Here is a 54,776-nt window from a genome sequence, read left to right on the forward strand (position 1 = left end):
TCGCTGACTCCCATCACATCACATATTGCGCGGATCACAGTCAGGCCTCCACCCCACCCGCAAACAATCTCCGATTGGCCGCGAGGATCGCGGCTGTGTCGGCATCGCTCGGTTCCAGCGACCAGTTATGGTGCTGGAAGGTTCCGCCCAGCACGATCCCGTCGCGGCGGCCGAACATGTAGGCGCTGCCGCCCGTGATGATATTATAGTCGATCTCGGCCTGCGGCTTGAGGATCACGAGCTGGCCCCGCACCGGATGGATTTCGGTATCGCCAAACAGTTTGCCCGCGCCCAGCCCGGTGCAATTGAACACCACTGCCTCGTCCAATGCCGCCACCTCTGCAGCGTCCTGAAACGCGCGCACGATGATCCGTCCACCCCGTTCCCGTATATCCTCTTCCAGCTTGCGTAGATAATGCGGCGTGTCCACCATCATCGTATCGAAACTGCGCGCATGGGCGGTCGTGAACGGCAATTCCCCCGGCGCGTAATCGACAACATTGATCGCGAATTCTTCCATCGGGTGGCCCGCCCGCGCGGGTTGGTTTGTCACGGGCCGATCTGACAAGACATAGTTCACTTCCCAACTGATGCCGTACTCCGGGCCGGTCAGTAACTGAAACCGCCGGAAAGAATGACGCGCCGCCGCGACATGCCGGTCCATGTATCCGGGGGCGATGGCCGCACTGTCATACACCGACGCCGGCCACCACTGCCCGCCTGCGATGTTGGAGGTCGTGTTCGGGCTCAGCGCCTTGGCATAGAGCGTCACCTTCGCCCCGCGCTCCAGCAACAACATCGCGGTCGACAGGCCCAGCGCCCCCGCGCCCAGCACGGCATATTCCGCCACATCCGGATCAAACCCTTCCTCCACGGCCAGCTGCGCCGAGCCCCAGGACAGGGTGATCCCGCCGCCGCCATGCCCGTAATTGTGGACCACCGCCGTCTCGCCCAGCATCTCCCGCTCCACGCGGAAGCCAGACGCCCGGTAGGGCCTCAGCCCCACATCCACGCGCACGACCCGGTCGGCAGACACAAGGACCGGCGGCACGGGCTTCATCACCACACCCGGCGCCTGCGGAACAGTCGCGCATCCGGCCACTGCTGCGGTCAGTCCGGTCGCCGTAAAGGCCCGGCGTGTCATCTGGCTCATCTGAAATCCCTCGCTTCCGACCCGCACCTTCGATCACGGGTCTGGCAAGATCAAGGCAGATCACAAGACCCGTACCCACGGCCCATTGCCCTGCTGCAAAAGTGCCCAGATGGCCCAGACCAGCGCATCCACCCGGTCAGGCGATCCGCGAAACCCTTCCGCGCCGAACTGGCACATCTGGTCTTCCAGCGTCGGCAACAGGCCGACATGCGCCACCCGCCCCTGCTCATACAGCGTCGCCACAGGCGCGGCCCGTGCGCGCTTGCCCAGCCGCGCATGCACCAGCCGCACCGGCACATCCGCCCCTGCGCTTTCCAGCACCTGCCGCACCATTTCGCCGCCCTGATTGGACTCGGCGATGATCTCCCGCGCGCCAACCTCGCGGCACACCGCAACCGCTCGCCTCGCCCAGTCGAGCGGCTTCAGGCCCGGCGCTGACGCATCGGCCAGCACATAGGCGACCCCGTCGCGCACGCCCGCCGCAATAATCCCGCAGGCATCCGCCGCAGGCCCGCTCGTTGCGGGCGGGTCCACCGCCACGATCACATCTTCCAGCATGGGCGGCGCGCTCACCCGTGCCGCGTCAATCATCTGTCGGCGGAACAGCGCGCCTTCGGCATCCTCCAGCAATTCGCCATGAATTTCCTGCCGGGCCAGCGCGCTGTTGCCATAGGCCGCCTGCATGGCCGCCACGAACCCATCTGACAGATTCTCCGCATTCTCGGCCATGCTGGCCTGACGCACCAATGTCCCCGGCCCGGTGAGCAGACCCTTGAAGAAATCCGTCGGTCGCGGCGTGGTCGTCGCCATCACGCGCGGGTCCGCGCCCAGCCTCAGCCCCATCTGCAACGTGTCCCACACGGCCTGCCCACGTAACCAGGCCGCGATCTCATCACACCAGGCCACATCAAATTGCGGCCCGCGCAAACTGTCCGGATCTTCGGCCGAGTACACATGCGCTTCCGCCCCATTGTCAAAACTCAGGATACGTCGGCTGGGCGAGTAGTGTGGGCGGCGGCACTTCAGCGGCTCGATCCATTTCAGCCCGCTCGGCCCATCGATCATCACTTCGCGCACATCGTGCAGGGCTGGCCCCACCAGCGCCGCCCGGTGACACCGTCCGTGAATCATCGACCAGCGGAGCCATTCGGCCCCCGCCCGCGTCTTCCCAGCGCCGCGTCCGCCCATGAACACGAAGCTCCGCCATCCGCCCGGCGGCGGCACCTGTATATCGCGGGCGTGCAGGATCCACGGATTCTGGCTGACCAGGCTGCGCTCCCATTCCGCCAGCGTGCTCCAGTCGTTGCTCTGCGCCGCCTGACGCGCCCTTTGTTTGAAATCCGGCAGCAAGGGCGTCCAGCCGGCATTGTTCAGCGGCTGGGGAGAGTTCGTCTTCGGCGTCTTCGCCCGTTTCGTCTTCGTCGGCACGTCCGGCAATCCGCACATCCTCATCCCCTTCCCAAGTCGCCACCGCCATTTCCATCCGCCGGATTTCCGCCGCCAGCCGCATGATCAGGCCACTCAGCGTGCGCAGCTCCTCCGGCGTCACATCCGCCGCCATCATGCGGTCCACTGCCATGTCGTGCGCTTCGCTCAGCGACAGGCGCTGGCGCTCCAGCGGTCTCTCCGGAGCGTCGAGCCCATTGTCCCGGATCACACGCCAGACTGTGCTGGCGCCCCGGCCAACCTGCGCCGCGATCTCCGCCATGCTCCGCCCCAACAGGCGCTGGAGTCGGACCTGCCGGATCAGGCGTTGACGATGGGGCTGTCGGATCATTCGGGCCTCCTGCGGTGAGAGGGGCAATGTCGCATGGGTGCGCACCCCGTCGAATTCAGGCTCCGAAAACCCTCAAGCTTTCGGGATGATTCGCCTGCTCAACCTCAGAGCGACGCCAATAAGTGTTGCGGGAAAAGCACGAATTTTTCCCCACATGGCAGGCACTTGCCCCATTTTCCTCAGAATTCCGGGGGCGTCATAAAAACATTACGCATCTGTCATCCAGCCGTAACTCTGGCGTGGGACGGGGCCGCAGTTTTCGAAGCGTAGACTTCTTAATACGGATTCCCAGAGCAAGGACGACCTCCCATGACCTTTACTTCCCGCAAGCTCCTCCTGATCGGAGCTGCCACTGCTGTGATGGCGCAGGCTGCTGCCGCCGACATCCTGAAAGGGACCGTGACCGATGCGTCCGGCGAAGCTGCGCTGCAGGGCGCGATTGTCACGATCGAGGAACTGGGCCGTACCGCCTCGTCCGACCGGTTCGGCAAGTATCGCTTCACCAGCGTCCCGGCCGGCGAATACACGGTCAGCGTCTCTTATGTCGGCGCGGACATGGTCACCGACACGGTGTCGATCTCTGGCGACACCGATTTCAGCATCCAGCTTGGCGGCGATGTGCGCTATCTCGACAACATCCTCGTTGTCGGCTCGGCCGCGGCCCAGGCCGGTGCGATCAACCAGCAGCGCGCCTCCGATGCCATCATCAGCGTCATCGACTCCGATGGCCTCGGCAACTTCCCCGACACGACCGTGGCGGACTCGCTCGCCCGCGTGGCTGGCCTGTCCATCGAGAATGACCAAGGCGAAGGCCGCTATGTCTCGATCCGCGGCATCAACTCTGACCTGATCTCAGCCACCATCAACGGCGTGCGCACGCCGTCCCCGGAAGATCGCCGCGGCGTCTTGCTGGATGGTGTGCCATCTGACCTTCTGGACGGTATCGAAGTCCAGAAATCCCTGACCCCGGATGTCGATGCCGACACAATCGGCGGCGTCATCAACCTCAAGACCATCTCCGCCTTTGACCGCGACGGCCAGTTCATCCGCGCCAAGGTCGAAGGCTCCTACAATGAGCTGACCGAAGACGTCTCCCCGAAAGCCACGCTGACCTATTCCAACGTGTTTGGCGACAAGCTCGGCGTTGCGGCCTCCATCAACTATCAGAGCCTCGGCATTCAGGCCCATAACAACGAAACCGGCGGCTGGGGCTTCGACGACGACCTGAACGCTTTCATTCCGAACGATGATTATGAAATGCGCTGGTACGACCTGACGCGCGAGCGCGTCGGCCTCGTCTTCAATGTCGACTACCGCATGACCGAGAACACTGAGCTCTACCTGCGCACATTGGTCAACGAGTACACGGACGACGAAGTCCGCAACAAGTTCGAGTTCCGCGACCTCGCCGAAGAAGGTGTCAGCGTTGACGGCAACCTCTACAACTTCAACTTCGCCGAAGCAGACGTCGAAGTCCGCCAGCGCGAAGAGACCCGCAAGATCCAGACCTATGCGCTGGGCGGCAAGACTTTCGCCGGCAACTGGACCGTCGATTACGAAGTGTCCTACGCCTATGCCGAAGAAGACGATTCCAACAATCACGACGTAGCCTTCCGCTCCGACGACATGGAAGGCGATGGCATCATCGTGTGGGACAACTCCGACCCGCAGAAACCGAAGCTCTCCGGCACGGGCATCGATTTCCTGTATGACCCGGCCAGCTATGAAATGGACGCCTACGAGCAGGAGTTCACGGTCAACGAAGACACTGAATGGGCCTACAAGCTTGACCTGACCAATGACACCGTCCTCGGCAATACGCCCGTGACCTGGAAAATGGGTGTGAAGGTCCGCGACCGCGAAAAGGTCCGCGACCAAAACCTCTTCATCTGGGAACGCGACGATGTCACCCTGACCGATTACATCAATGCCAACAGCCAGATTTCCGGCTGGCGCATGAACAACCCGATGTTCGAATGGCCGAGCGCCGGCCTGACCCGGGCCCTGCGCGGGACCTTCACCGCCGATGAGCTGGACGAAGACGGTACGAATTTCGACAGCCTCGCCGGCGACTACACAATCGACGAGATGATCATCGCCGGCTACGGCATGGGCACCTTCCAGATCAACGACCTGACCGTCGTTGCCGGGGCGCGTATCGAAGCCACTGACGTATCAACCACGGGCAATGTCTTCTATGAAGGTGGCGATCCAGACCAGGTCGGCACACGCCAGTTCGACGATGAATATGTCCACGTCCTGCCGAGCCTGAACCTGAAATATGCCTTCTCCGAAAATGTCGTCGGCCGCGCAGCCTATTACGCTTCGCTGGTCCGCCCGGCCTTCGGCGAGATGCGCCCGACAGCTGCCTTGAATGATGACCGCGACGAAGTCGAAATGGGCAACCCCAACCTCGACCCGTACGAGGCCAACAATTTCGACCTGTCGATCGAATACTACCCGACCAAGCTGTCGGTCCTGTCGGCTGGCTTGTTCTACAAGGACATCCGCAACCCGATCTTCGGCGCCACCTATGACATCGACCAGCTGCCAGGCTCCATCGATCTGGGCTTCCTTGGCGATGCCGGTGCGGACATCGAAGAAGTCGCCACCTACATCAATGGCGAGACCGCAACGGTACAGGGCCTCGAACTCAACTATGTCCAGCAGCTCGACTTCCTGGGCGGCTTCTGGGAAGGCTTCCTCGCCTCCGCCAATGTCACCATCGTTGAATCCGAAGCGTCCGTCCCGGACGAAGAGGATGTGGCCCAAACCCGCGACGTGCCGCTGCTCAAGCAGAACGATCTCATCTGGAACGCCTCCATCGGCTACGACAAGGGCCCGTGGGATCTGCGCATCTCGGCCAATTTCCGCGATGACTATCTCGACGAGCTGTTCGGCGCCGATCTGGACCGCTACACCAGCGATCACCTCAGCGTCGAAGCGTCAGCCAAATACGACGTCAACGACAACCTCCAGATCTATGTCGAAGGCAAGAACCTCACCGACGAGCCGGAATACTATTATCACGGCGCAGAAAGCCGTCTGTCTCAGTATGACGAATATGGTGCCCGCTATGTCATCGGTGCCCGCCTGACCTACTAGGCTGGGTTGACGAGACTTACCGAAAGCCGGGCGGGGAGCGATCCTCGCCCGGTTTTGCTTGAACGCATGGCACTCAGCCAAAACCCTGTGCATCTGCAATCGATTGGGTACATTTTCCTTGCGTTAGGGGGTGCACCCGGTGTTTTTCCTGCTAGAAGGATACAATTAGCGGGAGAATTTTTCATGAAAGCACCAATTCTGGCTCTGGCCGCCCTGATCGCGGTATCCGGCTGCGCCCTCAAGAAGAAAGAGGGCTACTCGGTCGCCGATGCGTCCAATGACGAGAACATGATCTGTGAGCGCGTAGCGATCCCGGGCAAAGTCTATCCTGGCAAGATCTGCATGACTGCAGAACAGTGGGCCCGTCATGAGGCTCAAGGTGAGAAAATGGCTGGTGAAGCCCAGCGCGGTGCATTGCGGACCCCAGCGCCAGGTCAAGGCACCTGAGCCAAGTTCGACACAATCACTATCCGGGAAAAGCAGGCCGATTGGCCTGCTTTTTTCATGTCAGACAGACGCGCATCATGGCACATTTGTGAAAACTCGCTCGCGCGTCTTGATCTTGCGCCGGACGCAGGGAATACCGACCCGAACCCTGTTTGTCCCAGCCCCTGAGGAGTGTTCATGAAACGCTATATTCCCCTCGCCGCCCTGCTTCTGTCTGCCTGCGCCACAGAGCCTGCCCAACAGATTTACGCCATCGACACTGCGCCCATCCCGGCGTCTGTCGAAACGGCGCCCATGACAGGCACAGGCGACAAGGCGGACGATCCGGCTGTCTGGGTGAATGTCGCAAATCCGGCTGACAGCCTGGTCCTCGGCACCAACAAGGATGAAGGCCTCCACGTCTACAATCTCGCTGGCGAAGAGCTTCAATTCCTTGATGTCGGTCGCGTCAACAATGTCGACTTGCGCGGCGATGTCGCCGTCGCCTCGAATGACGAAACCAATTCCATCAGCTGGTTTGCCATCGACCCGGTCACCGCCACGGTCAGCCATGTTGGCGACACGCCAACACAGAAAGACGAACCCTATGGCATCTGTGCTGGTCAGGTCGGCACCACCTATTACGCAATGCCCACTTATAAGGACGGCATGGCCCAGGTCTGGTCTGTCGAGACCGACAAGATGAGTGAAGGCCCGGAGCTGGTCGCTGAAATCCAGGTTGGCCAGTTCGGCCAGCTTCAACTGGAAGGCTGTGTATTTGACGAAGCCAATGGTCAGGTCTTTCTCGGTGAGGAAGAGCACGGCATCTGGAAACTCGACCTGAATGACTGGTCTGCCGCCCCGGTCAGCGTCGACACGATCGCCGCGCAGAATGGCCTGGTCGCCGATGTTGAAGGCATGGACATCTGGGCCGGTGCAGATGGCGCGGGTTACCTTGTTGCGTCGTCCCAGGCCGCAGACCGGTTTGTCGTCTATGACCTGAAAGCCCCTCATGCGCCGCGCGGCGTCTTCACCGTAACGGCCAATGCCGACGGCTCCATCGACGCTGTAACGCATACGGATGGTCTGGATGTCAGCTCTGCGGCGCTGCCGGGCTTCCCGAAAGGCATTCTCGTCGTTCAGGATGATGGCAATCCGGCCTCAGGCGTCGACCAGAACTTCAAGCTGGTCGACTGGTCCCTGATCGAATCCGCCCTCGGCCTCGACTAAGTCTGAGCGTTACCCCAGAGTCACGAAAGCCCGCCCTCCGGCGCATTGGAGAGCGGGCTTTTTCGTTTGCGATGCACAGGGCCTGTCAGGCAGCCCTGGCAGCGAGGATGGCCTCTTCCACGTCGCGCAACCTGTCCTTGCCGAACCACATCCTCTCCTTCACGAAGAAGGTGGGTGAGCCGAAATTGCCGCGCTCGACGGAGGCCGTGGTGTTGTCCACCAATTCCTGCTTGATCCCGGAATCCTGCGCCTTGGCCATCAAGGCGTCTGCGGGCAAATCCGCTGCGGCCAGAACCCGTCCGATCGTTTCAGGATCATCCATCTTTTGCGCGCCTTGCCACATCGCAGCGTAGATCGCGTTCACATAGGGCTTGAACACGTCCAGATGCTGCGCCGCCACGGCGCCGCGCATGATCGCCAGCGTGTTGACCGGAAAATGCGGGTTCATCGCGAAAGCCTGGGTCAGACCATGCCGCTCGATGAACCGCATCATTTCGAGCCGCTCATATTCCGGTTTGTTTCGAATACCCGCAAACGCCATCACCGGGGACTGATTGCCTGTCGCCTTGAACACACCGCCCAGCAGAACCGGCACATAGGTGAAGGTCACTCCGGTGCGCGCCTCCACGTCCGGAATCACCTTGTGGCTGAGATAAGCATTCGGGCTGCCGAAATCGAAATGGAATTCAACGCTCACATCACGCATCACCATGTCTCCCCATAGGGACGGATTTCCTGTTCGAAGGTCCAGGCTGTTTCCGGTTGCTGGAATAATTGCCAGTAAGCATCCGCGATGGCTTCGGGTGGCATCAGGCCCGGCGGGTTGTCCGGCCCACCTGCCTGCCTGATCCGTTCGCGCACCCATTCGGTATCGACGCCAGCGTCAATGATGAGATGCGCCACATGGATATGTTGTGGCCAAAGTTCGCGCGCCATGGATTCGGCAACGGCGCGCAATCCGAACTTGGCCGCGGCAAAGGCGGCGTAGCCATTCCCCCCGCGTCGCCCTGCGGTTGCACCTGTAAAGAAGATCTTGCCCTCCCCATGCTCAAGCATCAGCCGCGCAGATTCGCGCCCCGTCACGAAACCGGCGAAGCAGGCCATCTCCCAGACCTTGCGGAACACGCGATCCGTCGTCTCAAGTATGGGAAAATTCACATTGGCCCCCACATTGAAAATGGTAAGGGCGAGCGGTGCCAACGCGTCCGCTTCGGCAAGGAAAGCGGTGACATCTTCTGGTTCGCGCGCATCCAGAGATCGGGCCGAGATCCTGCCACCGGCCGCCCCTATCTCGGCGACCAAAGGCTCAAGCTTGTAGCCATTGCGCCGGCCTGCCACGACCAAATACCCCTCAGACGCGAATTTTTTCGCAATGGCCGTGCCAATATAATCGCCCGCCCCCACAATCGCGACGCTGTTGTCCAAATGCGCCATGCTACGCCTCCTTCTTGACCTCTGGTCTTCTCATTCAAGTTATGTGTATATGCACACTTAATGGCGTCGCGGTAAATCCCCCAATAATCGACGACCTGGAAAATCGGTGCAGGACACGCGTCATGCTGACGGACAAGACAGACAAGATCCCGCTGTTGGAAGACCTCCGCCACAGCCCTCACGTGTGCATGGCCGAGGCGGCCCGCGCCGCAAATCGCGCGCTTGCCCGTCATTACGGTGCCTATCTGGACGGAGCCGGCATCGCTCCCGGACAGGCCTCTCTTTTGATGCAGCTCTACTATCTGCAAGATACCTCCGTCGCCGATTTCGCAGCGCGCATGCGCACCGAGCGCACAACCATGGTCAGAAACATCGCGGCGCTTGAACGCACAGGCCAGGTCGAAACCTTCACGCCAGAGGGCCTGCGCGCGCGCCATGTCCGCCTGACCGATCAGGGACGTGCCTTGCTGACCGACATCGTCACCCGATGGAATGATGCCCAAACGGCGCTCAAGGAAAAGCTTGGGGCAGCGCAATGGGACGCTCTCATCAGCGCGCTGAACATGCTTGGAAACATAGATACTCACAATACAAACGATTGAAGCAGAGTTCAGACAATGCACTAGACATGCACTGGCCGCTCGATTTTGGTCCCATGAGGAAGGTCTGAAAAAATCGGTCGATTTCGCTGTGGACGCCAACACGCTCTACCCCATCTATCTTCTGTCACAGAATGGCGGAGAGCTGCGTCACGAATTCACGCCCACGGGAATCGCCTATGACTTGCGCATCGATGGCAAGCTGGTGACGCCTGCGCCGGGCGCAGAGACCGCACTGGTCAAGGGTGCGGCCAGCTCGCAACACCGGCTGGGCATCCTGATCCGCCCCGACACCACCCACGCCCCGCTGGCAAGTACACAGACCGCCTGACCCTGGTGATCGCCGGGGATTAGGGCGGCTTCGGTGCCTACCCTACAGCCCCAACTCGCTGAGGCCGGGATAATCGTCAGGACGACGGCCCATCAGCCAGCGGAACTTTCTTTCACCTGCCGAGATGGGAAGGTTGTTGATGCTGGCATGCCGTCTTTGCATCAAGCCAGACTCGCTGAACTCCCAATTCTCGTTGCCATATGCCCGGTACCATTGACCGGTGCGATCGTGAAATTCGTACGCATATCGCACAGCAATCCGGTTGTCAGAAAAGGCGAACAACTCCTTGATCAATCGATACTGGATCTCTCGCCGCCACTTGGCAGTCAGGAAACTGACGATTTCGGCGCGACCATTGATGAAGAGGTCACGGTTTCGCCAGATACTATCATCGGTATAGGCCAGCGACACTTTCTCGGGATCCTGCCCGTTCCACGCATCTTCGGCGAGACGAACTTTCTCGATAGCCGTTTGCACTGTGAAAGGAGGTAAAGGGGGGCGCATATGGGACTCCTGCAATATCTGGAGGGAGGACTGCGGCCGGACGCACCGCCCGGCCGCCAATGAAAGGATCAGAGATCGCCAACAGCCTTGTGCTGGATGGATGGCCAGTTCTTTTCAGCGCGCTTGAGAATCTTCACCTTGTCTTTCTTGTATTTTTCAAAGACGTCTGCGTTCACGAACAGGTAGAGCTTTCCATCGACAATATCTGCATAGTGAGGATCACCGTCGAACTTCTTGCCAAGGGCGACGGCATAGGCGCAGAAGCCACCATATTGTGGGGCAAAGCGCGCCGGATCAGTCTTGAATTTGCGAGCCGATTCCGCAGACGCGAAATAGTAGGCGACGCCATCTTCAACGACCGTATGCGCGGCGTCGCCTTCGGCGACTGCATTATAGGTGGTCAGGGCGACTGCGTCGACGCCGTGCAGGCCCAGGGGAACGCCCGCTGTCGTTACGCCGTTCGACACATTGTATTCGTCTTCTGCGAAAGCGGGCATTGAGGCCGACATCGCAATCGCGATGGCCATGCCGGTGAGATAAAGTTTCTTGGTCATGTCAGATATCCTTGAGGGGTGAATGCCAGTCATCTGGCGGAACAGGCCGATGGTTCAGGGGCTGCGCGCAGGAGTACGCATTTTCGGGCGGCGGGAGGCCTGCAAATATCCGCCGACGAAACAAGAGGGCGCCCAGCTGATGGGTGTGGGTGGGTGAGTTCAACTGGGCGCCAAGGGAGCCATCCGGGGAGAGGGCGCAGGAAAGATGGCTCCGAAGCTTATTTCTTGTAGGCGGATCTGATCGCCTTCACCGTGTTGGCGGTATTATCAACGGCACTGGCAATCATTCGAAAATTGGTGAGGGACGCGTCATAGCCGTTGTAGTGCTCTGTGATGGCTCCGGCCGTTGCATCAGTCACAACCATGACCTCGAAACCTGATTCGATCAGGCTGCGCATGTGGGACTCCGTGCACAGATTTGATGACATTCCTGCAAGAATGACCTTGTTGATGCCGGCTTTACGCAGCTGGAGCGCAAGGTCATTGCTATCCGGGCCATAGACTTTGTGCGGGCTGGTCACCACCGTTTCACCATTCTCGATATAGGGCTTGTACTGGTCCAGCCAGTCAGCACCAGACCCTTCGAATCCTTCGAGGTTCAAGGCGGATGGACGGTCGAACATGCCGATGGAGTGCATCAAGGTCTCGAGCGTGCCCTCGAAGAGCCACTCATGATCGTGCTCATAATAGTAATGCGGAGAGACGAATACGGGCATGCCGGTTTCCTCGGCAATCTTGAACAAATCGCCGATATTTTCGACGGTGCCGTTCTCCGTGATGCTTTGCCCGACCACGCCCCAAGTGACGCCGTCAGGAGACAGGAAATCATTTTGCGGATCGGTGACAACGATGGCTGTACCATCCGTGGTCACCACAAATCCTGGCATGGGCAAGCCATCATTGACCGGCGGCATCTTGGCCGACGCCGGGCGGGCGCCTTGGCTCTCGGCTTCGGCTGCAACGCCGATCAGGGCAATGACAGCCGTGGCCGTCGCGATGAACTTAAGAAGCGCTTGTGGCGTACTGGGTGAATTCAACATGGGTCTTTTTTCCTCGCGGCTGTTGGGTCTGGTGGTCCAGTTTGCCAGCCCGGCGGGGAGATACTCCCGGTCTGGAGCGTCACCCTGAGCTGATCTGTACTCATCGTATGGGGGGCGACGATGAGCGTATTGACCGGTCGCGACATCCTGTTGACTGGACGCGACAATCCCTTTGGCGCAATGTGAAAGCGTGAGGTGCGATGGGGATCGCGCCCTTGGGGGAAGGCCAGAGCGGGGAGCGCGCGGGAGATGGCAACAGTTTCAACCGTCTTCGTATTGAGGATCATTGAGCGGCTCAGCGACCGGATGGATCGGGACATGTTGTGCCGTGTGGCCGGACTCGACCCGTCGCCATCGGCCGGCCCGCCGCCCGCCATGATCCACGCCGCCAATTATTACAGCTTGCTGGAAACCATCGCCGAGACCGAGACACCGGATATCCGCTTCCTGCTCGGCGTCAGCATGTCGGCCACCTGCTCCGATTTCGGCGCTGTGGGCCTGGCCTGGAAATCGGCACCGACGCTGCGTCAGTCCTTCCTGCGGATGGACCGCCATGCGCGCGCCTACAATACGGCCTCGACGTTCAAACTGTATGACAAGGGCGACACATTCTGGTGGACGCACCGGCGGCCCGACACGCCGCGCCTCGGCCTGGACCTATCGAGCGAGGGCGCGCTGGCCACCTATGTCACGCTGTGCCGGGAGGCGACCGGCCCGAATTCGAAACCGGGCGCGGTACAGTTCTGCCACCCGAAACCGGCCGGCTCGCGGGAGCTACTGGAGGCACACTTTCGCTGTCCGATCACTTTCGGGGCGGACATTGACGCACTGATCATCCCGGCCGAGCGGCTCGACAAGCCGAACCTGGTCGGCGACGAGAGCATCTGGAAATTCCTGAGCGCCCAGGCCGAGGGAATGCTGCCGGCCGAGTCCGGGGATCGCCAGCTGGACCGGCAGGTCGTGCTGCAGATTGCCGATGTGCTGACCGATGGCATTCCGTCGCTGGTGCAAGTTGCCTCGGATCTCGGCATGAGCGCCCGGACGCTGCAGCGCCGGCTGTCGGACCAGGGGCTGACATTCCAAGCCCTGGTGGACCAGGCGCGGCGCGAGACGGCCGAGCGCTTTCTCGCCGACACGCGCTATTCCATTGCGGAAGTGGCTTTCCTGACAGGGTTTTCCGAACAGAGCGCCTTCACCCGCGCCTTCAAGCGCTGGGCGGGCCAAACCCCCGGGACCTATCGCGACCTGACCGCCGCCCCCTGACCCCACAAAAAAGGCCGCCCCACAGGACGGCCAACCGAAATACCTGGTGCCAGAAGAGGACTCGAAAGCTTACATTAGATGCTTGTTATTACATACTTTTCCACACTTGATACATATAGATACCAACAATAATACCAACAAATCTCAGCCCTTACGCTGCGACAAAGCTTTTTTTGCCTTTGGCAGATCGTTACCCTGCAGCTAGGCGGCTAGTAAATCGTAATGCCTTGGGGCTGGAAAAAGTAGGTTAAGAGAACTAGCTTCAATCTTGAACAATGGGCCCTTCTCCTTGGCGCTACCAGGCGGCTTACGTTTAATTAAATGATCCATGCTCACTACGCCTTGCTCTATCAATATATCGAATTGTGAAGCAATCGGCTTTCGGGTGTGGACAGCCTCTGTGAACTGGAAATACTCCGTACCATTTCGAATTTCCGGTTTTGCGGCGATCCAGAATGTTTCAGCGTGCTTCTCAAGCAGCTTGCTACGGAGCCTGTCTAACGGCCAAGCGGCAAAATCCCCATATTCCGGTTTATCTGAGTTTTCCCACAGCATGTCAGAGCTGGGCTCCAACCGGAGTTGGAGCCCTTGCGAATTGCGCTTCGTCGCCTCGACCTGACAGTAGAGCTTAAACGCACCATCTCGCTCATAGCCGAACGCATCCAATATCTCGGCGCTACGCTTTAACTTACTTATGGACCAATCGGGCACCTGTGCGAAAAGCGTCTTGCGAACCTGCCGTCCAGCTCTGCGCTCGCGATAGGATTTCAACTCTATCCCTTTGTAATCGGGGGCCTGGAGTGAGTTCATTGCTATGCCGAGTTCATGCTCCAGCGTCCTGCCAATAGCCGTATCGGCCCGGGTATCAATGACCGAACGGGTCGGTCCACGAGCGGCAAGTTCCCTCAAGCGGTCTAGGAGTTCATCGGCAATGGAGCTGGTTGACCGCAGGATAGTGTGCAGGAGCCGGGAAATGCTATGGCCCTGTTGGGCAAATAGCGCAGGAACGTCAACTTCAGATAAGTTTATAAGATGGAGTGTTTCATCATGCGGAATTATTGCCAAGATATCGCCAGAACGTGCATGCTCCTTCAAACCATAAAACCAAATTCTGGGATCTCCCTCCTTCGTATCAGGCCGATAGAGCGAGACCTTCGTTTCCTTGGGAGCCATGAAGCCGTGGATAACCGCGCAGGCCATCACCTTGTTGCCTGTCCCTTGTGCTTGAGCTCCATAATCATGGAAACCCCTCTGGTGCAGGAGTCTGCGCAACGGGTGGGTTGCATCCATAATCGACTTGTCGAGCCCAGTCTGGGTGATTTCGAGCAAAGCAACTTCAGCGTTGTTGCTGGTCAATGAAACGAGGCGGTCCTCCTCGGCATCTGTCAGCTTACGCACTAGCTGGCTCTCCGTGTCGTCGCTGCTTTCGCAGCGATCAACAATTCCCCGACTGATTGCCCAACGGCGCGAGCCATGCGCGGTGGCACCGCGTTTCCGACTTGTGTGTACTGCGGGACTTCGACCCTCCGGCGCAGGCTACCTGTTGTTTCCTTTGCTCGAAATTCGAAGGAGTCCGGAAAAGATTGGAAACGTGCCATCTCCCTGACGGTTAGTGTTCTTGGCTCTTCAGGATGGACATAGTCATCGGGCAAGCTAACCACTGTGGGGCTTGGAAATGTCCAAGATAGCGGGCGCTGGCTATGCTTTTTAGTGCCGAGCGACATAATTGTTTCAACAAGCTGTTTCCGCGAACGCGCAATCACTGTCCCATCCGGCGATATCGCGGGAAGTCTTGCACCTACCAGCGCTTCTGACACCAGTAACCTACGGCCGTCCTCCGGGACATCATCGCGTTTGGGCAAGGACATGACTTTTGGGTGGACACCTTCATCACGGAAATACTGATAGAGACGGAACCGCGTTTCTATATGTTCAGCATGCTTACGTAAGGTATGGTTCTTGAGCTTGCCCGGTGTGTAGGCCTCACGAATTTGCGCTGGCATCCAAGATGTATCCTCCCGCATTTCCTTTGCATACTCGGTAATGTTTGTTTTACGGCTGTAACCCTTGCTATTTAGGTCTGATATCGCGTGAAGTACGCTCAGGATATCTTCACCAAAGTGGGTCGCTTCGGGAGCGATCAAGGGTCGTTTTTCAAAAAGGAGACTACCAACTTGGTCATAATCAGACCGCCAAGTATGGTGACTGGCAGTGAAACCAACCTGCTGTGCTAGCGAGCGTTGGAGTCCCAAAAGCATAACACGCGGGCGGTGCTGCGGGGCACCGAAATGCATTGCGTTCAAGAGGACAGGCTGGACGACATATCCGGCACCTGTGTCTTGCAGGGCCAGCCTGAGTTGGTCGAACGGCGACTCCTTGCCATGCTTCTTGAAGTCTTGGCTCATCCCGGAGACATTTTCAATGATAACGGCTTTGGGCTCCACAGCTTCAACAAATTCCAAGAACTGCCATGGAAGCTGGTTGCGAATGTCATCCGGGTTTCGGCGCCCCGCAAGCGAGAAGCCTTGGCAGGGCGGACCACCAGCAACAAGGTCTATTCCTTGTGCTCTCAAGTCATTCAAAACTGGCTTACAATCCAGTAAGGCGGACAACTCCTTGATAACGATCCCCCTGGAGGCTTGCTCCTCTACGCTGGTACGTTCACTGGCAAAACTGTCATATGCCGCTTGGTCTGAAATTCGTTCAATGAAGTTGTGATAAAAAGTCTCTGCTGCCATGGAGGACTTTTCGACAGCGAGCGCCAATTCGAATCCCGCTTGCTCCAGCCCCAACGAAAGTCCCCCGCAACCGGCAAATAAGTCTACATACTTCAAACTCGCAGCCATGATGTATTTTCCTTACTGATTCGGCCTCCCAAGCATAAGCGAACAGCGACACTTGTCCAGGCGCTTTCCCCAGGATTTTGTGGAATGCTGCAACCCGACTTCACATCGAAACCCGCAGCATCGAAGTTTGGCTGTACAGCAAGCCAGATCTAGTTTTCAGGCTCTGGCTCTGGCTCTGGCGACAGTACTAATTCTTCTAAGAACTCAACCACATCAAAAGCTATCTGCAATCTCGTGCGTGTGCTCCGCAGCGTGACATTTGTGGTGTTCGCTTCTTTACCATGGGCAATATCATTGCGCCCGGAAATAAGTGAGTTTATTTCGCTTTTGAATGTCTCATTTAGGTCAAGCCACGCTACAAATCGTTCACCCCACGAGTGCTCAAATTTCTCAAGTATTTCCTTGATATTACTAGTCTTCATATTTCGAGATTCAGGCCAGGTGGCTTCGATATAATGACTTAGCCGAACTGCCCCATGAGTTGAGGTAAACTCAAGTAGAATCTCTTTGATGGATTGCTCAAGATATCCAGAAATCAGAACAGATAGATATTTAGCCCAATGAGCCTGCTCCTCAGGATCTTCGGGCGTTCTTGTAGCGAGTTCAGCAAGTCGGCTTCTATAGCTTACTCTCGCTACAGCGCCGCGAGTTTCGGTCATGCTATTGCAAAAGCATTTCGAGCAGTTCGCAACCTTGCGTCTACCCTATTTGTGTCATTGGTGAACTTAGCTATGGACCAATTGTATCCTCGTTCTTGAGCTGGATAATCCGGTACCTCTTCGCCATTTTCGTCCATCCCGCGAGAATCAGATTCCAGCTGGTTCAGTCGCATCGCAATAGTCCGGTCACCTAATTTCTCAAGGAACTGTGCCTCGGACTCTGACGTTAAAGTACCAGTTTCACTGCTGAGTGCCGACATGATTCCATGAGCCAAAGCGTCATAACGTGTCAGAACAAATGTGCCCCGCTGTTTGAGGGCATCGTCGCCCAGCGCTTGACGAATCAGTTTCACGGTTAGCGCAAATAAACCTCTCAGCTCATCAATTTTTTCTTCATTGAGATTACGATTGTCCTCCATAAAATCGTTCAAGAATTTCGGCATCGGAGATTTGTAGTTATTGCCGTTTTCAAACAATGCTATAGCGCGCAGGATAGCCTCTTGATCCTTCAGTCTACTATGAACTTTGCCGAAGAGAGTTCTCCAGTCCTCATTTTCGTTTAACTCTTGGATTAAACTCAGCAGAGGGCCATGGAAAATACTGGCTCTAACCTCTTGTGCATTCAGAGCTTTGCCAGTGGTATTCAATCTCTTGAATATCTGTATGATCGCTTTGTTATATTCGCGCCCTAAATTTATGTCATCATCCTTTGGGTTTGGTCGGATGATGATAGAATGTATCACCGCATCGGAAAGTGTCCGCTCGTCCGCTGGATTAAGTATTTTTGCTTTAGGAGAAGCGCGTCGATCTCTATATCCAACTCGTCGGTTGCTATGATAGCACCCCTTAAGGTCATCAGGTATATCCTTACCCGATAGACTGAACTCTCCGTTTACATACGACTGCAATGTCTTCAAACGCTGCTGGCCATCTATGATGTTCAATTTGTTCTGGTTTTCAGAGTCTCTTGCTAGAAAAAGGGTTGGGACTGGAAGGCCCAAAATTAGCGATTCGATGAAACGTGATTTTTCGGGTCCCGACCAAACAAAACCGCGTTGGAAACCCGGAACATAGATATCCTTGCGGTTCATTCGGTTTACGAGGCCTTCGACATCTACGTCCCAACCATAACTACTAATGTCAAACCGCGGAGGTGAGGCCTCCTCCTCTCCAGTTTCGCCTTCTTTCTCGTCTTGAACATCGACATCATCATCCATGTCGTGATCAGTATCGTTTTCTAAATCAGACATATTCAACCTCGATTTCTCATCTACCTGCTCAAAAGGCCTCACATCGAAGTAAAAAACAAGTTTTGTGCGCAAACAGGAGCAAAAGAGAGTCAACCGCTCGGGGCTGTTGGTCCGGGCTTGGCGTCAAAATCCAGCAGCGATGAAGTGCCTTGAGCCAGGTCGCCCCGGTGTACGTTTCTTGTTGCCCGCCCGCCGCAACCCGCGACTCCTCATGCTTGCTAGAAAAGAGGCTGTTCAACGGTAGGTTAGTGGTTGCGCCGCCTGATCTCTCCTGCCAGCACGCGCTCTATGGCAAGCACCGCATCCCAATTCACCGCTTCCAGCCGCTTATAGGTGCGCCAGTGCATGCCCTTTGGCTTTTGCGGAAATGGGTTGCCAATTCCTGGTTCAGCGCCCACCCGCTCGCGCGCTGTTTCGGCCTTCGCAAGGCCCGGCGCGCGAAAGGTTTCATATTGGCTTGGGTAGGTCGCACGGTAGCATTGCCGACAGCGGAAACGTGCCCCGCCAATCAACACGCGGCACCGCCGCTGACATGACTTGCAAACAAACCAACGCCGCCGTCCGCCAAGTGGCTGTTCAGTGAAGGTGAAGGCAATGCGCTCGGTTACATCCTCGGCGTCATTGCCGCGTCCATGTCTGTAACTGAGTTCCATATCATCAGGGCCAAGGCGGTATCCTATGCTTCCAGTCTCGCGCCCGCCCCGGCTCCAGGTCACGCGGCCTATCCGCCAGCGCGCAAACCATTCGCGTTCAAAGCTGGCAAGATCCAGTTTCAAGAAGTCATCCATCCGGCTCGCCCATCGACAATGACTCATTTGATTTTCCGTTTCGTTCGCAATCATGTGGGAAGTGGATAATGGTGGCCCTTATCGGAGCAACTATATACGGGTGGATGGGGTGTTGAGCGGTATAACATTGTGCCCGTCGATATTAGGTTTTCTTAGGTTCGTAGAATTTTGAGACCCCGACTTTTTCCGGGGTTCATTCGGGAATTTTTGCGGTGTTCTGGAGTCTTGCCAGCGCTTGATCGGCAGAGCAGGGTCGCCCTTTTGAGTGTCGGTGTCATGGCGAGTCAGGGAGACAACGCGCTCACGGGTTTTAACTACCCCCCGGTTTCTGCCCTTGCGCTCTTCTCGAAGGTGGCCCGTTGTAATCAGTTCATCAACTAGCCGTTTTGCAGTCTTGTCGGACACACTCGTCAGCCGGGCGACAGTCGCAGCGCCGACAGGGAAACTGTTCGGCTTGTTTGGCCGGTAGCTGGCCAGTAGTGCTACAAGTAACTTCAACGCGTTTCCGCTAAGTCCGCGCCAAGCGGGATGCTTCATCTCGTGGTCGTATATCCGCGCATGCGGTCGGTCGTGACGGCTGGCAGGATAGAGGGCGTCCGGCATGGCGTGCTACTACCAACTTCGATCTACACCGCCGTTTCTTCTGACGTTTCAAACAGTGCGCGAATGTCTTCAACGCGCCACACAGTCACTCGCGCCCCTAGTTTTGTCGGCGTGGGAAAGCGGCCATCTTTGCAGCCAGCCCACCAGGTTGATTTGCTGACAGGGATTGGCCCATGAGGGGCAAGGATTTGTGAAAGGCGCACAAAGCCGGTTTGCGGGAAGTCGTGGTAGTAGGACATGATCCGTCTCCGTTGCTCAAGAGACGATAATGTCGCTCAGAACAAACCGGGAAAACAGGTGGATAGGATCGCTGAAACCTCGGGAAAAAAGAGGTTGAACGTATGAAGGTTTTCTTAGCTGCGGGTGGGATCAGAAGGGAATTTCATCATCTAAATCAGCGGAAAAGCTCCTAGTGGATGGGGGGCCGACAGTTCTGCGGTTCGCGCTGGATCGTTCACTCAAATCGACTGCACTTTTATCGTTTTTAGTGTCGGAAATAGCAGGCCTGCCGCCCTCCGCATCCCAGTTAGCAATACGTGCAGCTTCATTCACGAAAGTGTCAGTCACTTTTGAATCCATGCCATCAGGCCAGAAGCGCGCGCTGTTGGCTTGCAACCAGTCCGCCAGTTGGCGTTTGATGCTGAGGCCATTGATTGGGCTTTGCTTAACATGTCGCCATGCGGCGATAGTTGCAGCCAGCTTTGGCGAATAGCTGGGGTCTTCGCGGTCTAAGAAGTCATCCGACGTTCTAGACAGACCTGCAAACTGTTCAACCGTCACATTTTTACTGGCAAGCCAAGCGCGAAGACTTTCCATGTTGATCGTTGATCTATTGGCGCAAAGGTCGCCTTCGATTTCTTCCTGCCAGGATTCCAGCCCGTCAGGATCGTAAGCCGTCTTAGTTTTCCATGCGCGAACCCCAGTAATTTTTTTGGCTAGCAAGGCGCTTGCTATCACCTGCCTCGCAGCTTGGTAGCCACTTGGAACCTGTCTGTGATTGTCGGGATACTCAGCATCAGGGTAATCTTCTGGATCTTCATTCAACAAGAGCAATGCAGCTTGCCGAACTGTGAGGTCTTCAGCCAGCAACCAGAGCACGGTGCTTGGTGAATAATAGCCGTCCACCATCGAGATATTTATCTTGTCAGCCACTGCAGGATCTCCCCGGCCCACCAATCTGCCATCTTAACCCTTTCATCCCAGTAGGTCGCGCGGTGGTAAGCATTGCGTACTTGGTCTGCCCCCTTGTGGGCAATTTCTGCTTCGATTGCATCGCGGTTCCACTTGCCGCTTTCATTCAGCAAGCTGGACGCGCTCGCACGAAAACCGTGTGACGTGTGTTCATGCTTGTCAAACCCCATGCGGCGAAGCGCTTGGTTCATTGTGTTTTCGCTAATCGGTCGGTCGTTCACGATCATCGACGGGAAAACGCGGGTCGCGCTTCCGGTTTCGTGCTTTAGCTGTTTCAGTATGTCTAAAGTAGGCTTGGATAGGGGCTTTGTGTGTTCCCTTCTCATTTTCATGCGGGACGCGGGAATCGTCCATATCTTCTTGTCCAGATCAAACTCGTCCCAATACGCCAGCCGCAGTTCACCGGGTCTCGTGTATAGTAGAGCCATCAGTTTCAACGCCGCGCGCGTGGATGGTGCGCCGCCTTCGTACTCCCAGATAGCTCGCACAAGCTGGCAGAACGCATCACTCGTGGTTGCGGCGGCCATGTGCGTAACCGTGGGCGCGATTAGTGCGCCCCGAAGGCCAAACGTCGGGTCATTGTCGGCGCGGGCGGTGGCAATGGCGTAGCGGAAAACTTCGCCAATCGTGGTGCGCAGGCGCTTTGCCGTTTCGTAGTTGCCCAACGCTTCCACCTTTCTGAGCGGCACAAGCACATCTGACGGGGCGATGGTGGCGATTGGCATCTTACCAAGATCGACATTTGCGATCCCGATCAGCCAGCGCTTTTTCTTGAGCGTGGTTTCCGCTAAACCTTCTCGGGTCTTCTTATCGATCAACTCCGCGCCGATAATTTCAAATGTGTGCAGGTTCGTTGCCGCGTGGGCTTCTTTTTCAGCTTTGCGCAGTGCGGATGGGTCGGTCCCCGTCGCCAGAACGGATTTGGCATTGTCACGCCGTTCTCGCGCTTGTGCCAACGAAACAGCCGGATAGGCACCAAACGACAACAGCTTTTGCTTGCCGTCGAAGCGATAGGCCATGCGCCACAACTTAGAACCGTGCGGCTTGATCTCCAGGAACAATCCGCCGCCATCGCTTACACGACGCGCCTTGGGTCCCGGTTTCAAATTACGAACTTGAATGTCACTAAGGGGCATTGTTGGTATCGCTCCGACGGTTTGCTTGCTGGCATACCAAGGCTACCAACAGAAATACCAACTTTTGAACGAGATACCAACAACCAATATCGGACGTGATTGGACAACAAGCGCCATGGATTAGGCGCTTGTTATTGATTTTGATGGATTTTTTGGAGTGTATTGGCCGCTCTTGGATAAGCGGTTGGTGCCCAGAAGAGGACTCGAACCTCCACTCCCTTGCGAGAACTACGACCTGAACGTAGCGCGTCTACCAATTCCGCCATCTGGGCACGGGGTAGGAAGGCGCCGATGTATAGGCTGATCCGCGAGCCGTCAACGGTAAAACTGTCGTATTTGAACGCGCAACTGCGCCTTGGCGCGCCCGGTCAACGGGATAGGAAAATCCAGGAAAAGCGGCGCTTGGCGCAGCCCTCTAGCCAGTACCCGGGCAGCGTGGCCTGACGCGCTAAATCGCTTGCCTGAAAATGCGCTAGTGCGCTGTAAACTATGGGAACATTGTCTGGAGCGGGTAGACGGAATCGAACCGACATACACAGCTTGGAAGGCTGGTGCATTACCATTATGCTATACCCGCCCAGTCAGGGCCTCGCGAAGACACCTTACACCATCTGGTGCGGGTGGTGGAGGGGACAGGATTCGAACCTGTGTACGCTATGCGGGCAGATTTACAGTCTGCTGCCTTTAACCACTCGGCCACCCCTCCACGGGACCCGCGACCACACGCCGTTTGACGCCGTCGCAGCAGCGCTTCACATAGGCGCCGAAGCACCGCCGATCCACACCGGAAGCGGCCTTATAAGGAAACCCGAAATGGCGCGCAACCATTCTAAACCGCGAAAAGCACACGCTGGCGCAGATAATCCACGCCGCGGCCCTGCCCGACCGCCGCGTCGCGCCGGCGCCGGGCGCGATGGCAGCGGCGCAGATGGCGGTCCGCTCTGGATCTGGGGTACGCATGCGGTGGTCGCTGCCCTGGCCAATCCCGCGCGCAAATGTCACGAATTGCTGGCCACCGAAAACGCCGCTCAGCGCCTGCCTGCCACCGGGCCCATTGCGCCAGTTCTGGTGACGGCGCGCGACATTGATGCCCGCCTGCCCGACGGCGCGGTCCATCAGGGCATCGCCGTGAAGGTTGATCCGCTGGAAGCGGGCGCCCTTGAAGACCTGATCGATGCCGGGATCAGCCATATTGCCGTGCTGGATCAGGTATCCGACCCTCACAATCTGGGCGCAGTCTATCGCTCGGCGGCCGCCTTTGGCTTTGGCGGGCTGGTCTTGCAAACGCGCAATGCACCTAATGTGACCGGTGTCGCGGCAAAGGCCGCTGTGGGGGCGATCGAAACCGTTCGCGAGGCGCGCGTTGTGAACATTGCCCGCGCACTGGAGCAGCTGGGAGAGGCCGGATACCATACGGTGGGCCTTGCTGGCGAAGGCAAACGCCTGATCGCGGATGCGGTCGGAGGGGCACAGAAACTCGCCATTGTCCTTGGCGCCGAGGGCCCGGGCATTCGACCCGCTGTGGCCAAGGCCTGCGCCGAACTCGCACGCATCCCGATTGCCCCGGCAATGGAGAGCCTGAACGTCTCCAACGCAGCCGCGGTCGCCTTTTATGAAAGCAGCCGTAAACGTTTCCCCCTGTCATAAAGCTCTGCTAGGGATTAACCACGCTGTGGGGAAAACTGACGGAGCGCGAACCGCCATGCTGAGACTGCTGTCCATTATCCTTCTGCTCTGTGGCCTCGTGGCTGCGGGCTATGCCGGGTCTGTCCTGATGGACACCTATGCGCCACGCGACGAGATGGTCGAAGCGGCCACACCTCAGGAGATGGCGACCGAGGAGGCCTTCGAAGAAGCTTATGCAGAGACGGCCATGCCGCCCGCACTGGAAGAGGAACTGGCTGAGCTGGAGCCCCTGCGAAGCGAAGAGATGATGATGGAAGCGCCGGGAGACGCCCCTGCTGCAGGACCCACGCGCAGTCTGGGTTCGGATCTGCCGGGTGGCGATGTGTTCCCGGAATCTGTCGGCTCCTCGCCGGGCTTTGATGCGCCCCCCATGACCAGCCGGTCGGCGAATGTGATGCCTCAGGCCAATGAATCCTTTGTCGAAACGCTGAAAAGCGTACCGGTGGCGCACGAAACACCAAGTTCTGCCGAATACAAGCGCGCTTTTGATGTGACGCTGGCCATCGACTCCACTGGCGATGACACCGCGGTCGACGCACTGCCCGGCCGCGGCAATGTGATCGAAGGCGAAGCGCTGGTGTCGGATCGTGTTGAAGCGCGTCTCAGCGGCGCGAATTTCGAGATCGTGTCCATGTCGCCGGAAGTTCAGGCATTGTCCCCGCTGACCGAAAATGTCTGGCGCTGGTCGGTGCTGCCGTTAACGGCCGGCAGCCATGACCTCGTCTTCGAGATATATGCCATTGACGAGGACGCCGTCGTGCCGCTGCGCACTTTCCGGGACACGGTGACCGTACAGGTCTCCGGAATCAATCGCGCCATCGCATTCGCGGACCAGGCCAATCCCCTGTTTGTGTTGCTCGGCGGGCTTGGCTCGGCAATTGCGGGACTGATCGGCGTCATCCGCTTTTTCGGGCGCAGATAGGCGTCCGGCGAGGCGATCCGCAGATTTATTTCCAGTCGCCGTCAGCAGGGCTTTGACTTTACGTCAATTTCCGTCTTTTTGGCGGCATGACAACGACAACATCCCCCACGACTCTCGAAACCGCCCAATCCTTCCTGCGGACACAGGCCGCCCGGATTGAAATCGATCCTCTGACCAATTCGGTCTTCGCCCTGGCGCAGACCCTGTTCCGCGACCTCGAAACCGGAAAGGCCAAGCTGGCCGATCTGTCGAAGCTGGCCGACGAGGTGCATCTGGACCTGATTGAAGAGCGCGCGGACCGCTTTCGCACCCAGCATGCGGGCGGTAAGGCGAAGAATGCTTGGGCGAGCCTCACCGAAGAATTGGAGACACTGGCCGCCCAAGGATTTGACGTATTCAAGGCGCGCGTCGAACAGGCGACCGGCGGCATCGTGTTCACTGGCCACCCGACCTTTGCCCTGTCGAAAGATCTGCGCACGGCGCTGGCCGACCATGTGGTGAGCGCAACAAAGACCAGCCGCAACATGCTGATGCGCCAGATCCGCGCCGATTCCCGTGCATGGAACCAGCAGATCAGCCTTCAGGGCGAGCATGACGAAGTGCAGGGCGCGATTGCTCACGCGGCGAATGCGCAACTGGCCTATGCAACCGTGCTGATTTCGTTTTCACGCAAGGCCTTCCCGGATGAATGGCGGTCACTGAAAATCTTCGTTCCGACGCTCGCCTGCTGGGTCGGGTATGACCTTGATGGCCGCGCCGATATCCACTGGTCCCAATCGCTGACCTTCCGTCTGACGGAAAAGGCGGTCCAGCTCGATCGCTATGCAACGCAGCTGGAATCGATCAGCGGCAGCCAGAAGATCGGCCCCATTGCCAAGCTGACCCAGCGCCTGAAGACCGCGTCGGAAGACACCGCACGCCATGCGGCCTTGTTCGCGGCGGATCTGACCGATCCGGACAATCTGGTGCCGGCAGCAAATGCGCTGACCGAGCATTCCAAGCGAAACGTGCTGGACGCGTCTGAAATCCTCGACGTGCTGGACAGCGTCATTCCCGAAGCCGAAGACAGCCTTGCTGCAGACCTGATGGCGGTCAGGGCGCAGGTCGAAGCGCTGCAGTTGGGCACGGCGCGCATTCACTTGCGGGTGAACGCAGCGCAGGTGCGCACGGTGATCAACCGCGATCTGGGCCTGCAGACTGAAGACCGGGAACTTGGTCGTCTTGCCCTGGCTGAACTGGCGCAAAAGGCCCGCAAGTCCAAACCGGTTCAGGTGAACTTTGCCGACCTGTTCCTGGAACAATCCACGGCGCGACGTCAGTTCATGATGTGCGCACAGATCCTGAAACATATCGATTCCGGCTCGGTCATCCGCTTCCTGATCGCCGAGAGTGAGAATCCGGCCACCGTGATGGGCGCGCTGTACCTCGCGCGGCAATATGGTGTCGATGACAAGCTCGATATCTCTCCGCTATTCGAAACGCCGGAAGCGCTGGAGACCGGCGGCCGCTTCATCGAGCGCTTGCTGGAAGAGCCGGAATTCCTCGCCTATGTGCAACAGCGCGGCTATCTTTCGATCCAGTTGGGTTTCTCCGATGCCGGACGGTTCATCGGACAAGTCGCCGCCGACATGGCCATCGAGCGCATCCACAACCTGATCGCCCGGGCGCTGGCCGCCAAGGGCGTAAATGTCGACCTCCTGATTTTCAACACGCATGGCGAAAGCATGGGCCGCGGCGCATGGCCGGGTACGTTCGAGCAGCGCTTTGATCATCTACTGACACCATGGACCCGTGGCGGTGCCCGCGCACGGGGCCTGCAGCTCCGTCATGAGGTCAGTTTTCAGGGCGGTGATGGCTTCCTTCACTTCGCCAACCCGGCGCTGGCCGAAACGACGATGGCCGCCTGGTGCAGCCACACGCTGTCTGACCCGGCCGACCGCACCAAGGATCCATTCTATACGCGCACGGACCTTGTCTGGGACTTCTACCGGTCGCTGCGAGCCTGGCAGGAACGCCTATTCGACAATGCAGACTATGGTCGATTGCTGGGCGCCTTTTCCAGCGGCTTGACGGTAAAGGCGGGCTCGCGACCGAAACGCCGCGCCGCTGGACCAGTCGGCCCGCGCTCCCTGCGGGCGATCTCTCACAATGCGACGCTGCAACAGCTCAGCATGCCAGTGAATGTGGCCGCTGGCATCGGCTCATCCCTGCAGCGCGAAATGGAGCGGCTGGTTGACCTGATTGATGACAGCCCACGCATGAAGGGCCTGATCCTGCTGGCGACCCGCGCGCGGCTTTTGACCAGCCTGCCCGCGCTACGCGCCTATGCCCGCGTTTATGATCCGGGCGTCTGGGTGGCACACTCGAAACTGGCCAACCCTGACAAGGCGAATGCCTATCGCGGGGTCTATTACGCGCTGCGCAACAATGAGACGTCCGTTTCGATGAACCAGATCGCGAACTATTTGTCCGTGGACCTTGGAAAGTTTGACCGTCTTCTGGCCCAACTCAAGACCTCTCCTTCACTGGAAGAACGGCATGAGGGCAGATTGGACCTGCACGTCCTGCATGCCGTGCGTCAGGCGCTGATCATGAAAGCCTTCTCCATTGTCGGCGGCCTGCCCCGCCTGTCGGAACGTCACGATGCGAGCAGCCGCGACCTGGTCGAGATGGTTGCGGAATTGCGGATCAAGGAAGCGGTGGAATTGCTGCGTGAAATCTTCCCGCACTCCCGCGATCAGGATACGCCGCTGAAAGCCCTGACCGAGGCCGGAAATGATACCAAGAGCCAAGCTGGCTACGGGTATGATCGCATTCACAAGGACATCATTGCACCGCTGGATGACATCGACCGGATTCTGCACGGGATCAGCCTGTCGGTGACGCATGCCTATGGTGCGTTCGGCTAGGGGTACATTACCGCCTGCGATAGGACTGCACTTCCATGCAGACCAGGCATTTCTTGGCTGTGCTATGACGAATTCGCAAATAGAGCAGATTATGCTCGCGATCTATCTGTACACGGAATTGTGACAGAAAGTCCATACCAAGGATCATGACCGGTTCGTCAGCCATGCCCAGATGTTCGAACAGGGCGGGGTCTGATACGATCATGTTGAACCCCGTCATGTCGACGTCATCCAGTTCAAAACGGGAAACGTGGGCAACGTGCATATTGTAGTCGTCGCCGGTTATCCCAAGCAGGCGCTTGGTTTCGTCCTCGTTGACTTTGGTGCCTGCATGGCTCGCAAATTTCGAATTCATGTAAGTAATGGTCGAACCTGTATCTATGAGGGCGAGCCCCCGCCGGCCATTGATCGTAACCTGCACGAAATAGAGCCCGTTGCGAACAACGAGGGGCCGTTTGCAAAGGACTTCTCGCATTCGCCCGGCCGGGCGCCGATCATAGGCGGTCACATGTCCCTGGTCGAAATCGAAATCCACGACATTGCCCGTCAGTGCACTGATGGGCAGTACATTGCGCACGCCGCTGACGGCGATCTTGCTATCAAGGGCGGCAGGCACCTGGCTCAGGGCAATCGAGCCTGTCCTTAGACTTGGCAAATCGATCAAGGGGAACGTTTCCTTGCCGCCAAGGCCAAGTATCTCGACAAATTGCTCCTGTCCCTCGATCACCCCGACATTGGCCGAGCGCGCTGTGGCCCCGCCAATCATCGGCAAAGTGGCGGCCGTATCGATAAGCGCCGTAGCGGTTGACCCGTTTTCAAATGAGATTTCGGCCATCAACCGGTCTTGGGAATCCATCTCGAACGGGATGATTTGCTGATCATTGGTATTCGACCAGGCTGGCGGGCCAAGAAACAACAAGAGGCCGAGCAACAGGCTGAGCAAAACAGCGTGCTGAACGAGACGAGGCTCGTCGGTCCGGGTTGTTGGCAATCCTCCCATGGATGCATCCTTTTCCCGCATTATGCCACAAGCGGGCGTGCGGACAAAATGCAGGGAAGAATGGCCGTGGGCGCTACAGGTCTCGCCAGTCGGCTTGCAGGCCCAGTTCCGAAAATACCTCGCTCCAGTATTCCTTCAGAGCGCCGCGTTGCATGTCGGTATAGCGTCCGCGCGGAATCAAGCGAATCTCCAGTTCCACGCCGGATAGGGACCGCCCATAACGGCGCTCGACCGCCTCAGCCACATCACGCGCGGGCGGCATGTTGGCGGGAAGCGTGCCTCCGCCGCCATAGGCTGAGAACAGATCGGAATTCTGGAGCATATCGGACACGATGACGATCCGGCGGGCGGGCGCGTCGGGTGAGAAGTTCTCCGTCTGGCCGAGCCGTGCCATTGCTTCGAGGATCGGGCTGGAGGGGGCTTCCTTTGGTACGACGAGATCATCGATCACCGCATCCATCGGTGTTTCGAAAAGGGTCGCGTAGCGCTCCTCGATCATCCGGGGATTGCGGAAGAGCGGGTTCACCTGCCCGCCCCGGCCCGGATTGCACAGGGAGAATTCGCCGCGCGGATCGAACTGGCCTGCAGCGTCGAGCTCGAACATGGAAAGGCGCTCGCCCACTTCGAGCCGGTCACGCGAGCGGCGGATCAGGTCGGCAATGAGATCGGCCTGGCTCTCATCATACTCATCCGTCTTGTCCAGGATAATGGCGGTGTGCGGCGGCAACTCGTCGCTCAGCAGACAGAGCGTTTGCTCGTCATAGGGGACGGGCTTGAGGAACTGGAACGCCGCCACGCCGCCGGCGATCAGCAGGGCGATTATCGCGAAATTGATATAGGCCATCCGGCGCTGGCGTTGTCTGCGCCTGCGGCTCATGCGTCATTCTCCGCGCGCGGCATGATTTTTGGTTTCTTGCCGGAAATATGCTCGACAACCTCTTCCGGCACGTCGAATTCATCACGCATGATGTCAGGGTCTGTCTCAAGCAGGCGGCGGAAGGGCGACACCCGCGCATCCATCGCTCTACGGAGCCCCACCTTCTGCTTCGGGCTCAGCTTGCCAAAATCCTTCTCGGCATCCTCGAGCGCGTCTTCATAGCTGTCATAGTAGTCGTCCAGCGCATCCTGAAGGTCTCTGCGAGAGCGCTCGATGCCACGGGCAGCGTCGCTGAAACCGGGGAAGGACGCATCCGCCTTGCGCCCCTCAAAGGCAGCGATGGCCGATATCGCAAGGCCAAGGGCAAACAGGACCATCGCATCCAGGGAATGCAAAGCAAACGGCCGACACATGGCATTCGTCGCGGCGCTGCCAATGGACTCGCCCATGGGCGATTGCAGGATGGATTGGCAAATATCTGAATCTATGAAGAACCGTGGGAACGTAGACGTATGTTGGTTGAAGGCATCGAAAGCGCCTGGAGTATCTCCAAGCGTGGCCTTGAGATCGAGCAGATTGCGATAGTGCGCAGCTGACAGATTCACCAGCAGCACAATGACGATGCCAAGTGCCACAGCCAGCACGCCAAACCATTTGGTCACATTGCGGGCGTCGAACTCCCAGAATTTCTTGTTTGGATCCAGTCCGATCGAGGCATGGCGCAGGCCCCAGAAACCGATGATGAAATAGCTGGTGGCGACATTGGCGAGCGAGACCGCCGCAGCCTGGAAGATGCCGCCGGAGATGCCGAACTCGCTCTGCTGCGCAAAGAAGTACGCATTGGCCGCGCTTTCAAACAGGATGAGCAATGCGATAACCGACAAGTTCAAAATGCGGACCTGCGGATGGTCGGAGACATAATGAATGCCCCGCCCTGTCGATTTGCCGAATTTCATTTTGGTTTCGGGCGTCGTGCCATTGCGACCGCCGCCAAGCTGGCGAAACCGATAGAAGCTGATTGCGGCGCGCGCGGCATAGTCGGCCTGCAATACCACTTCGTCGTATTCGGGTGACGGGCGGTTCGCGAAATAGGCGATGTCATCCTGTGACAGGTCGTTCGCGTCGTCGGCCATGCAGATCTCCCCGTTTGTTCCCGATTACCCGATAGTTAATGAAATACAAACTGGACCGTTCCGAACAGCCCCAAAAACAGTTGACCTGCATAACCCGACGTCACGGCTGGATTTACGCTTACGTGCGCGTAAACTTGGGAAAATAATAAACCCAAGGGAGAGACCAGATGGCTGAGGCCTATATTATTGACGCCGTGCGCACGCCGCGAGGCATTGGCAAGGTTGGAAAAGGGTCGCTCGCGCACCTGCATCCGCAGCATCTGGGCGCAACCGTGCTGAGCGCGATCCGCGACCGCAACAATCTTGATACGGCCACCGTAGATGATGTCATCTGGGGCACATCCAGCCAGCGCGGCGCGCAAGGCGCCGATATGGGTCGTATGGCGGCCCTTGATGCGGGCTTCGACGTGAAAGCCTCCGGCGTTACGCTGGACCGCTTCTGCGGCTCTGGCATTACCACCGTTTCCCTCGCTGCTGCGCAGATCATGTCCGGTATGGAAGACTGCGTTATCGCGGGCGGCTGTGAGATGATGAGCTACACCGCATCGACGGCTGATCCAAAAAATCCACCAATGATGGACGCCGGCAACCTTCACTTGCGCGAGATGCACCCACAGTCACAGCAAGGCGTCTGCGCAGATGCGATCGCCACGCTGGAAGGCATCGACCGCGAAGCCGTTGACCAGCTGGCCGTGACCTCCCAGCAGCGCGCCAAGCGCGCCATGGATGAAGGCCGTTTCGACAAGTCCCTGATCCCTGTCTACAATCGCGACGGCACACTGGCGCTCGACAAGGACGAGTTCCCGCGCCCCAGCACGACGATGGAAAGCCTGTCCGGCCTGAAAACCGTCTTCAACATGTTCATGGAAATCCCGGTCGATGATCAGGGAAACACCTATGGCGCGATGGTCACCAAGAAATACCCACAACTCGAAGGCAAGATGAACCATGTCCATCATGCCGGTAACTCTTCCGGTGTTGTGGACGGCGCAGCCGCAATCCTCGTCACGTCAAAAGAGTATGCCGACAAGAACGGCCTGAAGCCACGTGCCCGCATCGTAGCCACGGCAAACATGGGCGACGATCCAACCCTGATGCTGAACGCGCCGGTTCCGGCAGCCAAGAAAGTGCTGGAAAAAGCCGGCCTGACCACAGACGATATCGACGTTTATGAAATCAACGAAGCCTTCTCGGTCGTGGCCGAAAAGTTCATCCGCGATCTCAAGCTGGACCGGGAAAAAGTGAACATCAATGGCGGCGCTATGGCGCTCGGCCACCCGATTGGTGCCACTGGCTCCATCCTGATCGGCACCGCGCTGGACGAGCTCGAACGTTCTGGGGGTCGCTATGGCCTGGTCACCATGTGCGCTGCTGGCGGCATGGCTCCGGCAATCATCATTGAACGGATTTAAACTTCCTCCCAGAAGCTTACTCACAATCTGTTCAATCCTCTCCCGGTCCAGGCTTGCCTGGGCCGGGCTTTTTTTCGCGCTTCCACCGATATGCAATTGATCGGGAACGCTCCCCTCCTCAAGGCGTTGCTTATGAAGAAGCAACCCCATCAGGAGACTCATGCCTTATACAATCCAAGCTGAAACCAATCACCTCACCACCATCGACGCGCAGGGCGAACTGAACCCCGACACTATGCCGGAAGCTGTTGATGAAATCATGGAGCAGACTGACGCGGAGGATCCCGGCAGCCTGCTGGTGCGATTGCAGCATATGGATCTGGGCACGCTCCACAATGTCGCCAGCGACTGGTCACGCAAGGCTGAGTTCTTTGCCCTACAGAAACGCTTTGGCAAGGTCGCTGTTCTCACCGACCAGGCATGGGTACGCCAGTCGGCGAAGATGCAGGCGGTGGCCCTGCCCGACACCGAGTTGAAAGTCTATGAGCTGGCCGATGAAGCCGACGCACGTGTCTGGCTGGAACAGGCAAAGGCCGAAACCGAAATGGCCTAGGTTCAAACCTGACCGGACTGGATCGTCTCACCGTCTTCCTTTGTGAAGCTGGCAGGCGGGTTGTCCAACAGATCGAATACTTTCTCAGAGGGACGGCACAGCGCCGTCCCTTTTTTGGTAACAACAATTGGTCGGTTCACGAGAATGGGATGTTTCAGCATGGCTTCGAAAAGTATGGAATCATCCACCGCCGGATCCGTCAGACCAAGCTCCTCGGCCGGGCTCTTGGACGTGCGCAAAGCTTCACGCGGTGTCAGGCCCGCTGCGGCCAGTAAACCCGCCAGCAATTCCCGCGTCCAACCGCGCTGAAGGTATTGGACGACATCCGGCTCAACGCCGCTTTGGCGGATAATTTCAAGCACATTGCGAGACGTGCCGCAGTCTGCATTGTGATAGATCGTAATGCTCATGATGAACTCGCTATTCGGGCGGTTGGTCGCTGCTTCTTTAGACTATGCTGACAAAGTGTGACAACATTTCAAAGAGAGCAGATCACGATCACAGGCCCTTTACCGTTCGGCCGGATGTGACCACTTGGCGGGATGTGGGATTCAGGTTTCTTCAGATGGCCCATCTGACGTCCCCGATCCCGGCGAGGCGGGCAAATCGGGTAAGCTCGGCGTTCAGTTTATCGTGGCGAGCCGGGGTCCATTTGACGTTCGGCTCGGGCCAAAAGCCGGTCACGCTCATCCACCCCTTCGCCCGATCTGCCTTGATTTCGATACGCCCCGTGAAACGGTCCCCTTCGAGAAGCGGGTAGACATAGTACCCCCAGCGCCGCTTGGCGGCGGGAACGAACATTTCATTGCGATAATCAAATCCAAAGAGCCGTTCGAGGCGGTTTCGATCTCGCACCGCCGGATCAAATGGATTGAGGATACGCAGGCGGCTTGTCGGCGCCGGAGCCGTCGCCAAGCGGGTTTCGATGTCGGGAGTTGCATAGGCGAGAACCGTTCGCCGGTTCGAGCACTCGATCTCGACCGGAACCAGATGCTTGGCGCTCATCACCCATGACTTTGCCTCTGCCGAACTCATCGCTTCCCAGAAGCGCTGGATTTCGCCGGTTGTGCCAAAGCTGAGCCGATCGATCGCGTTCTGGCAGAGCCAGTCTATCTGCTCGTGATCCGGCGGCCCATCGCGAAGATGGGCAGGAAAAACACGATCTGGAAGATTGTAGTATTTGACGAAATTCTGTCGGTAACAAGTGGCGAGGTCTCCCGCATACCACATCTGGTCGAGTGCTCTCTTGTGCGGTGGCCGGGCCCACATTTCGCGACTGGTGGCCTTGGTGTCGAAGGCGTGCGTCGACAAAGCGCCTTCAGCTTCGATCCGGGCGCGGATCTGGGCAATCTGTTCTTGCGCAAGGCCGGACTGGAACCATTCATGCCGGGCCACTTTGGCACCGAGGCGACGAAATTGCCGCTGCCAGTATGGCAGATACGCCATGGGAATGAGCGAGGCATCATGGGTGAAATGTTCAAAGATCTGACGATCTCTACCCAAAAGCGGCCAAAGCATCTCTTCGCGATAGTTCTGGTTTCGGCTCCACAGAATGTGGTGATGGGCACGGGTCACATTGCGAATTGTATCAATCTGCACGAAGCCAAGGGCGTGGAGCATGCCCATCACATCGAGCTTTCCGGTCGGCGTTTCGGCGAGCCCATTGGTCCATAACCAAAGCCGGCGAGCCTCTCGGTTGGAAATGCGAAGCGGCGTCATGTTGCTCATGCGATGGAGCGATCAGTCTCGCGTGAATTCTTGCAGGCTGGCGAGGTATGGCATGAGGTCCAACCCCTGAGAGGCGATCCAGGCATCATCATAATAGGTGTCAAGATAGCGCTCGCCCCCATCGCAAATGAGGGTCGCGACGCTGCCCGCTTGTCCGGCGGCGCGCATTTCGCGCAACAAGGTTAGTGCTGCCCATACATTGGTGCCGGTCGATCCGCCACAGCGCCGGCCAAGAATATCCTGCAGCCAGTGGATCGTGGCGATGGACGCCGCATCCGGCACGCGCATCATCCGGTCTATCACGTCTGGCTGGAATGAAGCTTCCACGCGCGGGCGACCAATACCTTCAATACGAGACCTCGTCCCGATACGGATATCCGGGTCGCCCGTTTCATAATGATCATAAAAGACCGAGTTTTCCGGGTCCGCGACGCAGAGCGACGTCTTCGCGGCGATGTCACAGCGATAGCGGATAAACCGGCCGATCGTGGCCGATGTGCCGCCCGTACCAGCGCTCATCACCACCCAGTCCGGCAGGGCATGGGCCTCCATCGACAATTGCGAGAACAGGCTTTCGGCGATGTTGTTGTTGCCACGCCAGTCAGTAACCCGCTCGGCATACGTGAACTGGTCCATATAGTGGCCGCCAAGTTCAGTCGTGATGCGCTGCGCCTCGGCATAGATGTCTGCAGGCGGCACGGCGCGGGTCTCGCCGCCATAGAAGGCGATCTGGTCGATCTTGCTGCGCGAGACGCCCTCTTGCACAACCGCGATGAACCGCAGGCCCAAGAGGCGGGCAAAGTAGGCCTCCGACACGGCGGTGGAACCGGACGAGCTTTCCACGATCACCGTGTCCGGTCCGATCCAGCCATTGCAGAGCGCGAACAGATAGAGCGAGCGCGCAAGCCGGTGCTTCAGACTGCCGGTCGGATGCGTGGACTCATCCTTCAGATAGAGCGTCTGTTCCGGAAATCCGGGCAGATCCACCTTGATCAAATGAGTGTCAGCCGAGCGATTGAAATCGGCATTGATGCGCTGCACCGCCTCGCGTACCCAGCGCCGCCTGTCCCAATCAAGATGTGAGATATCCAAATCTGCCCCCTGCTCCAGCCGCCTTCGCCGTCACCATAGAGGCTTGTCCCATCAGGGCAATTGCAGCGCGCAGCCTTTGTCAGGCCAAGGGCTGTACGGCCTCCAGCACGGCGAGCAACAGGTCTTCCCCGGCAAGAGACTCTGCCTCGTCGCAAACCTGATCCGGGCGGCATTTATCGCGGGCCAGATCAAGCAGAACGGGATGGATATAGGACGATTTGGCGATTGCAGGTGTGTTGCCGAGTACGTTGGCCGCGGCCTGGGTGATCGCCTTGATGGTGATGTCCTCTGCCTTGGTCAGGGCATCGACCGCGGCAACGCTGCCCTTCCATGTCCTGAAATCCTTGGCGGTAAAGGACAGGCCCAGTGTTTCCTGGATGTATGCGTTTACATCTTGCGCCGCGGGCCGGACCTTGCGCGATCGGAAGAGGAATGCGCCGCGCTCGGCCATCAGACCATCCAGGGTCTTCGCCAACAATTTATCTTTCACAATGACGCGGCGAGGCGTGCCGCCCTTGCCCTTGTAGGCGCAAATGATCTTGTGGCCATCGATCTGGACATGCGACTTGCGCAGGCTGACCGCGCCATAGGTCTTGCGGCCCGACCGGCCGATGCGCAGCGCGCCCCGGTCCAGCAGGCGGACAATGGCGGCGAGGCGCACCGCGCGGGGACAATCCGAATAAGTGAGATCATGACGCACGCGGCGGCGCAGTTCCGGCAAGGCATGCCCAAAGGCGATCAAGTCGTCAAACTTGGCCGAGTTGCGCGCGGCCGACCATGTGGGGTGATAGCGATACTGCAGTCGCCCCGCTTCGTCGCGTCCGGTGGCCTGGATGTGACCGCGTGGATTGGGACAGATCCATATCTCGTCCCAGGCCGGCGGCAGGACCAGCGCGCGGCATCGTTCGGCCCGCGTACCCTTCAGGGTCTGGCCCTTGTCGTCCTTGTAGTTAAAGCCTGCGCCGCACCGCCGCCGCGTCCAGCCGGGCTTGGATGGGTCTGACCGGACAAGGCCAATGGCCTCTGCCGTCACGCCTTCGCGGGAGAGCGTCTCCGGGTCTGAACTGAAGGGCATGGCGTATCTCTCAGGTGAATGCCCGGATCAACGATCCATCTGTCGAGACGGTTCCCGCGCCAGCATGTTTGGGCTGAGGCAGATTTCAGATAGGGTAGTTGGAGGGGAGAACACTATGAGAAATTTGTTTCTGATCGTCGCAGCGCTCGCGCTCATGCCTGGCTGCACCAATCTGAAAGAGGCAACTGAAACTTCGCCGACATACGATACCGAGTTTCCGCCAGCACTGAACGAGCTGAATTTTCAGAGCCATGGGAAACGGCTCAACGGGTTGATTTATGTCGCTGAAGGCCCCGGCCCCCATCCCACCGTTCTGTTGCTGCATGGGTTTCCCGGCAACGAGAAAAATCTCGACTTGGCGCAGGACCTGCGCGCGGACGGCTTCAACGTCTTGTTCTTTCACTATCGCGGCGCATGGGGCAGCGCGGGAACATTCTCATTCACGCATGTGATCGAAGATGTGGCCGCCGCGACGGACTTCCTGCGAGCCAATGCGGAGACCTATCGCACCAATCCGGACAAGCTGATCCTGATCGGGCACTCCATGGGCGGCTTCGCAGCCCTCGCCGCGGGCGCGAAGGATGAAACCATTGCCTGCACCGCTGGGCTGGCTCCTGCGAATTTCGGTGTCGTGGCGAATGTTCTCGCGGCAGATCCGGACAGGAAAGCGGGCTTTATCGCCTATGGCGATTCCCTGCAGATGCTGGCGGGCACAAATGGCGCGAGCATGGTCAGCGAACTGATCGACAATCGCGAGGCTTTTGATGCTCTTACTTACGCGCCAAATTATGCCGGCCGGTCGGTGCTGTTTGTTGGGGCAGACAATGATGAAGCCGTGCCATTGGACGCCATCATCAAGCCGCTGATCGCGGCCTACGAAGCAGAGCCGGATGTCGATGCAACCAGTGCAATCCTGTCGGGCGATCATTCGTTCTCGTGGTCACGAGATGCGCTGATCGACACGGTGCTGAACTGGGCGGAAGGCTGCCGCTAATTCGGGCGGTGCTCGTCGGCGTCGCCGCTCCAGAAGCGTTTGATGCGGCCGAGGAAGCCTTCGCTTTCCGGGTGGCAATCGGCGCCGGTGCAGTCGCAGAATTCGCGCAGCAGTTCTTTCTGGCGGGCGGTCATGTTGCGCGGGGTTTCCACGAACATTTCCACGAACAAGTCGCCGGTATGGCCTGACTGGCGCACCGAGGGCATGCCCTTGCCACGCAGACGCAGTTTGCGGCCGGTCTGGGCGCCTTCCGGCACCACGACGCGGGCACGGCCGCCATCAATGGTCGGGATTTCGATTTCGCCGCCAAGTGCAGCCGTCGCCATCGGCACGGGCGCGCGGCAATAGAGGTTCGGGCCGTCGCGTTCGAAGATGTCATGCTCGACGACATCGACGAAGATGTAGAGGTCGCCGCTCGGCCCGCCCTGATCGCCAGGCTCACCTTCGCCGGACAGGCGGATGCGCATACCGCTTTCGACGCCTGCCGGGATTTTCACCTGGAGCTTGCGCTCCTCGCGAACCTGCCCTGCGCCGCCACATTCCTTACAGGGCTTCTTGACGATCTTTCCCTTGCCGGAACACCGCACACAGGTGCGCTCCATCGTGAAGAAGCCTTGCTGGGCGCGCACGCGGCCATGGCCGTCACAGGTCTCGCAGGTTTCCGGCTTGGTGCCGGGCGCTGCGCCGGAGCCGTCACAGCCTGTACATGGCACGGCCTGAGGCACGTGAATGGTTTCTTCCTTGCCGGCCCACGCTTCAGCCAGAGTGATTTCCAGATCATAGCGCAAATCTGCACCGCGCTGTGGCCCGCCACGGCGACGTCCACCGCCAAAGCCACCTGCGCCGAAGACCTGGCTGAACAGGTCGGAGAAGATATCGTCCGGATTGCCGCCCTGGCCGAACGGGTTGCCCCCGCCCCCACCGCCATTTTCAAAGGCGGCATGGCCAAACCGGTCATAGGCACCACGCTTCTGAGCATCGCTCAGGACCGCATAGGCTTCGCCCACTTCCTTGAATTTCTCTTCGGCTTCAGGATTCCCGGCATTCTGGTCCGGATGATACTTCATCGCCAGCTTGCGGTAGGCGGACTTGAGTTGCTTCTCGTCCGCATCCTTGGATACGCCCAAAATCTCGTAATAGTCGCGCTTGCTCATGGAATGGCTATCGTCTTCCAGAATTGTCTCAGATCAGCCGCACATGTGGGGGACGTGACCGGCCGGTGCAAGGGAATGTCACAGGTCGCGCCACGTAATGATCAGGCTCAGCTTGGGCCGGTCTGGCCAGTGGGGAAGGACTGAACGCCCCCTTCGACGAGTTCAGGGCCACCGGGCTGGATCTGCATGACCGCCAAGCCGCGCTCGGACGTGCCGTCAATGCGGAAGCGGAACAGGCCATTTACTCCGAAAAAGCCGTCCGGATCGGTCACGCCGCCATAGGTCAGACTGTCATCTGCGGCGAGGCGAACGGTCAATGCGGCTGCATCATAGGCCAGTGCAGCCAGATCGGTTGGCGCGCGGCCATAGATCCGACGATAGGCTTCGGTGAAGGCGCTCTTGTTGCCGGGGTCTGTGGCAGCATAATAGCCGCCGCGCAGGGTCGGTTCGCGCCAGATGCTGGAATCGTCCCAATAAGAGGTGCCGATCAGCTTCACTTGGCGCATATCGACGCCGTTGTAAGGCAGCAACGGTGCTACCGAGAGCAATTTGACGCCTCGTTCAGGGATCATCACAGCCACGCGGCCGGGACGGCCGGCCAGTTCGGATTTGAGAACGTTGGCGATCTGGCGCGCTTCGGCGCCTGCTCCACTATCCTCGCCATAGAAGGCTGAGGCGGCCATGACGGCGCCAAGCCGGGAGGCTTCAAACCGCATCGCGGCCTCAACCTGACGCCCGTAATCCGAACGTGGGCCAAGGAAAACAAACGTGTCCACGCCGCGCGCGGCCACATATTCCATGACGCGGCGGACTTCCTCGTCCGGCGAGATGGAAGCGAGATAGGCTCCGCCACCAGCCGCAGACCGGTCATTGGAGAAGGCAATGACGGGAATATCTTCCTCGCGCGCCATTTCCCGCACGGTTTTCACGTTTGCGCCAAAGAGCGGGCCAAGGATTACATCTACCTTGTCTTCAAAGGCTTCGTCCGTGCGGGCCTCGGCAACGGAGGTCTTGCCGGCGGTATCCTTCGGGATAATCAGGAAATCCTTGTCGGCATATTCAAACAGGGCAAGTTCGATCCCTGCCAGCATGCTTTCGGCCTCGGCGCGGACATTGGCGTTCGGATGAGAAAAGGGCAGCAGCACGGCTGCCCGCTTGATCTCACGTCCCTGCATGAAGGGTGGGGTCAGGCCACGGTCGCCTCGGCCACGCGTTGCGTCGCCCAAATCTTCCATGTCGCCAATTTCGATTTCTTCGCCCGGTATGTCGCCCAAATCGCGAGGCACGCCCGTAACAGGCTCCTCGCGGGGCTGTCCGGTGCCGATGGGCACTGGCTGGCGAGCAGGCGCTGTGGCACAGGCGGTGGCCAGAAGCAGCGATGCCAACAGAAGACTTGGCGCGGGAAGCTTCCTGAGCAATGGTTGAAGCAATGTCATCTCCTGATCCTTCTGACTCCGGGGCGATTCCCGCCGTTGGCGACTCTAGGCGCGGTCTCCCCAAGGGGCAACCGGCTGTATCTCTGGATCCGGGCCTGTATGTGGTTTCCACCCCGATCGGTAATCTGCGCGACATCACCCTGCGCGCGCTGGACGTGCTGACCGCTGCCGATGAAGTGCTGGCAGAGGACACACGCGTCGCTGGAAAGCTGATGTCTGCCTATGGCCTTAAGGCTCGCCTCAGCCCCTATCATGACCATAATGGGGCGGAACGGAGACCGGGCCTGATACGGGCACTTCAAGGCGGCGCGAAGATCGCGCTGATTTCCGACGCTGGCACGCCGCTTGTTTCCGATCCGGGCTGGAAACTGGCGCATGAAGCCCTGGAGGCTGGCGTAAAGGTCATCCCCATTCCGGGCGCCTCGGCCATGCTGGCGGGATTGGTCGCCAGCGGCCTGCCAAGTGACAAATTCCTTTTCGCAGGCTTCCTGCCGCCAAAATCCGGCGCGCGGAAATCTGCCGCCGAAGCGCTAAAGGCGGTGCCGGGCACGTTGATCTTCTATGAGAGCGGGCCGCGCCTCGCCGATGCGCTGGCAGACCTTGCCTCTGTGCTGGGGGACCGTGACGCGGCGGTGGCGCGGGAATTGACCAAGATGTTCGAGGAAACCCGCCGAGGCACGCTTGCTGATTTGGCCACGCATTATGCCGAGTCCGGCCCGCCACGTGGCGAAATTGTATTGCTGGTCGGCCCGCCGGGCGAACATGAAGTCACGCCCCAACGCCTCGATGCGGCCCTGCGCGACGCACTGGATGGCCAGCCGACCAAGGCCGCAGCCAATGCCGTGGCCGAAGCGCTGGGTCTGCCGAAGCGCGACGTTTACCAGCGGGCGCTGCAACTGAAAGCCGATGGCTGAAGGGCGCGCCCCCAGCGCCAAGCGCACGGCTGCCGAAAAACGTGGCCGCGCGGGCGAGACACTTGCCGCCTTGTACCTCCGCCTCAAGGGCTATCGCATCCTCGCGCAACGCGTGCGCACATCGGTCGGCGAGATTGATCTGATTGCGGAGAAATCCGGCGTGATCGCCTTCGTCGAGGTGAAGGCGCGCAGGCAGGCTGATACGGCTCTCGGCGCCGTGACGCCGCACTCCTGGCAACGCATCGCCCGCGCCGCAGACCACTGGATGGCCCGCCGCCCCCATTATGCAGATCATGGCTGGCGCTATGACATCATCGCCGTTGCGCGGCGGCGCCTGCCCGTTCACATCCGCGACGCCTGGCGACCAGGGCTGGCCTAGAGCACTTCGCTCATATGCATCGAGCAAAAAAGCCTTGTATATTTATAATAGGGTTGTTATAAAAATAATGCTCTTCGTTATCAACGAAGGGCGCAGAATTGAAAATTCAATTCACAAAGCGAAGCGATAAGCTGAAAATTTATCGCTTCAACAACCAAGGAGACCATTATGAAATGCCTATTCAAAGAAGCCAAAATGAGTCGAGAGATTCGTCGCTCTTCATCGGTAACTTCCAATTCGAGGTGTTACGGAAAGTGAAAAACCTCGGCTCCAAAGCATACGGTATAAATATCCGACGTTCTTTGGAGCAAGATTTCGGGAAGGAGGTACATACTCCTCAAGTTTATACGGCCCTCGTTCGGCTAGAAAAACTTGGATTGATTACTTCTGAAATCGACAGAACTGCATCTGCTGGGCGGAGAGGCCGACCCCGCCGTGTCTATCACTTGATGGCACCGGGCCAGCGGATGTTAATGGCAGGGTCAGTACTCTCCGAACCGGTGTCTGCAAAGGAGAAATTTCCGCATGCAGACGGGCAAAGGCCCACCTCGGCCTAAAGCGTGGTGTGAAAAAGTGGTATTCTGTTGTACATATTTCAGACGTGACCACTCGGAACAGCTTTTACAGCTCCGCAAGGACTACAGAGCTGAGTTTCGGAAGTATGGTCGACGGAATGCCGACCGCTTCGCAAGCAGGCAAGCCATGCTTTGGTTATTCTGTACAATGAAAGAAGCCGCAATAGGGGTATTCATAATCGGGAGACGCATCTTTACAAATTCCTAGATTGTTCGTCCCATGCAATTCCTTGCCTCTTTGAAGTTTCTCGGGTTGCTCTCTTTGGAGAGCAACCTTTTCATTTGAGAAGGCTAAACTCATGTAGATGCCAACATCCCACCGAACAGCACACTCGGCAATTTACCTTTCATGTCTTCGGCTGGGGCTTCGCACGCTTACGATAGACGCGCGTTAGCGGGCTTTTTGCCATCGGAATGAAGCGAGTTTTCTTGCCGACGATGCTTGGGCGGTTGATGCCTATGCGCAGAAGACTGAACACGGCCAACACGAGATATACACCCGAGATATACCAGAACAGTGCGGCCGGGTGAAACGCGCTCATCACGAGAGCGCCAACCAGGGCGCCAATCACCGATCCAACCCCATAGAGCAGGAGCAGGCCGCCACTCGTGGCGACGGCCTTGCCGAGCGCGGAATGGTCATTGGCATGCGCAGCGCAAATGCCGAAGACGGGTATGATGAAAGCGCCAAACAGGAAGCTGAAGCCAATCAAGGCGTTTTGGGACAGGCCAGCAAAACTTGCCAACAATGCCGAAGCCCCTGCGCCGAGCAGCGAGCTGCCCACGATCACGAAACGCCGGTCTACTTTGTCAGAGAGCGAGCCCATGGGGAACTGGAACAAGCCTGCTCCGATGATCGCGGCACTCATGAAGGCCGCGATCATTGCCGAGCCATACCCAATCTCCTGCACATAGACCGGCGCCATCCCCCAGAAGGCGGCATTGGCGAGTCCGGCGGCAGCAGCACCGACGGCGCCGACGGGCGAGACGCGATAAAGCTGAACAATGTCGAGCTGAGCGGTCTCCAGCGGCGCAGGCGAATCCGAGCGCGTTAGCGCCACCGGGACGAGCGCGATGGAGATCAGGATGGAAACCAGAACGAACAGCTGGAAGCCCGAAGGCGGCGCAATCGCGAGCAGGCCGTTGCCGACGGTCACGGCGCCAAGATCGACAATGCGATAGACTGACAGCACCTTGCCACGGTTCTCGTTCGTCGCGCGCTCATTGATCCAGCTTTCCAGCACCATGGTCAGCCCTGCAAAGCTGAAACCTGTAATGAAGCGCAATACTGCCCACGGCGTGGCATCGACGAACAGGATATGCGCCAGCGCGCTGGACGACGCGATCGAGGCGAGGGCCACAAAAGCCCGAATATGCCCTACGCCCTTGATCATGCCAGGCACGAAGCGGCAACCGAGGATGAAGCCGGCATAATATGCCGAGGCCAGAAGACCGATGATTGCGGTCGGGAAGCCTTCCAGGTCGCCGCGCACAGACAAGAGCGTGCTCTGCAAGCCGTTGCCGGCATAGAGGATGGCAGCAGCAAACAGCAGAGCAGCGATGGCGGAGATAGACTTGAACATTCCAGCCTCCAGGGCGTGCTGGGATTTCAGGGAGGGCGAGCCGTCTTCAGGCTAACCCGATGCAGAAAAGAGTGTTCCGATCGCGCCTGTAGAAACCTCGACTGCTACTGTCAACCAAGCCTGAGCCGCGCATCTGCGCAAGGCGGAATCCCCCGCCTACTCGGTCAAAGTCGGCGCCGCTGCGAAGGGCTCGATTCCGAATGAAGGATATATTTCGCTCGGGAAATAGACCGTGCCATCCTTCACAACCATGGAGATGGTCTTGATCGCCTTCAGGTCTGCTGTGGGATCGCCTGGGACAAGAAAGAAATCGGCCAGCTTGCCAGGCTCGATAGACCCAAGCTCGTCCGATTGTCCCACATACTCAGCCATGCCATGGCTCGCCCAGGCAAGAATCTCAGGCGCTGTCATTCCGACCTGCTGATAGAGCTCAAGTTCGCGGTGATAGACGAAGGATCCGCCCATATCCGTTCCGGGGACGAGTTGGATGCCCGCCTCATGCATCGCGGCGACCGTTTCGATGATCTTGTCGAAGGCCTGCCAGTAGGCCGCGTCATCCTCGGGAGAGGAAATGTCGGCCCATGCTGTCTTGGCCGAGCGCTGCTCGCCAACCGGCATATGATCGATATAGTCCACCACACCCGCCCGGAGCTGGCCATTGCGAGACCTGAGCAAAGCTTCATGGATGGCGAGGGTCGGATCAATCGCGGTTTCATGCTCCGCCATGGCATTGATCGTTGCCTGTACCTTTGGATCACTGATCTCCAGAGATGGGAGACGCTTCAACGCGGTCAGGCGCAGCAAGGTGCGCGTGTCTTCTCCCTCTTCCAGCACCCAGCCCAGCATGACCTGATTGATATGGGTCATCTCGTCATAACCCGCAGCAATCATCTGGTCGGCATTGGAGAAGGCCGGCACATGCCCGGCCACTTTCAGGCCGAGACGGCGCGCTTCCGCAACCATCGCCGGCACCCATTCGCCTTTCATGGAATTGTAGATCTTGATCTGGTGGAATTCTCCACCGCCATACATGCGAACGGCTTCGAGCGCCTCCTCCTCACTCGATACGAGTGTCCCATTGTTGGAGCTGAACGGGCTCTTCCCCTCGATGAACCCGCTGCGGATGATACGCGGACCGGCGAGACGCCCGGACTGTATGTTTTCATTCAGCTCACTGAGCACGTCATTGTTGTTACCCATATCCCGAACTGATGTCACTCCGGCCGCAATGTTGAGCAGCGCGCTGTTCTGACCGAGATGCCCGTGCATTTCATAAAGGCCCGCCACCAGCGTGCCGCCATCGCCATCAATCAGCACTTCGCCTTCATGGCGCGTATCCGGGGCGTCGACCGACCGGATACGATTGCCTTCGAACAAGACCGAGACCGGGTCCGTCAGGGCCAGCGTCTCCGGGTCGAACACGCGGACTTCCGCAATGCGGACGGGCGCGTCGTAATTGTGCGCCGTTTCAGCCTGGATATTCTCGAACCGCTTGGCGGAATACTCGACCGACCGGGCGCGAAGCATTTCATCATGCGCTTCCAGACCGTCCCGCAAGATGGCAAAGCGCGGCGAAATGACGCCAACAAACGCATCACTCGAATCCATCAGAATGTAAGTCGGGTTCAACTCGATCCCGGACAGCGCGTAAGCGCTGATCGCCACATCTCCTTCCGGCCCGGCGACGGTCAGGTCCTCCATCTTTTCGAGTTGAAGTGTACCGCCAGGCAAAACACCAACGGATTGATCGGCATCTGCCATCAGGATCCGGGCATAAAGCCACAGGGCGTAAGGGCTGGCATTCTGGGCCACGTAGAGCGTCGCCGAATTAAGCGTGCGGGAATCGCTGCCGGTCGCATCTGTCCACCTCGCCTCAAGGCCATCCTGTGAGAAGGACTCCTCTACCTTGTTCCCAAACGTCGTCGCGCCGGCGATATCCCAGTCCACCGGCAGGCCGGACGAGTCCAGCGTCACCGTCTCGAGAATGGTCGGGCCGCGACCATTGTTGCGGTACTCAAAGTCCACCTTGGTCACACCGCCGGAATGGTCAACATTCAGGTGGCCGATCTCGGTTCCCGAAACGAACACTTTGAACGCTTCTGTCCCGGTCAAGGCTGGTAACGGCGCGGCAGTGGACACAGCTTCTGACGTGGCCGCGACAACGGGCGCCGTCTCAGCCACCGGCTTTGCACAGCCGACCGCCAACAGGCCGAGAATTGATGATGCCAATAGTGTTGTCCTGATACCCATGTCGCGCTCCCTTTTGTCCAGTCCTAGCCGGGGAACACCGGGCCCTACAAGGTTCATTCAATGGCGGCGCAGGTGCCGCACCCCGTATTTCCCCTGATTGCGGCCTGCGCCGCTGCCCCAGACACTGGCCATCCGCTCGAAACACAGGAGAGCGACATGGACGGAAATTTTCCAGCTCCCGACCTTGTGGAAGGCCAGGCCGACGCCGCCTTCCGCGCCGAGGTGGATGCATTTCTCGACGCTGAACTGACCGAGGAACTGCGCGCAACCGGTCGGGAAACCACCGGGCTGAAATCGCCGCGCTGGGCCTGTGAGGCTTGGCGTAAGCGGCTGACCGCGCGGGGCTGGTTTGCTCCCTCATGGCCTGTTGAATATGGCGGCGCAGGCTGGAGCGCCGAACAACGGCTCTATTTCGAAAATGCCTCAGCGGCCCGCGATGCGCCCATTGTTATGAATTCCGGTGTACGCACGATTGGCCCGCTGATCATTGCCGAAGGCTCGGACGAACAGAAAGCGCACTACCTGCCCGCCATCCTGAATGGCGAGCATGAATGGTGCCAAGGCTTTTCTGAGCCTCAGGCCGGCTCGGACTTGAGCGCCCTTGCCCTGCGTGCGACCCGCGACGGTGACGAATTTGTGTTGAACGGCACCAAGGTCTGGACGAGCTTTGCCCAATACGCCACCCACATGTTCCTGTTGGCGCGATGCAAGCCGGGCAGCACAGGCCGTGACGGACTTGTCTTCCTTCTGGTCGAAATGCATCGACCCGGAATCCGCATACGTCCGATCGAGTTCATTAGCGGCGAACAAGAGACAAATGAAGTTTTCTTCGACGATGTCCGCACACCGGTCGCTGACCGGGTGGGCGACATCGGTGACGGCTGGCAGGCAGCAAAAGCCCTGATGGCAATTGCCCGATCCAACAACACAACGACCGGCCTGCTGAGGCGAGCCTTGCGCGCAGCTGCACGCGGGGCGATCGGGAACTCGTCGTCACAGCAGTTGCTTGAGCTGACCATGAAAGTGGATGGCTTCGAAGCCCTTGAGGCGCGCGCCTCCAACGAAGAAATTCCCATCAGCATCGCGGCGACATCGTCAGCCCTGAAACTGCTCGCCACAGAGCTACATCAGGCCATTACCAAAGTCGGGCTTGACCTGTCACCGAACAGTCAGTTCGCGCAGGCAAAATATCTCTCGACGCGCGCCGCAACGATCTATTCCGGCACGAGCGAAGTGCACCGAAACATTCTGGCCCATGCCATTGGCTGCCCCTAGTCCTCGACGTCCACGTCCATGATCTCTGCCATTGGCAGGCCAGCCGCAGCTATGCCGACATTGCCGCATTCTTCATCGAACACGGATGGCGCACCGGAAACGCCGACGCCGCCGATCAACTCGCCGCCTTCCAGGTGGATCGGCAGTCCGCCGCGCCAATTGGCAACGTCTCCCGGGCCAATGCCCCACTCCGCGGTCATGGCCGTGGCATAGCCGTATTTGCCAGCTGACTTACCTTTCCACATGGCAATGTCGGACACGCCTGCGGATGCATCATCCATGCGCGCAAAGGCCCGCAAATTGCCGTGTTGGTCATAGACCGCGATCGCCACCGCCTGCGCATTGGCTTCGGCATGATCGATACAGGCCGTAACAATCGTGCCAGCGGTTTCGAGCGCCATTGTGGGCTTGGCGTCCTGAGCCTGCGCGACCAGTCCGGCGGCGGCAAACAGTGTGGCCGTAATCAGTGTTCGGCGCATGATGCGTCCCTCCCTTTGTGTGGAAGGCAACGCTAGACGGGGACGACCGGCTTGGCCAGATGGAATTCAAACGAGCGCGTCATCTTTCGATTTGGCGCGCGCCGCAATCCCATCATAGACAAACTCCTCGCCGTCCAGATCTATGAGCGGCATCTCGTCTTTCTCGCGCCAGTAATCCTGCGAGTGTTGCCAGATGTCATGCGCGCCACGTTTGGGCATCAAGTGAAGTGATCGCATCATGTAACCTGGATTGAAATTGTCCGTATCCATCCAGGGCAGGATATCCATCCCCTTGTCTTCCTCGCGCAATTCGACACGCACTTCCTTTGCACCGATATCATCCATATGCTTCAGCATGCGGCTGATAAAATCCCCCATAAGATCTACACGCAACGTCCAGCTGGCGCGGAAATAGCCAAATACCCATGCCATGTTGGGCACGCCGGTGAACATCATACCGCGATAGGTAACCGTCTGGCTGAAATCGATGGGCGCTCCATCTTTGGAAAACGGGATGTCTCCCAACACCGACAGGTTGAAGCCCGTCGCCGTGATGATGATGTCAGCCTCAAGCTCTTCGCCCGATTTCAGCAGGATGCCCTTTTTAGTGAAGTGATCGATATGATCGGTGACGACGCTGGCCTTGCCACTTGCGATGCCCTGGAACAGGTCACCATCGGGCACAAAGGCGATGCGCTGTTGCCACGGGCGATAGTGTGGCGTGAAGTGCGGATCGATCGGGTAGTGAGGCCCAAGGAATTCGCGCACACCCTTGAGCAACTCGGCTCGTACAAGATCCGGCTGTTCCTCTGCCAGGTTCATGAACTTCGTCTGATCAAACAGGACCCGGCGGCGGATGATCTGGTGGATCCATGCCGGATCAACATTTTGCTCGCGCAGGGCATCCGCCAGCTCATTCACATTGCGGCCGGGCGTGAAATAGGTCGGCGAGCGCTGCAATAGCGTGACATGTTCGCAATCCTCGGCGATGGCAGGCACGATTGTCGCTGCCGTGGCGCCGGAACCGATACAGATAACTTTCTTGCCTTTGAGATCGACATCTTCTGGCCAGGTCTGGGGGTGGATGATCTGCCCCCGGAAGTCCTCCATGCCGTCCCATTCGGGCGTGTAGCCCTTCTGATGATTGTAGTAGCCTTGGCACATCCAGAGAAAGTTTGCGGTGAAAGTCTGCGTGTCGCCCGTATCTTCGCGCTTGGCGGTTACCATCCAGAGCTTGTGCCGGGATGACCAGTCGGCACCGATGATCCGGTGATTATACCGGATGTGGCGATCCAGACCGTTCTCCTCGACCACTTCGCCCATATACGTCATGATCTCTTGCGCCGCCGCGATGGGCGCACCGGTCCACGGCTTGAAACGGTAGCCGAACGTATAGAGGTCACTGTCTGAGCGGATACCGGGATAGGTATGCGTGCGCCATGTACCACCATAGCCGCCCTGGGCTTCGAGCACGCAGAAACTCTTGTCCGGGCTCTGGTGTTGCATGTGCCATGCTGCGCCGACGCCCGAAATCCCTGCGCCAACGATCAGCACGTCAAAATGTTCTGCGGGCGTGGCGGCGGGCGATGTGGGCATGATTTCCTCCGGAGTGCCGGGCCTTTTTGTCTAGCCCTGATCTTGCTGACTTCATTGAACCAGCTTGTTGATCTCATATCACTCAGGAATAGCCCCTATTGTAAGGCGTGACCTCGCGGCAGGGCGCGTGCTGCAGGCGGTGCCTTCACCTCGCCCAATTCCTTCGGCATTTAGCTTGCTGGAAACCCGAATTCAGGTATCTGGAAAACATGGCGAAGACACCACGCAAAACGCCCAAAAAGGCGGCCAAGACGGGCGGATCGCAGGCGATCAAGGTACCGCGGTCACGCTTTGGCTTTCTCGGCACACGTGCTGGCCGTTACCTGATGCTGTTCATCCTTGTCGTGATGCTGATTGGCGCTGGGTGGGCCTTCTGGAAATGGCGTTCGCTTTATTTTGGCATGCCGAGCCTGCCGCCGGTCGCTGAGCTGTGGGACGCCAAGCGCGAAGCCGCGATCGAATTCGTTGACCGCGATGGCAACACACTGGACGTGCGTGGGCCGCGCTATGGCCGCGCGACTGACATCAACCGCCTGCCCCCGCACGTGCCGCAAGCCTTCATCGCCGCCGAAGACAAGCGCTTCTACGAACATGATGGGGCAGACGATGCCGCCATCGCACGTGCAGCCTGGTCGAACATGCGCGCCGGGGAGACCGTGTCCGGTGCGTCCACGATCACCCAACAGCTCATCAAGAATCTTGTTCTGGACAGCCGTCAGACCATGTCCCGCAAGGCGCAGGAAATGAAACTGGCGCGCGAACTGGAAAAGAAGCTCGGAAAGGACGAAATTCTCACGCTCTATCTGAACCGGGTCTATTTCGGCGCCGGCCTTTATGGGATCGACGCGGCCTCACGCTATTATTTCGGCAAGCCGCCGGAAGACTTGTCCATACCGGAAGCTGCCATTCTGGCTGCGCTGCCCAAGGCACCGTCGAAACTGAACTTGCGGGAGAATCTGGAAGGCGCCAAGTCACGCCAGCTCTATGTTCTGGAACAAATGGCCGATCTTGGCTTCATCACGGCCGATGAAGTGACCGACGCCATTGAGACCGACATCACCATCATCGACGCGCCCGCTTATGATCCCCAACTTGGCTATGTGATGGACACGGTTGCCGACCGGGTGAAGCTTATGCTGCCGCGGCCACCGGGTGATATGGTGGTGACCCTGTCGCTCGATATCGAGATGCAGGACAAGATACGCGCAAAGCTGGACGCGCGCATGGAGAAAGATGGCAAGGACGCAAAAGCGAGCCAGGCCTCTGCCCTCGTCATCGACCGCGACGGTCGCGTTGCGGCGCTGGTCGGCGGGCGCGATTTCACCGAGTCAGAATTCAACCGTGTGACGCAAGCCAAGCGTCAGCCGGGTTCCAGTTTCAAGCCCTTCGTCTATGCCGCGGCGCTGGAGAATGGCTATTCACCCTATGACGTATTCGAGGATGCCCCGCTCGCCATTGGCAAATGGCAACCCGAAAACTATGGCGGCGGCTTCCTGGGGCCCATGACATTGAGCGAGGCCATGGCGCGCTCAACCAATACGATTGCCGCTGAACTGACGCAGGAAGCCAGCGAAGAAAGCGTCATCAATATTGCGCGTCGCTTTGGCATCACGACGCCGCTGCAGCCATTCCCCTCCATTGCGCTGGGCAGTCAGGAAGTTTCGTTGTGGGAAATCACCCGCGCATTTGGCACGTTCCAGTCGGGCGGGCTGCGCATGGATCCGTGGCTGATTGAGAAGATCGAAAATTCGCGCGGCGATGTGCTCTACACGCGTCCCGATTATAATCGCGACCGGGTCTATGATCATGAGCTTGCCAAGGAAATGAACGGCATGCTCGCCCGCGTCGTCAATGCCAGGTTCGGAACCGGCCGCCGTGCGCGGTTTGGCAACTGGATGGTCGCCGGCAAGACCGGCACCAGCCAGGACTGGCGCGATGCCTGGTTCATCGGATTCACCAACGCATATGTCGGGGGCGTTTGGGTCGGCAATGATGATGACAGTCCCATGGCAAAGGTTTCCGGGGGCGGCCTGCCAGCCGATCTCTGGTCGGACATCATGGAAATCGCCCATGCGGGTATGCCGCCAGAGCCCCTGCTTGGCGCAGAAGCGGGCATTGAAATGAGCGAAGCCGCCGAAGAACGCGTGACCTTCTATCGCGGCATGGCGCAGGCGTTTGGTACAGCGTCAAGCTCGCGCAGCGGAACCAGCAACGGCGTGCGGATCATCCGCCAATAGATGCGGTATGATGGCCGGGACTTTCCCGCGCCGGACAAACCCATTAAAGACCGCGCATGTTTGATACTGCTGTCTATGAAACCCTGATGCTGGCCCTTGATGACGGGGCCGTAACCTTGCCCGATCAGGGGCCGATCCTGTTCCTGCGCGCAGAGCTGTCGCCGCATCTCGCGCGCCTCCCGAAAGAGCGCCTTGTCTGCCAGAACAGTTTCAAACCCGATCATGAGGCACTGAAGGCTGCCGGCTTTGATGTCCTGCCGCCTGAGACCGAGACCTTCCCGGCCACACAGCTGACCCTGCTCCTGCCACCTCGCCAGAAGGATGAAACGCGCGCCCTATTCGCCCGCGCCCTGCGCGACGCGCCGGAGGGTGGCGTGATCCTCGCCTGCCTGCCCAACACGCTCGGCTCCAAGACGATCGAGAAACTGCTGCGCGAGATCGCCGGCGAAACCGAGGCGCTTTCAAAGAACAAGTGCCGCGCCTTCTGGACCGTCAAAAACAGCTCACAGATAAATACCGACCTGATGGAAGAGTGGATCGCGCGCGATGCACCGCAGGAAATGGAAGCCGGTGTGTGGAGTCGCCCTGGCCTGTTCTCCTGGAACCGGATCGATGCGGGGTCTGAACTGCTTGCAGACAGCGTACCGGAAAACATTCGCGGGCGCGGCGCAGATTTTGGCGCAGGCCAGGGATTCCTGTCCCGCGAGATCCTCCAGCATTGCCGCCATGTCGAACACATGACCCTGCTGGAAGCTGAACATCGCGCCCTGCCCTGTATTGCGCAAACTCTATCCGGCTTTGAAAACTGGGACATGAAATGGGCAGATGCGACGAAAGAAGGTGGCAGCACGCCGTACGATTTCATCGTGATGAACCCACCTTTCCATGTTGGCCGCGCCGATGCCGCATCGCTGGGTCAGGATTTCATACGTTCTGCCGCAAAGGCGCTCCGTGGTAGCGGACAACTCTGGCTCGTCGCCAACCGCCACTTGCCATATGAAGAGGTTCTGGGCGAATGCTTCAAGACCTTTGAAATGCTGGAAGACTCCGGCGGCTACAAGATTCTCCGTGCGGAGAAGCCAAAGCGGAAGCGATGAAACCTGATCGTCAGCTTGCAAAATATTTGGCGAACCTTGGCTATGGCAGCCGCAAGGAAATGGAGGCCGCGATCCGCGCAGGCCGCCTAACCGGCGCAGGCGATGATCTTCGCTTCGACGACGAACCGCTCGACCCGGCGCCCGGCATGGTGTTGATCATGAACAAGCCGGCGGGCTTTACCTGCTCGCGGGCCGACCAGGGCCGACTGGTCTATGAATTGCTGCCATCACGCTTCCTCCAACGCAGCCCGCCCCTCTCAACGATCGGGCGACTGGATGCAGATACGACAGGACTTTTGCTGTTCACGGATGATGGTAAGCTGCTTCACAAACTGATCTCACCAAAATCAGCAACCGAGAAAACCTATGAGGCAGCTCTGGCGCGCCCGCTGGAGGGTCATGAGGCAGAGCTGTTTGCCAGCGGCACGCTAATGTTGCGAGGTGAAGAAAAACCTCTATTGCCAGCGCGTCTCGAAGTCACCGGCGAGCGCTCGGCGCGCCTGACCATTACGGAAGGCCGATACCATCAGGTCCGCCGCATGTTTGCTGCCGCAGGCAATCACGTAGAGGCCCTACACCGCGCCAGCTTTGGCGCGCTGGAGCTTGGCGGTCTTCCGGAAGGCGAGTGGCGCGTGCTGGATGAAGACGACCTTGCACGGCTTGGTGCATGAAAAACCCCGCACGTCCGAAGACGCGCGGGGCAAGTCGCCAGGGTCAGGGGCCTAGTTCTTGGTCAGACCCAGCGACTCGACCGTAGAGATGGTCAGGTAGCCAACCGGCAAATTGTTGGACCGCTGGTAGGATTCCATTGCGGTAAGCGTGGCCGGGCCGAATTCGCCATCGACCGGGTTCGAATAGCCCGCATCGGAGAGCGCCTGCTGAACGCTGCGGATCTTGGACGAGGTCGCGTTGGTGTCACAGAGGACTTCACGCCACTCCAGAGCGCCACCGCCGCTGACGACGCGCTTGTCGATCGTCTTGTATGTGGCTGGAACAACGAGGGTTTCCTCGCTGGCTGGCGTGACCAGTTTCTCGACATTCACAGTATTGTAGACAGCCGGCACGATCTCTTCGACCACTTGTGCTTCTTCAACCACGACTTCCTTGGTCACGGTTTCGTAGGTGGCCGGAATGGTGCGGGTTTCCGTTCGCTCTGGCGAAAGGAGACGTGTGCGCGTCACGGTTTCGTACTCGGCTGGCACTTCGACACGGCACAGCAATTCGCCCGTGGAAACCCCATTGGATGACGCCGATGCGTCCGTCGCGCGACCGTACAAGCCATTGCCAGGCTTCCAGGTCGTGTAGGCTTCGCGGATGAGAACCTGCTCTGTATAGGTCTCATATTCTGCCGGAACGACGGTGGTTTCGATGCGCTCAGGTGCCACGAGCACCTGCTCGGTGACAGTCTCGTATGTCGCCGGGATAACGCGGATGTTCTTTGTTTCTTCCTTGACCAGAACCTGCTCGGTCACGGTCTCATAAGTTGCAGGAACCAGCTTGATTTCGGTGCTTTCCGGGCGGTCAACAACTTGTTCCGTCTGAACATTGATCTGCTCAGGAATCAAAACCCGCGCATAGCATGTACCCGGATCGGATGCCGGCGGATAATCGCTGGATTCAGCCGCAGATGCGGCGCCTACAAGAGTAGCAACAGCAACGGAGGCGATGAGAATTTTCTTTGACATGATTTGTCCCCTATTCACACGCATAATTCGTTCTCGAATTAACGCGCACCAAGATATAGCCGGGGGAACGATTGTTTTTGTCATGTGTCCCCCCAACACTTTGTCACCCGTCAGCCTGGCGATTAAAACGCCGGTGCTGAGGCAACGAGGAAACAGATGAAAGTTTCGCAATGAACGCTACCTGAACGCCGGCCGGATTTACTGCAATCGACTGCATTTCTTATTCCGCATCGCATACGGAAGGTAGAATTTTGCATGCGCAGAACGCGCATCCCGGAATGAACGGGGTCTTTGGTCAAACTTCACCAGTGAAGTTTTCGTGCGTTGGTTCTGGTCCAAAATCCTGCGGGCCCGTGCACCCAGACACCGCATGCGCCCCCTAGCGCGAACCTGTAGCACACGCTACATCGCGCCTATGGCACAGCCCCCATTGATCACCCTGAACGACCTTCGCCTCACCTTTGGTGGCAAGCCCCTGTTTACGGGGGTCAGCTTCTCCCTATCCAAGGGCGAACGAGTCGCTTTGGTCGGGCGAAATGGCGCCGGCAAGTCGACATTGATGAAAATCATCTCCGAAAGTGTCGAATCCGACAGCGGAGACGTCTGGCGTCAGCCTGGCATTACATATGCCATCGTTTCCCAAGAGCCCAGTCTGGCCGGATTCGAGACGGTTCTGGACTATGTATCGGAAGGTCTCGAGGCCAGCTACATGGCCGAAGCAGAGCTGATGGAGTTCGGCGTCGATGGCGCGGCGGACCCAACCACCCTGTCGGGAGGACAACAGCGCCGCGCGGCCCTTGCCAAAGCATTTGCGCGCGAGCCTGATGTGTTGTTGCTGGACGAACC

Annotated in this window: 50 protein-coding genes and 3 tRNA genes; 20 read left to right on the forward strand and 33 right to left on the reverse strand. The window is 58.6% G+C overall.

The window, feature by feature from the left end:
- Positions 1–40 precede the first annotated feature (40 nt).
- Complete coding sequence (locus tag B2P82_RS00025) at positions 41–1,153, reverse strand: FAD-dependent oxidoreductase (RefSeq protein ID WP_290494169.1); 1,113 nt, start codon at positions 1,151–1,153, stop codon at positions 41–43.
- Positions 1,154–1,213: 60 nt separating this feature from the next.
- Entirely contained in the window at positions 1,214–2,341 is a 1,128-nt protein-coding gene (locus B2P82_RS00030; protein ID WP_290494171.1) for a DNA-packaging protein, read from the reverse strand.
- 898 nt (positions 2,342–3,239) lie between these two features.
- Between B2P82_RS00030 and B2P82_RS00035 the strand changes: the two genes are divergently transcribed.
- From B2P82_RS00035 to B2P82_RS00045, 3 genes are all read left to right on the forward strand, one after another.
- On the forward strand, positions 3,240–6,035 hold the full coding sequence (locus tag B2P82_RS00035; RefSeq protein WP_290494174.1) for a TonB-dependent receptor: 2,796 nt from the start codon (positions 3,240–3,242) through the stop codon (positions 6,033–6,035).
- Between the two features lie 183 nt (positions 6,036–6,218).
- On the forward strand, positions 6,219–6,482 hold the full coding sequence (locus B2P82_RS00040) for a hypothetical protein (RefSeq protein ID WP_206991026.1): 264 nt from the start codon (positions 6,219–6,221) through the stop codon (positions 6,480–6,482).
- A gap of 177 nt (positions 6,483–6,659) precedes the next feature.
- Positions 6,660–7,691 (forward strand): phytase, encoded by a 1,032-nt coding sequence (locus B2P82_RS00045; protein WP_290494176.1) that lies wholly within the window; start codon positions 6,660–6,662, stop codon positions 7,689–7,691.
- Positions 7,692–7,776: 85 nt separating this feature from the next.
- Here B2P82_RS00045 and B2P82_RS00050 read toward each other — a convergent pair whose 3' ends face one another.
- Both B2P82_RS00050 and B2P82_RS00055 read right to left on the reverse strand, forming a co-directional pair.
- The gene (locus B2P82_RS00050) at positions 7,777–8,397 is read right to left on the reverse strand and encodes a 2-hydroxychromene-2-carboxylate isomerase (RefSeq protein WP_290494178.1); all 621 of its coding nucleotides are present in this window, start codon (positions 8,395–8,397) and stop codon (positions 7,777–7,779) included.
- On the reverse strand, positions 8,397–9,125 hold the full coding sequence (locus B2P82_RS00055) for an SDR family NAD(P)-dependent oxidoreductase (protein WP_290494180.1): 729 nt from the start codon (positions 9,123–9,125) through the stop codon (positions 8,397–8,399). Before B2P82_RS00055 ends, B2P82_RS00050 begins: the two co-directional genes overlap by 1 nt.
- Positions 9,126–9,247: 122 nt before the next feature.
- Between B2P82_RS00055 and B2P82_RS00060 the strand changes: the two genes are divergently transcribed.
- A complete protein-coding gene (locus B2P82_RS00060) occupies positions 9,248–9,727 on the forward strand; it encodes a MarR family winged helix-turn-helix transcriptional regulator (protein ID WP_290494182.1) in 480 nt (159 codons plus the stop codon).
- Positions 9,728–9,815: 88 nt separating this feature from the next.
- Complete coding sequence (locus B2P82_RS00065) at positions 9,816–10,055, forward strand: hypothetical protein (protein ID WP_290494183.1); 240 nt, start codon at positions 9,816–9,818, stop codon at positions 10,053–10,055.
- Between the two features lie 42 nt (positions 10,056–10,097).
- On the opposite strand, the gene B2P82_RS00070 is transcribed toward B2P82_RS00065, so the two are convergent.
- The 3 genes from B2P82_RS00070 to B2P82_RS00080 form a co-directional block, all read right to left on the reverse strand.
- On the reverse strand, positions 10,098–10,559 hold the full coding sequence (locus tag B2P82_RS00070; protein WP_290494184.1) for a nuclear transport factor 2 family protein: 462 nt from the start codon (positions 10,557–10,559) through the stop codon (positions 10,098–10,100).
- A gap of 68 nt (positions 10,560–10,627) precedes the next feature.
- Entirely contained in the window at positions 10,628–11,113 is a 486-nt protein-coding gene (locus tag B2P82_RS00075) for a YHS domain-containing (seleno)protein (RefSeq protein ID WP_290494185.1), read from the reverse strand.
- A 218-nt stretch (positions 11,114–11,331) separates the two neighbouring features.
- Positions 11,332–12,153 carry a cysteine hydrolase family protein gene (locus tag B2P82_RS00080; RefSeq protein ID WP_290494189.1) on the reverse strand — a complete coding sequence of 274 codons (822 nt, stop codon included), beginning with the start codon at positions 12,151–12,153 and terminating at the stop codon, positions 11,332–11,334.
- Between the two features lie 249 nt (positions 12,154–12,402).
- Between B2P82_RS00080 and B2P82_RS00085 the strand changes: the two genes are divergently transcribed.
- A complete protein-coding gene (locus tag B2P82_RS00085; protein ID WP_290494191.1) occupies positions 12,403–13,416 on the forward strand; it encodes an AraC family transcriptional regulator in 1,014 nt (337 codons plus the stop codon).
- A gap of 201 nt (positions 13,417–13,617) precedes the next feature.
- On the opposite strand, the gene B2P82_RS00090 is transcribed toward B2P82_RS00085, so the two are convergent.
- The 12 genes from B2P82_RS00090 to B2P82_RS00140 all read right to left on the reverse strand — a co-directional run bounded on the left by B2P82_RS00090 (position 13,618) and on the right by B2P82_RS00140 (position 22,595).
- Complete coding sequence (locus B2P82_RS00090; protein WP_290494193.1) at positions 13,618–14,814, reverse strand: MvaI/BcnI family restriction endonuclease; 1,197 nt, start codon at positions 14,812–14,814, stop codon at positions 13,618–13,620.
- A complete protein-coding gene (dcm, locus tag B2P82_RS00095) occupies positions 14,814–16,262 on the reverse strand; it encodes a DNA cytosine methyltransferase (protein WP_290494195.1) in 1,449 nt (482 codons plus the stop codon). The genes B2P82_RS00090 and dcm overlap by 1 nt, the downstream gene beginning before the upstream one ends.
- Before the next feature lie 149 nt (positions 16,263–16,411).
- Positions 16,412–16,921, reverse strand: coding sequence for a HEPN domain-containing protein (locus tag B2P82_RS00100; protein WP_290494197.1), 510 nt, complete (start codon positions 16,919–16,921; stop codon positions 16,412–16,414).
- The gene (locus B2P82_RS00105; protein WP_290494199.1) at positions 16,918–18,171 is read right to left on the reverse strand and encodes a DUF262 domain-containing protein; all 1,254 of its coding nucleotides are present in this window, start codon (positions 18,169–18,171) and stop codon (positions 16,918–16,920) included. The genes B2P82_RS00100 and B2P82_RS00105 overlap by 4 nt, the downstream gene beginning before the upstream one ends.
- Before the next feature lie 245 nt (positions 18,172–18,416).
- A complete protein-coding gene (locus B2P82_RS00110) occupies positions 18,417–18,959 on the reverse strand; it encodes a hypothetical protein (RefSeq protein WP_290494205.1) in 543 nt (180 codons plus the stop codon).
- Positions 18,960–19,049: 90 nt separating this feature from the next.
- Positions 19,050–19,562 (reverse strand): helix-turn-helix domain-containing protein, encoded by a 513-nt coding sequence (locus B2P82_RS17010; RefSeq protein WP_414651995.1) that lies wholly within the window; start codon positions 19,560–19,562, stop codon positions 19,050–19,052.
- Positions 19,563–19,585: 23 nt separating this feature from the next.
- Positions 19,586–19,801, reverse strand: coding sequence for a helix-turn-helix transcriptional regulator (locus tag B2P82_RS00115; protein ID WP_290494207.1), 216 nt, complete (start codon positions 19,799–19,801; stop codon positions 19,586–19,588).
- Between the two features lie 130 nt (positions 19,802–19,931).
- Positions 19,932–20,714 carry a hypothetical protein gene (locus B2P82_RS00120; protein WP_290494208.1) on the reverse strand — a complete coding sequence of 261 codons (783 nt, stop codon included), beginning with the start codon at positions 20,712–20,714 and terminating at the stop codon, positions 19,932–19,934.
- Positions 20,699–21,889: a tyrosine-type recombinase/integrase gene (locus B2P82_RS00125; protein ID WP_290494210.1), complete on the reverse strand. Its 1,191-nt coding sequence runs from the start codon at positions 21,887–21,889 to the stop codon at positions 20,699–20,701. Before B2P82_RS00125 ends, B2P82_RS00120 begins: the two co-directional genes overlap by 16 nt.
- A 185-nt stretch (positions 21,890–22,074) precedes the next feature.
- Positions 22,075–22,161, reverse strand: a tRNA-Leu gene (locus B2P82_RS00130).
- A 231-nt stretch (positions 22,162–22,392) separates the two neighbouring features.
- Positions 22,393–22,466 (reverse strand) — tRNA-Gly (locus B2P82_RS00135).
- A 44-nt stretch (positions 22,467–22,510) separates the two neighbouring features.
- A tRNA-Tyr gene (locus tag B2P82_RS00140) sits at positions 22,511–22,595 on the reverse strand.
- A 107-nt stretch (positions 22,596–22,702) separates the two neighbouring features.
- Here B2P82_RS00140 and B2P82_RS00145 point away from each other — a divergent pair.
- From B2P82_RS00145 to B2P82_RS00155, 3 genes are all read left to right on the forward strand, one after another.
- The gene (locus tag B2P82_RS00145) at positions 22,703–23,536 is read left to right on the forward strand and encodes a TrmH family RNA methyltransferase (RefSeq protein ID WP_290494212.1); all 834 of its coding nucleotides are present in this window, start codon (positions 22,703–22,705) and stop codon (positions 23,534–23,536) included.
- 55 nt (positions 23,537–23,591) lie between these two features.
- On the forward strand, positions 23,592–24,497 hold the full coding sequence (locus B2P82_RS00150) for a hypothetical protein (protein ID WP_290494214.1): 906 nt from the start codon (positions 23,592–23,594) through the stop codon (positions 24,495–24,497).
- Positions 24,498–24,583: 86 nt separating this feature from the next.
- Positions 24,584–27,406: a phosphoenolpyruvate carboxylase gene (locus B2P82_RS00155; RefSeq protein WP_290494216.1), complete on the forward strand. Its 2,823-nt coding sequence runs from the start codon at positions 24,584–24,586 to the stop codon at positions 27,404–27,406.
- A gap of 7 nt (positions 27,407–27,413) precedes the next feature.
- Here the strand turns inward: B2P82_RS00155 and B2P82_RS00160 are convergent, their stop codons facing one another.
- From B2P82_RS00160 to B2P82_RS00170, 3 genes are all read right to left on the reverse strand, one after another.
- Positions 27,414–28,406, reverse strand: a complete 993-nt coding sequence (locus B2P82_RS00160; protein WP_290494218.1) for an aspartyl protease family protein — start codon at positions 28,404–28,406, stop codon at positions 27,414–27,416.
- Between the two features lie 73 nt (positions 28,407–28,479).
- Entirely contained in the window at positions 28,480–29,283 is an 804-nt protein-coding gene (locus B2P82_RS00165) for a hypothetical protein (RefSeq protein WP_290494221.1), read from the reverse strand.
- Positions 29,280–30,416: a hypothetical protein gene (locus tag B2P82_RS00170; RefSeq protein WP_290494223.1), complete on the reverse strand. Its 1,137-nt coding sequence runs from the start codon at positions 30,414–30,416 to the stop codon at positions 29,280–29,282. Before B2P82_RS00170 ends, B2P82_RS00165 begins: the two co-directional genes overlap by 4 nt.
- Positions 30,417–30,583: 167 nt before the next feature.
- Between B2P82_RS00170 and B2P82_RS00175 the strand changes: the two genes are divergently transcribed.
- A complete protein-coding gene (locus B2P82_RS00175; protein WP_206991054.1) occupies positions 30,584–31,828 on the forward strand; it encodes an acetyl-CoA C-acetyltransferase in 1,245 nt (414 codons plus the stop codon).
- A 160-nt stretch (positions 31,829–31,988) separates the two neighbouring features.
- Positions 31,989–32,381, forward strand: coding sequence for a SpoIIAA family protein (locus B2P82_RS00180; RefSeq protein WP_034811103.1), 393 nt, complete (start codon positions 31,989–31,991; stop codon positions 32,379–32,381).
- A 2-nt stretch (positions 32,382–32,383) separates the two neighbouring features.
- On the opposite strand, the gene arsC is transcribed toward B2P82_RS00180, so the two are convergent.
- The 4 genes from arsC to B2P82_RS00200 form a co-directional block, all read right to left on the reverse strand.
- On the reverse strand, positions 32,384–32,791 hold the full coding sequence (gene arsC / locus B2P82_RS00185; protein ID WP_349679544.1) for an arsenate reductase (glutaredoxin): 408 nt from the start codon (positions 32,789–32,791) through the stop codon (positions 32,384–32,386).
- 151 nt (positions 32,792–32,942) lie between these two features.
- Positions 32,943–34,100: a winged helix-turn-helix domain-containing protein gene (locus B2P82_RS00190; protein ID WP_290481386.1), complete on the reverse strand. Its 1,158-nt coding sequence runs from the start codon at positions 34,098–34,100 to the stop codon at positions 32,943–32,945.
- A gap of 21 nt (positions 34,101–34,121) precedes the next feature.
- Positions 34,122–35,201: a PLP-dependent cysteine synthase family protein gene (locus B2P82_RS00195; RefSeq protein ID WP_290494225.1), complete on the reverse strand. Its 1,080-nt coding sequence runs from the start codon at positions 35,199–35,201 to the stop codon at positions 34,122–34,124.
- Positions 35,202–35,280: 79 nt separating this feature from the next.
- Positions 35,281–36,276: a DNA topoisomerase IB gene (locus B2P82_RS00200; protein ID WP_290494227.1), complete on the reverse strand. Its 996-nt coding sequence runs from the start codon at positions 36,274–36,276 to the stop codon at positions 35,281–35,283.
- A gap of 115 nt (positions 36,277–36,391) precedes the next feature.
- Here B2P82_RS00200 and B2P82_RS00205 point away from each other — a divergent pair, with 115 nt between their 5' ends.
- Positions 36,392–37,270: an alpha/beta hydrolase family protein gene (locus tag B2P82_RS00205; protein WP_290494229.1), complete on the forward strand. Its 879-nt coding sequence runs from the start codon at positions 36,392–36,394 to the stop codon at positions 37,268–37,270.
- Here B2P82_RS00205 and dnaJ read toward each other — a convergent pair.
- Positions 37,267–38,424, reverse strand: coding sequence for a molecular chaperone DnaJ (gene dnaJ / locus B2P82_RS00210; protein WP_290494230.1), 1,158 nt, complete (start codon positions 38,422–38,424; stop codon positions 37,267–37,269). The genes B2P82_RS00205 and dnaJ overlap by 4 nt on opposite strands.
- Before the next feature lie 107 nt (positions 38,425–38,531).
- Positions 38,532–39,860, reverse strand: a complete 1,329-nt coding sequence (locus B2P82_RS00215) for a penicillin-binding protein activator (RefSeq protein WP_290494232.1) — start codon at positions 39,858–39,860, stop codon at positions 38,532–38,534.
- 101 nt (positions 39,861–39,961) lie between these two features.
- Here B2P82_RS00215 and rsmI point away from each other — a divergent pair, with 101 nt between their 5' ends.
- The 3 genes from rsmI (at position 39,962) to B2P82_RS17015 (ending at position 41,710) form a co-directional block, all read left to right on the forward strand.
- Positions 39,962–40,774: a 16S rRNA (cytidine(1402)-2'-O)-methyltransferase gene (gene rsmI, locus B2P82_RS00220; RefSeq protein ID WP_290494234.1), complete on the forward strand. Its 813-nt coding sequence runs from the start codon at positions 39,962–39,964 to the stop codon at positions 40,772–40,774.
- Complete coding sequence (locus tag B2P82_RS00225) at positions 40,767–41,153, forward strand: YraN family protein (protein WP_290494236.1); 387 nt, start codon at positions 40,767–40,769, stop codon at positions 41,151–41,153. Before rsmI ends, B2P82_RS00225 begins: the two co-directional genes overlap by 8 nt.
- A gap of 173 nt (positions 41,154–41,326) precedes the next feature.
- Positions 41,327–41,710 carry a PadR family transcriptional regulator gene (locus tag B2P82_RS17015; protein ID WP_414651997.1) on the forward strand — a complete coding sequence of 128 codons (384 nt, stop codon included), beginning with the start codon at positions 41,327–41,329 and terminating at the stop codon, positions 41,708–41,710.
- Between the two features lie 365 nt (positions 41,711–42,075).
- On the opposite strand, the gene B2P82_RS00230 is transcribed toward B2P82_RS17015, so the two are convergent.
- Both B2P82_RS00230 and B2P82_RS00235 read right to left on the reverse strand, forming a co-directional pair.
- Positions 42,076–43,311 carry an MFS transporter gene (locus tag B2P82_RS00230; RefSeq protein WP_290494237.1) on the reverse strand — a complete coding sequence of 412 codons (1,236 nt, stop codon included), beginning with the start codon at positions 43,309–43,311 and terminating at the stop codon, positions 42,076–42,078.
- A 156-nt stretch (positions 43,312–43,467) separates the two neighbouring features.
- Entirely contained in the window at positions 43,468–45,561 is a 2,094-nt protein-coding gene (locus B2P82_RS00235) for an amidohydrolase family protein (protein WP_290494239.1), read from the reverse strand.
- Between the two features lie 156 nt (positions 45,562–45,717).
- Between B2P82_RS00235 and B2P82_RS00240 the strand changes: the two genes are divergently transcribed.
- A complete protein-coding gene (locus B2P82_RS00240; protein WP_290494241.1) occupies positions 45,718–46,836 on the forward strand; it encodes an acyl-CoA dehydrogenase family protein in 1,119 nt (372 codons plus the stop codon).
- Here B2P82_RS00240 and B2P82_RS00245 read toward each other — a convergent pair.
- Positions 46,833–47,315 carry a GlcG/HbpS family heme-binding protein gene (locus B2P82_RS00245; protein ID WP_290494243.1) on the reverse strand — a complete coding sequence of 161 codons (483 nt, stop codon included), beginning with the start codon at positions 47,313–47,315 and terminating at the stop codon, positions 46,833–46,835. The genes B2P82_RS00240 and B2P82_RS00245 overlap by 4 nt on opposite strands.
- Before the next feature lie 66 nt (positions 47,316–47,381).
- Entirely contained in the window at positions 47,382–48,911 is a 1,530-nt protein-coding gene (locus B2P82_RS00250) for a flavin-containing monooxygenase (protein WP_290494245.1), read from the reverse strand.
- A gap of 209 nt (positions 48,912–49,120) precedes the next feature.
- On the opposite strand from B2P82_RS00250, the gene B2P82_RS00255 reads away from it, so the two are divergent.
- The 3 genes from B2P82_RS00255 to B2P82_RS00265 are packed head-to-tail and all read left to right on the forward strand — an operon-like array spanning position 49,121 to position 52,916.
- On the forward strand, positions 49,121–51,148 hold the full coding sequence (locus tag B2P82_RS00255; RefSeq protein WP_290494247.1) for a transglycosylase domain-containing protein: 2,028 nt from the start codon (positions 49,121–49,123) through the stop codon (positions 51,146–51,148).
- A gap of 56 nt (positions 51,149–51,204) precedes the next feature.
- Positions 51,205–52,245, forward strand: coding sequence for a class I SAM-dependent methyltransferase (locus tag B2P82_RS00260; RefSeq protein WP_290494249.1), 1,041 nt, complete (start codon positions 51,205–51,207; stop codon positions 52,243–52,245).
- On the forward strand, positions 52,242–52,916 hold the full coding sequence (locus tag B2P82_RS00265) for a pseudouridine synthase (RefSeq protein ID WP_290494251.1): 675 nt from the start codon (positions 52,242–52,244) through the stop codon (positions 52,914–52,916). Before B2P82_RS00260 ends, B2P82_RS00265 begins: the two co-directional genes overlap by 4 nt.
- 51 nt (positions 52,917–52,967) lie before the next feature.
- On the opposite strand, the gene B2P82_RS00270 is transcribed toward B2P82_RS00265, so the two are convergent.
- The gene (locus B2P82_RS00270; RefSeq protein ID WP_290494253.1) at positions 52,968–53,930 is read right to left on the reverse strand and encodes a peptidoglycan-binding domain-containing protein; all 963 of its coding nucleotides are present in this window, start codon (positions 53,928–53,930) and stop codon (positions 52,968–52,970) included.
- 406 nt (positions 53,931–54,336) lie between these two features.
- On the opposite strand from B2P82_RS00270, the gene B2P82_RS00275 reads away from it, so the two are divergent.
- On the forward strand, positions 54,337–54,776 hold a 440-nt coding region (locus B2P82_RS00275), incomplete at its 3' end, for an ATP-binding cassette domain-containing protein (protein WP_349679712.1).

Source organism: Hyphomonas sp. UBA4494, assembly GCF_002388935.1.
Lineage (GTDB): Bacteria > Pseudomonadota > Alphaproteobacteria > Caulobacterales > Hyphomonadaceae > Hyphomonas.

Excerpts from the sequence above, each read along its gene's own strand:
- B2P82_RS00245 (WP_290494243.1), bottom strand. The coding sequence starts at position 47,315 with ATGCGCCGAACACTGATTACGGCCACACTGTTTGCCGCCGCCGGACTG.
- B2P82_RS00045 (WP_290494176.1), top strand. The coding sequence starts at position 6,660 with ATGAAACGCTATATTCCCCTCGCCGCCCTGCTTCTGTCTGCCTGCGCC.
- B2P82_RS00265 (WP_290494251.1), top strand. The coding sequence starts at position 52,242 with ATGAAACCTGATCGTCAGCTTGCAAAATATTTGGCGAACCTTGGCTAT.
- B2P82_RS00205 (WP_290494229.1), top strand. The coding sequence starts at position 36,392 with ATGAGAAATTTGTTTCTGATCGTCGCAGCGCTCGCGCTCATGCCTGGC.
- B2P82_RS00050 (WP_290494178.1), bottom strand. The coding sequence starts at position 8,397 with ATGCGTGATGTGAGCGTTGAATTCCATTTCGATTTCGGCAGCCCGAAT.
- B2P82_RS00150 (WP_290494214.1), top strand. The coding sequence starts at position 23,592 with ATGCTGAGACTGCTGTCCATTATCCTTCTGCTCTGTGGCCTCGTGGCT.
- B2P82_RS00175 (WP_206991054.1), top strand. The coding sequence starts at position 30,584 with ATGGCTGAGGCCTATATTATTGACGCCGTGCGCACGCCGCGAGGCATT.
- B2P82_RS00270 (WP_290494253.1), bottom strand. The coding sequence starts at position 53,930 with ATGTCAAAGAAAATTCTCATCGCCTCCGTTGCTGTTGCTACTCTTGTA.
- B2P82_RS00190 (WP_290481386.1), bottom strand. The coding sequence starts at position 34,100 with ATGACGCCGCTTCGCATTTCCAACCGAGAGGCTCGCCGGCTTTGGTTA.
- B2P82_RS00200 (WP_290494227.1), bottom strand. The coding sequence starts at position 36,276 with ATGCCCTTCAGTTCAGACCCGGAGACGCTCTCCCGCGAAGGCGTGACG.
- B2P82_RS00100 (WP_290494197.1), bottom strand. The coding sequence starts at position 16,921 with ATGACCGAAACTCGCGGCGCTGTAGCGAGAGTAAGCTATAGAAGCCGA.
- B2P82_RS00230 (WP_290494237.1), bottom strand. The coding sequence starts at position 43,311 with ATGTTCAAGTCTATCTCCGCCATCGCTGCTCTGCTGTTTGCTGCTGCC.
- dnaJ (WP_290494230.1), bottom strand. The coding sequence starts at position 38,424 with ATGAGCAAGCGCGACTATTACGAGATTTTGGGCGTATCCAAGGATGCG.
- B2P82_RS00075 (WP_290494185.1), bottom strand. The coding sequence starts at position 11,113 with ATGACCAAGAAACTTTATCTCACCGGCATGGCCATCGCGATTGCGATG.
- B2P82_RS00170 (WP_290494223.1), bottom strand. The coding sequence starts at position 30,416 with ATGGCCGACGACGCGAACGACCTGTCACAGGATGACATCGCCTATTTC.
- B2P82_RS00110 (WP_290494205.1), bottom strand. The coding sequence starts at position 18,959 with ATGGATGACTTCTTGAAACTGGATCTTGCCAGCTTTGAACGCGAATGG.
- B2P82_RS00070 (WP_290494184.1), bottom strand. The coding sequence starts at position 10,559 with ATGCGCCCCCCTTTACCTCCTTTCACAGTGCAAACGGCTATCGAGAAA.
- B2P82_RS00235 (WP_290494239.1), bottom strand. The coding sequence starts at position 45,561 with ATGGGTATCAGGACAACACTATTGGCATCATCAATTCTCGGCCTGTTG.
- arsC (WP_349679544.1), bottom strand. The coding sequence starts at position 32,791 with ATGAGCATTACGATCTATCACAATGCAGACTGCGGCACGTCTCGCAAT.
- B2P82_RS00225 (WP_290494236.1), top strand. The coding sequence starts at position 40,767 with ATGGCTGAAGGGCGCGCCCCCAGCGCCAAGCGCACGGCTGCCGAAAAA.
- B2P82_RS00125 (WP_290494210.1), bottom strand. The coding sequence starts at position 21,889 with ATGCCCCTTAGTGACATTCAAGTTCGTAATTTGAAACCGGGACCCAAG.
- B2P82_RS00250 (WP_290494245.1), bottom strand. The coding sequence starts at position 48,911 with ATGCCCACATCGCCCGCCGCCACGCCCGCAGAACATTTTGACGTGCTG.
- B2P82_RS00255 (WP_290494247.1), top strand. The coding sequence starts at position 49,121 with ATGGCGAAGACACCACGCAAAACGCCCAAAAAGGCGGCCAAGACGGGC.
- B2P82_RS00240 (WP_290494241.1), top strand. The coding sequence starts at position 45,718 with ATGGACGGAAATTTTCCAGCTCCCGACCTTGTGGAAGGCCAGGCCGAC.
- dcm (WP_290494195.1), bottom strand. The coding sequence starts at position 16,262 with ATGGCTGCGAGTTTGAAGTATGTAGACTTATTTGCCGGTTGCGGGGGA.
- B2P82_RS17010 (WP_414651995.1), bottom strand. The coding sequence starts at position 19,562 with ATGCCGGACGCCCTCTATCCTGCCAGCCGTCACGACCGACCGCATGCG.
- B2P82_RS00215 (WP_290494232.1), bottom strand. The coding sequence starts at position 39,860 with ATGACATTGCTTCAACCATTGCTCAGGAAGCTTCCCGCGCCAAGTCTT.
- B2P82_RS00180 (WP_034811103.1), top strand. The coding sequence starts at position 31,989 with ATGCCTTATACAATCCAAGCTGAAACCAATCACCTCACCACCATCGAC.
- B2P82_RS00055 (WP_290494180.1), bottom strand. The coding sequence starts at position 9,125 with ATGGCGCATTTGGACAACAGCGTCGCGATTGTGGGGGCGGGCGATTAT.
- B2P82_RS00040 (WP_206991026.1), top strand. The coding sequence starts at position 6,219 with ATGAAAGCACCAATTCTGGCTCTGGCCGCCCTGATCGCGGTATCCGGC.
- B2P82_RS00165 (WP_290494221.1), bottom strand. The coding sequence starts at position 29,283 with ATGAGCCGCAGGCGCAGACAACGCCAGCGCCGGATGGCCTATATCAAT.
- B2P82_RS00160 (WP_290494218.1), bottom strand. The coding sequence starts at position 28,406 with ATGGGAGGATTGCCAACAACCCGGACCGACGAGCCTCGTCTCGTTCAG.
- B2P82_RS00030 (WP_290494171.1), bottom strand. The coding sequence starts at position 2,341 with ATGGGCGGACGCGGCGCTGGGAAGACGCGGGCGGGGGCCGAATGGCTC.
- B2P82_RS00115 (WP_290494207.1), bottom strand. The coding sequence starts at position 19,801 with ATGTCCTACTACCACGACTTCCCGCAAACCGGCTTTGTGCGCCTTTCA.
- B2P82_RS00155 (WP_290494216.1), top strand. The coding sequence starts at position 24,584 with ATGACAACGACAACATCCCCCACGACTCTCGAAACCGCCCAATCCTTC.
- B2P82_RS00085 (WP_290494191.1), top strand. The coding sequence starts at position 12,403 with ATGGCAACAGTTTCAACCGTCTTCGTATTGAGGATCATTGAGCGGCTC.
- B2P82_RS00260 (WP_290494249.1), top strand. The coding sequence starts at position 51,205 with ATGTTTGATACTGCTGTCTATGAAACCCTGATGCTGGCCCTTGATGAC.
- B2P82_RS00080 (WP_290494189.1), bottom strand. The coding sequence starts at position 12,153 with ATGTTGAATTCACCCAGTACGCCACAAGCGCTTCTTAAGTTCATCGCG.
- B2P82_RS00060 (WP_290494182.1), top strand. The coding sequence starts at position 9,248 with ATGCTGACGGACAAGACAGACAAGATCCCGCTGTTGGAAGACCTCCGC.
- B2P82_RS17015 (WP_414651997.1), top strand. The coding sequence starts at position 41,327 with ATGCCTATTCAAAGAAGCCAAAATGAGTCGAGAGATTCGTCGCTCTTC.
- B2P82_RS00105 (WP_290494199.1), bottom strand. The coding sequence starts at position 18,171 with ATGTCTGATTTAGAAAACGATACTGATCACGACATGGATGATGATGTC.
- B2P82_RS00145 (WP_290494212.1), top strand. The coding sequence starts at position 22,703 with ATGGCGCGCAACCATTCTAAACCGCGAAAAGCACACGCTGGCGCAGAT.
- B2P82_RS00035 (WP_290494174.1), top strand. The coding sequence starts at position 3,240 with ATGACCTTTACTTCCCGCAAGCTCCTCCTGATCGGAGCTGCCACTGCT.
- B2P82_RS00025 (WP_290494169.1), bottom strand. The coding sequence starts at position 1,153 with ATGAGCCAGATGACACGCCGGGCCTTTACGGCGACCGGACTGACCGCA.